The organism is Aliivibrio sp. A6 (genome assembly GCF_028765505.1).
Taxonomy (GTDB): Bacteria; Pseudomonadota; Gammaproteobacteria; order Enterobacterales; family Vibrionaceae; genus Aliivibrio; species Aliivibrio finisterrensis_A.
This window is the reverse complement of sequence record NZ_JARACR010000012.1, coordinates 57,672-108,265: the sequence shown is the minus strand read 5'-3', so window position 1 is coordinate 108,265 and position 50,594 is coordinate 57,672. Positions and strand designations below refer to the sequence as shown.

Genomic DNA, 50,594 nt, shown 5'->3' with positions numbered 1-50,594 from the left:
GCATTTTAACCAGCTACTAGCTAGGATGATCAGTTGTTTAGCACGATTGGTATAAATGGTATTGGTATCATTCAACACCATTTATGATTCATAACAATCTATTGATATGACCCTAATTATGGGTATTAAATAACGCTAATTTTCCATTCTCTTTAAATGCAACCACTTGGTATTTATCTTTTTGGTCACCATATTCCATGCCAGGAGAGCCCATTGGCATACCAGGAACAGCGAGACCTTTAAAATCTCTAGGATCGGCTAAAAAGTTTTTAATATCTGATGCCGGGATATGTCCTTCAAATACATAACCATCAATTACAGCTGTATGACAAGAGGCAAGGTGAGGATCGACACCTAGCTTTTCTTTTATTGCGGCCATATCTTCATGCTTCTCTGTGTTTACGTCATAGCCATTATCTTTCATATGTTCTTCCCACTCAGTACAGCAACCACAGTAAGGGGATTTATAAGAGGTGACCTCAGTTGCTGCAAATACTGTTGAGCTCATTAACATTAGAGAAGTTAAAGTGAGTGTTTTTACTTTTTTCATTGTGAAGATTCCAAAGGTTATTTTGAATTAGGTGATAGCCAAAACCAGTAGATAATGGCAATAATTAGAGCAATACCAATTAGATTAATCATGCGATGCTCCTTTATTATTTATGAGTAACTCGTTGAGAACGAGGAGTAAATAGTCGTAGTCGGTTAGCATTAGTCACGACAGTAATTGAAGATAATGCCATTGCAGCCCCTGCAACCACTGGGCTTAATAACATGCCAGTAAATGGAAATAAAATACCAGCAGCAATAGGAATGCCGACAGTGTTATAGATAAAAGCACCAAATAGATTCTGTTTCATGTTTTTTATTGTGGCTTTAGATAACTCTATAGCGCTTACAGCGGTTAGTAGTGAGTGGTTCATCAACGTAAGATGAGCGCTTTCAATCGCCACATCGCTACCATTACCCATGGCGATGCCAACCTCCGCTTGTGCGAGAGCAGGGGCATCATTAATACCATCACCAATCATGGCAACTTTTTTGCCTTGGTTTTGTAAGGTTTGAATCGCCTGAGCTTTTCCATCAGGAAGAACCCCTGCAATCACTTGGGTAATTCCCAGTTCTTTTGCAACGTACTGAGCGGTTTCTTTACGATCGCCAGTAAGCATAACCACATCAATACCAAGTTGAGTTAATTGTTCAATGGCTAACGCTGAGTCTGTGCGAATGGAATCACTGACTTCGATAACTCCAATACACTCACCTTTACTGGCGACATACAGTGGTGTTGCTGATGGTGAAATAGTTATGGTTGGTATATCAATACTGTTTTCCATTAGATAAGTATGATTACCAATATAAACCGTATCACCATTAACCAGAGCAGAAGCCCCTAATCCTAGTTGAGCGATAAATTCACTACTGTCGATAATAGGCCAAGTATTGTTCTCTAAATGGCTTATAACTGCTTGAGCTAAAGGGTGTTCAGAGTGGCTTTCAACCGCTGCAGCTAATGAAATAACATGCATTTCTGAATGATGATTAAAAGCAGTCACTTTGGTTACGGTTGGTTTACCTTCGGTTAATGTTCCGGTTTTATCAACAACAACAGTATCGATTGTGCTTGCTGTTTGAAGCACATCAGCATCCTTTATTAAAGCGCCAAACTCGGCGGCCTTACCTATACCTACCGTTACCGACATTGGTGTGGCAAGACCAAGAGCACAAGGGCAGGCAATAATCAGTACCGTTGTTGCAACAACCAGCATGTAACTAGAGGTAGGTTCTGGCCCAAAGTTATACCAAAATAGAGCAGATATGATCGCAATGATCATAACACTTGGGACAAATACCGATGATATTTGGTCAGCTAATTTTGCCAATTTAGGTTTACTGCTTTGAGCATTGCGAACCATTGAAATAATACGAGCTAACATGGTGTGCTCACCCACGTTTGTTGCTATGAAAGTAAAACTTCCTTGTTGGTTAATGGTGCCAGCATGAACGGTATCATCTTTGGATTTTAAACAAGGTAGAGGCTCACCTGTTAGCATAGATTCATCTAAGTAGCTTTCTCCATTGATGATTGAGCCATCAACAGGTATTTTTTCACCTGGTTTGATTTTAATTTTCATTCCTTGAGTGACTTGAGCAATTGGTAGGGTTATTTCTTGGCCATTTTGTAATACGGTTGCGGTTTGTGGTTGAAGATCTAGCAGTTTTTCTATTGCAGTAGAGGTGCGATTACGAGCTTTAGTTTCTATTAAATTTCCAAGCGTAATTAAACCTAAGATCATTGCCGTTGCTTCAAAATAAACATGACGAGCTTGCAGTGGAAAAAACTCAGGATAGATAATCAGAGCCATAGAATAAAGCCAAGCAGAGCCGGTTCCCAATGCGACTAAGGTGTCCATAGTTGCTCTATGGTGGGTAAAGGCTTTCCATGCGTTCACATAGAAATGCTTACCGGCAGTGAGCAGTAAACCTAAGCAAATTAAACCTATAAGCCCCCAAGCCAATTGGTCATTTACTGTGGTGATTTGCATATTTCCACCAAAGACACCCCAAAGCATTAATGGTGCACCTATGATAAGAGAGATGATGGTGTTTTTTTTATGTGTGGCAATGGTTTTTAAGAATAACTCTTTTTGTCTAGCACGACGTTGGTCTTCATTTAAACTTAATTCTGCACCATAGCCACCAGCTTCAATTGCTTGAATTAGTTCTATTACGTTGATATTGCCGTGAATAAGAGCGGTTCGCTCAGCCAAATTAACGGTTACTGATTCTACATGACCCACTGTTGAAATGATGCTTTCTACAGAAGCGACACAACTGGCACAAGTCATTCCTGATAGTATTAATTGAGTTGTTTTATCATCTATCGTGGGAGTTGGTTTAGTCGTGTTGATAATCGGCTTAGTCTGTTTATTTGAGTCTTGTTTATTATCAGAATTCAGTGGTGTCGTGTTTGCTTCAGGAACAAAATAGCCAAGCTTCTCAATAATATCTACGATACTTTGATAAGGAAGTGTTGTTATCAGAGTTAATTCTGTTTTGGTTACTGAGTATTGAGATATGTTTGGGTTATTAGCAAGCTCTTGTTCAACCTTTGCTATGCAACGACCACAGTTTAATCCTGACAATGGAAGAGTAAATTCCTGACTCATAATAACCTCGTTAACTATTCTTGATATTGCGAATAATAAACCTTACAGTAAATGGAAGGTCAAGATATTAAATGAGATAAAACCATGAATATTAGTGAAGTAGCGAAGTTAACAGGACTAACAGCGAAAACCATTCGGTTTTATGAAAGTAAAGGAGTGATAAAAGAAGCAAGTAGGAGTGCTAATGGATATCGTCAATATACTAAGATTCAGGTAGAGGAATTACAATTAATTAGACGTTCAAGATTAGTTGGATTTAGCTTAGAAGAGTGCCAAGAACTATTAAGTTTATCAAATAATCCTAATCGTCGAAGTGCAGACGTAAAAGCAAAAACGTTGGAAAAAGTTGCAGAGATCGAAGAAAAAATTCAGGAACTAAAAGGAATGAAGCAGACATTATTAGATTTAGCCGATGCTTGTCCAGGTGATGAAGGCCATGATTGTCCTATTATTAAAGGATTAACCTGCTGCCATTAGAAATAACAGCAACAGGTTTACTACTCAATAGGTCAGTAAAGAAGAGAATAAAGTTGACGACGGTACTTACCTGCGACAGGGTTTCCTTGACCAAGAGCAGATAATATATCCATCATGGTTTTCTTAATTTGACCATCTTGCGCGTTAAGATCTTTTAGCAACGCTGCCATCAAAATATCTAGTGCTTCTTCTTGTCGGCTGACTTGACTGTATTGAATCGCAAGCTCTAAAGCTAACGCATTATTGCTAGGATCTGCGTTATATTTTTCTTCTAATGCTTGGATTTCTGGGCTGCTTCCTGCTTGTTTATGTAGTTCAAGCTTAGCAATTAACTCTTTGTATTTGCTGTCTTGATCTTGCATTAATATTTCAGAAAGAACAGCCTCTGCTTGATCAAATGCTTGGGTTTCAATATAGCACTGTGCGATATGCAGTTTTATTTGACCATTACCGCCAAAGTGTTCAAGAAGAGCGAGTAATGTAGGAAGTGCTGCTTGATATTCACCTTCTTCAACCAGTTTAAATGCTTGACCTAATTGAAGTTCTTCTTGGCTCGGTAGATGTTTACCTAGCATATCTTGAATGGCTTCAATCGTTTGAGGCCCTCCCATACCATCAATCGCTTGGCCGTTTTTAAATAAAGCAATCGTTGGTAGCGTTTGAACACCAAATTGTTGTGCAAGACCTTGCTGTTCTTCACAGTTAAGTAGAGCAAGAGTTACGGCATCACCATATTGCTGGGAAAGTTGTTGTAAGGCAGGAATAACAGCAATACTTTCTTGGCTCATTGGCGCCCAGAAGTGGATTAGCACAGGGGTTTGCATTGAGCTTTCTAAAATTTGTTGGAAGTTTTGTTCGTTTAGTTCAACGCTATGTTCTGGTTGCATGATCTTTCCCTAAAAACAGTATGTATTCTTCATATAGATATATGGGGAGTTATATTGATTTTCAAGGAAATAGAAAGAAGAAAGCCACTATAATTGACTTATAGTGGCTCTTCTAAGTGTAAGTGGCTATTAGATCAGTATGAATACCGCAACCGCAACACTCACACAGATCCAGTTGATTTTACCTAGTGTCATATTCCCCCCCGAAAAAACACCATCTACCGGATAGAATGAATATACGATTCTAATATGACACTAATATTACATTTTTACTCTTTTCTCACATTTATTAATTATTACACAGCGATGACACTATAAAGCTAGGTTAATCACTCTTATTTAAGATCATATCTAAGTACTTTGTTGGTAATAATCGTTTCAGAACCGAAAACAAATGAGTTGGAAAGGTGACTCGATAACGAGCTTTTGGTCTTGATGAGTTAAGTGCGTGAAGTAGAGGAGGAATAATAGAATCTGCAGGGAGGACAAAAGCACTACCAGATTGTTCTTTTTCAAGTCGTTGTTGTTGAATAAGGTATTTTTCTTTATGGTAACTGGTATCTATATTTACCCATTTTTTAAATGCTTTCAATGCATTAGATCGGAACTTGGTTTCAATTGGACCTGGTTCAATTAAGCTGACTTTTATGTTTGTTTCTGATAATTCTAAACGTAATGTGTCAGTCCATCCTTCAATAGCAAACTTTGATGCGTTGTAAGCTCCGCGATATTTCATTGCTACAATACCTAGCACTGAACTATTTTGAATGATACGACCTTGCTTTTGTTTTCTCATTACAGGAAGCAGTTCTGTGACTAATTGGTGCCAACCAAAGAAATTTGACTCGAACTGCTCTTTTAATGCTTCTCGGGGTAGGTCTTCGAGCGCTCCGGCTTGACCATATGCACCATTATTGAACAATGCGTATAATTTTCCATCAGTCAGTTTTATTACCTCAGTGACAGCATCAGTAATACTTTGTGGGTCACTATAGTCCAAATAGAGGCAAGTTAATCCTTCACTTTGTAATCGCTCTATATCTTCTTTTTTACGACAAGAAGCAATAACGTTAAAGCCATGCTTTTGTAATTGATGGGCTGCAGTATAACCAATGCCTGTTGAACAGCCTGTAATGAATATAGTTCGTGTCATTAACTCTTATCCCTAATAAATGATGACCATATTATACAATAACGCTGTATTTCTATTGCTGGATTTTTGATATAAAAAAGACCAATGGTAGATCCCATCGGCCTTTGTTTGTATTTAAGTGGATGTCGTTATTAGATTTAGATAGCGGCTTTTTTCGCTTCAGCTAACCAAGAATCAAACAATGCTCGGTTTGCTTTTATCCAACCATCCACATGGGATTGAATGTCAGCAGAGCTGTTTTTGCCTCTACTCATCATCATATTTTGTGCACTGACGTCATTAATGTTCAGTTTGATGATCTCAAATAACTTAGCAGCAGCAGGGTTTTGAGCCGCAAATTCTTTGTTTGCGATAATACGCATTGAGTTCATCTCAAAGCCGTAGTTTTTTCCATTAGATAATGTGGTATCGACATTTTTACGATCCCCCGGAAGTGATGAGAAAGGTACTTCTAACCAGACTACATCTTTATTAGGAACCAATACGCCACTTACCCAGTAAGGAGTCCAAGTATAGTAGAGAATAGGTTCACCATTTTTGTAACGTGAAATCGTATCAGCAATAATTGCGGCATAATTACCTTGGTTATGCGTAACAGTGTCCTCAAGTTGGTAAGCACCAATTTGATGCTCGATCACCATTTCACAACCCCAACCCGGGTTACAGCCAGTAAGATCTGCTTTGCCATCACCGTCAGCATCAAATAATTTCGCTAATTTAGGATCTTTTAATTGCCCAATGTTTGTAATGCCATACTTTTCAGCGGTTTTTTTATCAATTAGGTAACCTTGAGCAGCACCGCTCACGTATTGACCTTGACGATAGAACTTATCATCACCACCAGACATTTTGTATTTATCCGCATGAAGAGGGAACCAGCCAACAGCAAGGAAAGTTGCATCACCTTTTGCAATCGACGTATAAGCTACGTTGTAATCAACTTCTTTTGTTGGTTTTACATCATAACCTAGCTCTTCAAGCGCTCGGTTTACAATCGATGTTTGAAACGTTTCTTCTGCAACTGTAGATTGAAGAGCTTGCACTGTAACGCCTTCACCTGGGAGTTTTTCTGCCCATACATTTGATGATAGAGCGAGAGTGGAAACGATACTCGCTGTCAGTGCTTTCTTCCATGAATTAATCATTCTTATTTCTCCTTAAGTTGTAGTTCTGTTTTTGGTTCTTTTTTTTGAGTAAACATATTTAGCAAGATAGAAACAGGGCCCATGCGATACCAACGTAATTTAGTATTACCTGCGTTTGCCCCTAATACTTGAGTGATTCGGTCTAGTAAAATAGCGAGTATTACAATACCTAAACCACCGACGGCTGCTAGTCCCATATCTAGTCGTCCAATACCTCTTAATACCATTTGACCCAATCCACCTACCGCGATCATTGAGGCAATAACCACCATAGATAGAGATAGCATTAAGGTTTGGTTAACACCGGCCATAATCGTTGGTAGTGCTAGTGGAAGTTGAATTCGATACAGCATTTGCTTTTTGCTGGCTCCAAATGAATGGCCAGCTTCGATTAGTTCTTCTGGTACTTGTTGAATTCCTAGAATGGTTAAACGTACAACAGGAGGCAGTGCAAAAATAATGGTTACAACAACACCGGGTACATTACCGATACCAAATAACATTACAATTGGAACTAGGTAAACAAAGGCTGGGGTTGTTTGCATTGCATCTAAGATTGGGCGAACGAATTTTGCGGCGGTTTTGCTTCTTGCTAGCCAAATCCCCATCGGTAACCCGATAAGTAAACAGAAAAAGACAGAGGTCATCACTAATGACAGAGTGGTCATGGCTTCAGACCAAGCACCGATAAGGCCAATAACGAGTAATGAAGCTGCCGTTGAGATCCCTAGCTTAAGGTTCGAAAATTGCCATGCTAATAAAAATAAAATAAGAAGCATGAATGGTGCTGGTGTTGATACTAATGCCGTTTCAAAAGAGCTTAAGATAAAATCAATCGGTACTCGAATGGCTTGAAATAATGGACGACCATGTTCAACTAACCAGTTTAAGCCAGACTCCACCCAAACATCGACAGGAAGTACGGCTTCCTCAAAAGGATTTAAGGGGTCAAAAGTATTTACTTCGATAGTTTCATGATTTAACCAATCAGCCGAGGCTGATGTATCGCCAACCTGGCCCCATGGGTCATCGCTTGTTGGTGCTGTTTGTGACCATGGGTCATTGTTTGTTTGTTCTGATGACATCGTTCTACCCCTTATCTAACGTCTGAAGCAGTCGTGATTTAGTCACAACACCGAAATACTTACCACTCTCGTCAACCACAGGTACAGAGTAAGGAACATTAGCCACTACGCCTAAAATATCATTGATCGCTTGGTTTGGTTTGAGTGTTACACCATCTGTAAGTTGAGCACTGACAAGAGAGTTGTTGTCGTTATGTGCTTCGCGAAGAGAATCAACAGAGACGATGCCAGAATAGAGGCTACTCTTATCTACAACGATGCCATATTCTCTGTCATTATCCATTAGATATTGAAGAGCAGATGCTGGACCATCATGTTCTGATTTCTTAAACATGGCGGCAGGTTTTTTACGAGCAATGTCTTTGGCAGTTAAGACGTTCGCGACATTAACACCACGAAAGAAGGCTTCAACATAATCATTTGCGGGGTTGTTGAGGATATCATCAGGAGTTCCGACTTGAACTACCTCACCATTTTGCATAATGGCAATTCTGTCACCAATGCGCATGGCTTCATCTAAATCGTGAGAAATAAAGACAATAGTACGTTTATCATCATTTTGTAGGCGGATAAGCTCATCTTGCATTTCTGTTCTAATCAAAGGATCAAGAGCAGAGAAGGCTTCATCCATTAATAGAATGTCTGGGTCACAAGCAAGTGCTCTTGCTAGACCAACGCGTTGTTTCATACCACCTGATAATTCATCGGGATAAGATTCTGCGTATACATCAAGACCAACTCTTTCTAATGCACTTAATGCACATTGTTTACGTTTTTCAATCTCTACGCCAGCCAGCTCTAAACCAAAAGCTGCATTTTCTATAACAGTCATGTGCGGCATTAGGGCAAAGTTTTGAAAAACCATTGAGATATTATTGCGGCGAACTTCGCGGAGTTCTTCTTCAGAGATATGTGCAATGTCTTTACCTTTTAGGAGTACATTGCCTTGGGTAGGTTCGATTAGGCGATTAAGAAGTCGTACCAAGGTCGATTTACCAGAACCAGAGAGGCCCATAATGACGAAAATTTCACCTTCTTGAATACTTAGAGATACATCATTAACACCAATGGTTAACCCTGTTTTCTCAAAAACTTCTTCCTTATTTGCACCTTCATCAATCATTGTAAAGGCGCGGTCAGTGTCTTCACCAAACACTTTGTACAGTCCCTTAACTTCCAGTATGGGATTCATTTTTAAGTCCTTCGCAAGATATGCGTATTGATAATTCGTTAGTACTATAATTAAAAATCATCAAAATTTCAATGATCACCATACTGTAAAAGTCACAACATTAATAATGCTATCTAATTCTCAAATAAGCAAATACACAAAACTTAAGCTTATGTCATTGTTTATTCTGTATTTTTTTACTTGTTGAGATAGAGTAATCCATCAGTTAATTATTTTAAATGAGAATACTTATAGCTGAAGGGTTTTGGTAGAATTAGGGGGAATGGCTTAATTGATTCGAGTACAAATTAAAATTGATGAGTGTTCTCTTTTAATTGTTTATGTTCGATTTTGGTGAAAATGATTGGAGTTAACATATTTGTAATATTGTTTTTTCCAATCATTATAATTTTTAGCTTAATAACTGTTTGAGTGCAGACTCTATTCGAGAATAGCGAAATTTAAATCCTTCATGGACGAGTCGCTTTGGTCGAACTCGTTGACTGTCTGTTAGCAGAACAGAAGCTTCTCCTAATATACCTTTAATGATAATGTTTGGAGTAAATAGAAAGTGTGGCCGTTTTAATGTCTTTGCTAAAGTTTGACTAAATAAGCGATTAGAGACAGGGTGAGGGGCCGTTAAGTTATAAATACCTTGGCTTTCTTCTTGTGTCATTAAATGCAAAATACCATAAACCATATCATCAATATGAATCCAAGATAGGTACTGTTTTCCATTTCCAACTGGGCCACCTAAACCAAATTTATAAGGCAATAACATTTTTTTTAGGGCGCCACCTAAAGGAGATAATACGACCCCCGTTCGTAAGATACAAACGCGAGTATTTTTACTTTGAGCTTGTAGTGCTTTATTTTCCCACTGCTGGCAGACTTGATGAGCAAAATCTGCAGAGACTATCTTAGTCTCCTCATCAATATCTTTTTGGCCATTATCCCCGTAATACCCAATGGCTGATCCCGATATAAAGCATCGTGGTGGTGTTGTGGATGCAAGACAGAGTTGTGCCAATTGCTCAGTTAACTTGCACCGGCTATCAGAGATGATTTTTTTTTGTTTACGGGTCCATTTTTTATCAGCAATCGGCTCCCCTGCTAAATTAATGACAGTATCAATATCATTAAGATCGGAAAGTGTAGAGAGATCCGAAATGAAATCAACATGAGGCAAAGCTAAATGAGCTAATGAAAATTGAGCTTTTTCTATATTGCGCGTCAGAAGCACTAGCTCATGACCTTTAAGGTGATCCAGTAACTGTTTTCCGATCAACCCTGTACTTCCCGTAATGAGTATCTTCATCCCGTCTCCTGCAAGATATTTATAACTGTCGTCTAAGTTAAGTATAAATAGAGTTCACTGATTGGCAACTTTCATTGAATTTTCCTTTATACTTGAGCTTTGAAATGGCTCTTAAATACTGTAAGGACTCTTGTGAAATTATTTTTTGCCTCTGATTTACACGGCTCATTGACTGCGACTCAACGTATGATTGATGCGTTTACTGCTTCTAAAGCGGATCATTTAATTCTTCTTGGTGATCTGATTAATTTTGGGCCAAGAAATCCGATCCCTGAAGGGCATAACCCTATCGCCGTAGCTGAATTATTAAATCAATACGCAGAGTCTATCATCGCAGTGAGAGGGAATTGTGACAGTGAAGTCGATCAAATGCTGTTATCTTTTCCTATTATGTCTGATTACAATATTGTGTTGTTGCCTACGGGGCAGAAATTATTTTTAACACATGGTCATATTTATAATGCTGACAAACGCCCTTTATTAAAGAAGGGAGATATTATCGTTCATGGACATACGCATATTACGGTAGCTGAATGGCAAGGAGAGCAGATTATTTTTAACCCGGGTTCAACGACTTTTCCTCGTAATGAAGACGGAAAACCGAGCTATGGTTTACTTGATGATAGTTGTTTGTCTGTTCTTGATTTTGATGGGAATGTATTGAATTCCATTGAGCTAAAATAGCATCAATTATTGGGTAAGAAGACTATTGATTAGACAATAAAAATCCGAGGTGATTGCCATCTCGGATTTTTATTGTGATGTTCAGTTAACGAAAGCTATTTTAATGAGAAAATAGAATACCTGAACCATAATTTAAGCTGGTCAGTAATAATGTTTTATCATTAACCACATCAACACGTTTACTTTGTTGAGCATCCATTCTGAATACGCGCATGATCAATTTTTTCTGTGAACCAGAAAAATCTTTATTATCATTGGCGGTAACATCCTTAAATTCAGTAGGGTCAATTAATAAGTAATCTCCGCTGTAATCCCAGTTCCCCGTTTCCATAACATTAATCGTTAATGGGAGGACATTCTCAGATTGGCCACTAAAAAGTGTCAGTGTAGATGATTTTGAATAAGTCTTATTTGGCAGATAGACAACATTTGATTTAATATCAGCGCGTTTTAAAGGGCCCATGTCATCATAATCAGTATCAATACGAACGGTACTCATACTTTGCCATTCTTTAGATGTTAATAGTTGTTCGACTTTACTGTCGCTTTCCCAATAAAACCACCCACTGCCTAACATTGATATTAGAAGAAGAGCGACGGGAAAAAAGCGTTTTGCTATTGGAAGTTGCTCGCTATTTAACCACATACTTTATCTACCTCTTTTTGATCAATCAATAATCGGACACTAATACTTTGATCGCTGTGTTCTTCATTATGAATATAATTCAGTGTGATTTGATTTGGTTGGCCACTCGTCGCAATAACTTCTATTGGTTTTAGCGTATCAACATGGTTTGAATTATAAAAGACAGTACATTGCTCAATCAGAGGTTGCCATTTATCGATATTAGGGTGGTTAACAGGAACGAAAATAGGCACGTCGTCATATTTTGCTACTTGTATAAATGCGTCTGATTTTGGAGTGTGATTCACATAAGCAATGATAGGCAAGATAAAAGCGATAATCAGAGTTAGCGTACCAAGTAACGATAAGTGAGCTTGTGGCTGATTCGTTGTGATATTTTCTTTTGCTACGGAATTTATAGTTTGCTCTTTAGCGGAGCTATTCACCGTGAGCTCTTGAGGTGATTCTTCTTGATGATCGATTGTTGGGTTATCGATATCCGTTAAAGAATCATTATTTTCATCTGCGCTTTCTAGCACATCATCCGTGACTTGATGTACGGCAGTTGAAATAAATTGATAACCACGTTTAGGCACTGTTTTTACATAAACAGGTAGTTTAGTTGGGTCTTGTAGCATTTTTCGTAGCGTCGAAATAGCTTGTGTTAAACTAGAATCATCGACTTCAAATCCTTGATCTCGCCATACATACTCATGTAACTCATGACGACTAACAACCTTCCCTGGTTCTTGAATAAGTAGGCTTAAAACACGACTTTCATTCCCTCCAATTCGAATAATCTCATCGTCATTTAATGTATCAATAAGGCTATTATCGTTAGGATCGAACAGAAACCGGTTGCCAATAATAATTTTGTTATTTTCTATATTCATTGGTTGTTAACTCAGTAATGGTGATTCTTATGAATGATATCCAAGTATCATTTTTAGAATGTCTATTTTATGTCAAAACTTATCATTACGCATTTTATAGTATAAAAAAAGCAAAAAAACAGTGTTTTTTACATTGCTTTACCTTGAATTGAGGTATTGATGTCCTTATTTCAATTAATAAGTTAAATATATTCTGTTATTTTCGGAGTTTTAGATGAGCGAACAAACAATTAATAACAAAGAAACACGCGGCTTTCAGTCAGAAGTTAAGCAACTACTTCATCTTATGATCCACTCTTTATATTCTAATAAAGAGATCTTTTTACGTGAATTAATCTCAAACGCATCAGACGCATCTGACAAATTGCGTTTCAAAGCACTATCAAATGGTGATCTTTATGAAGGTAATGCAGACCTTGGTGTTAAATTATCTTTTAATGAGGCAGCAAACACCTTAACCATTTCTGATAATGGTATTGGTATGAGCCGCGAAGATGTGATTGAGCATTTAGGTACAATTGCTAAATCAGGCACTGCTGATTTCTTTTCAAAACTATCGGATGATCAAAGTAAAGACTCTCAATTGATTGGTCAGTTTGGTGTTGGTTTCTATTCTGCGTTCATTGTTGCTGATGCTGTAACCGTTCGTACTCGTGAAGCGGGTGTAGCGAAAGACCAAGCGGTTCAGTGGCACTCAGAAGGTGAGGGGGACTATACAATTGAAGACATTACTAAAGAAACTCGCGGTACGGATATTATTCTTCATATGCGTGAAGAAGGTAAAGAGTTCTTAAGTGAGTGGCGCCTAAAAGAAGTGATTGGTAAATACTCTGATCACATCGGTATTCCTGTTTCCCTTTGGTCTGTAGAAAAAGACGAAGAAGGCAAAGATAAAGAAGGAAAGTGGGAGCAAGTAAACAAGGCTCAAGCGCTTTGGACTCGCAGTAAATCAGAGATTGAAGATGCTGAGTATCAAGAGTTTTATAAGCACGTATCTCATGATTTTGCTGATCCACTGACGTGGAGCCATAATAAAGTAGAAGGTAAAAACGATTACACGAGCCTTCTATATATTCCAGCCAAAGCACCGTTTGATATGATGAACCGTGATCATAAAAGTGGCTTGAAGCTGTATGTTCAACGCGTATTTATTATGGATGACGCTGAACAATTTATGCCGAGTTACCTACGTTTTGTTAAGGGTTTGATTGACTCAAATGATCTTCCGCTAAACGTATCTCGTGAAATTCTTCAAGATAATAAAGTGACTCAGTCATTACGTAGCGCGTGTACTAAGCGTGTACTAGGTATGCTTGAGAAAACAGCGAAGAAAGATGATGAAAAATATCAAACTTTCTGGAAAGAATTTGGACAAGTACTAAAAGAAGGCTTGGCTGAAGATTTTGCGAATAAAGATAAAATTGCCGGTTTATTGCGTTTTGCTACCACGGATAAAGACAGTTCAGAGCAATCGATGAGCTTAGCTGGGTATATTGAACGTATGAAAGAAGAACAAGATAAGATCTTCTATCTAACGGCAGACAGCTATGCTGCGGCGAAGAACAGTCCGCACCTAGAGCAATTTAAAGCAAAAGGCATTGAAGTCGTTCTAATGTATGACCGTATCGATGAGTGGCTGATGAGCTACTTAACTGAATTCGATGGTAAGCAATTCCAATCAATCACAAAAGCAGGCTTAGATTTAAGCAAGTTTGAAGATGAAGCGGAAAAAGAAAAGCAAAAAGAAACAGAAGAAGAGTTCAAATCGGTTGTTGAGCGTACTAAATCATACTTGGGTGACCGAGTGAAAGAGGTTCGTACAACCTTCAAACTAGCAACGACACCCGCTGTTGTTGTAACCGATGATTTTGAAATGGGTACACAAATGGCAAAACTTCTAGAAGCCGCTGGTCAAGCTGCTCCTGAGGTGAAGTACATTTTTGAAATAAATCCAGAACATGCTCTTATCAAGCAAATGGCAGATGAAGCGGATGAAGAAGCATTCGGTCGTTGGGTTGAAATGCTGCTTGGCCAAGCTATGTTAGCTGAACGTGGTTCTTTAGATGATCCATCGCAATTTTTAAGTGCAATGAATCAATTATTATCTAAATAATAGATAATACCGTAATCTAGATAAACGCAATGAGACCTATGCATTTTACACTAAGGTCTCATTGTTTTTTTATTGTTACGAAATAGACTCTATTTAGCGGTTATTTTTGCTTTTTTCATCGCAAACTTGATAGCTTTATCAGTTCCGTGTATCTTTCACGACTTATTTTTATAAATAAAACTTATACCTAAGTTTATAAGTAGTTGTCATTTTTACTTGTAAGGTTTGGTATAAATTCCAAGATTATTTTTTAAGGGGAAAACAATGCGTATCATCCTTTTAGGTGCACCTGGTGCGGGTAAAGGTACTCAAGCTCAGTTCATCATGGATAAATATGGTATTCCACAAATCTCTACAGGTGACATGCTACGTGCTGCTATTAAAGCGGGAACAGAGCTAGGCAAACAAGCTAAATCTGTAATTGATGCTGGTCAACTTGTATCTGATGAGATCATCCTTGGTCTTGTTAAAGAGCGTATTGCTCAAGAAGATTGCGCTAAAGGTTTCCTACTAGATGGTTTCCCTCGTACAATTCCTCAAGCGGATGGTTTAAAAGAGAACGGTGTATCTATCGATTACGTTCTTGAGTTTGATGTTGCTGACGAAGTAATCGTTGAGCGTATGTCTGGCCGTCGTGCTCACTTACCTTCTGGTCGTACTTATCACGTTACATTTAACCCGCCTCAAGTTGAAGGCCAAGATGATGTAACTGGTGAACCTCTTGTTATTCGTGAAGATGATAAACCTGAAACAGTACTTGCTCGCCTAGGTATCTACCATGAGCAAACTGCGCCACTTATCGCTTACTACAATAAAGAAGCGGAAGCAGGTAAAACTCAGTACCTTAAATTTGATGGTACTAAGTTAGTTGCTGAAGTTAGCGCTGAGATCGAAAAAGCACTAGCGTAATCTTACGTAGTCAGTAATTTATTGTTATATTGAAGGCGACCTTATCGGTCGCCTTTTTTTATAGACAATAATGGATAATAACTGTGAATAATAAAAAAGCAGGGGTGCTATTAGTTAATTTAGGTACGCCAACCGCACCAACCACATCAGCAGTAAAAACCTTTTTATCTGAATTTTTACATGATAAACGTGTTGTTGATATGAATCGCTTTCTTTGGTGTCCATTACTCCATGGTGTCATCCTACCTATAAGAGCGCCTAAAGTGGCGAAGTTATATGAAAGTGTTTGGATGGACGAAGGTTCACCGTTAATGGTCTATTCAAAACGTCAAGCGGCAGCATTGCATTCATTTTTAAATGTGCCAGTTGAGCTAGGTATGACTTATGGAGAACCAAGCATTAAATCAGGGATTGAGCGTTTAGAGGCTCAAGGATGTGATGAAATAGTCATTTTACCCCTGTATCCTCAATATTCCCGAACTACCTCAGCAGCCGTGTTTGATCAAATTGCTAAGCAATATAAAACCACATCGGTATTACCCGACTTCTCACTTGTTCATAATTATCATGATCACCCTCTCTATATTAAAGCCCTTGCTGAATCTATCCGTCTTTCATGGAAGAAGAAGGGCAAAGGTGATTATGTATTATGTTCGTATCATGGGATCCCACAGCGTTTTGTTGATAATGGCGATATTTATGCAAAACATTGTGAACGAACGACAGAATTGCTTGCTCAAGAATTAGGATTAACATCTGAACAAATAGGCATGAGCTATCAATCCCGTTTTGGGCGAGAAGCGTGGTTGCAACCTTATACTTCAGAGATGTTAACTGAACTTACTCCAAAAGGAATTAAATCATTAGATATCATTAGTCCTGCATTTTCGTCTGATTGCTTAGAAACCTTAGAAGAGCTTTCAGAAGAGTGTAAAGAGATATTTATGGAGGCTGGTGGTCAAAAATACACCTTTATTCCATGTTTAAATGATGATGAATTACATATTGAAATGATGGCAGATATTGTAAAAAGTAAGATTTCAGCATAAAAATGAATTTTTTTAATAAAAAAAGCAGTTAAAAGGGTTGAAAAGACTAACCAATTGCCCAATTTCTTATTAAAGATTATCAACGTGTGTAGTGAGTCTCGACATAGATGGGTCAGATCGCTACAATATCGCGTCTTATTTTGCCACTTGGCTAAATGCCGTATTTTATTTAATTAAAGTACGCGATCTACTTATTATTCATATTAAGCAGATAAAAGAAGATACCCAATTGGTATCACGAATCATAGGGGTTACGGTTTCTATTTTATTAGACCTGTAACGCAAGGATGCGACACGTATTTTTTGTCGCAAACTCAGAGAACCTGAGTCGATTTTGAGGTTTATATAAACATGCAAGTTACTGTTGAAACTAAAGAAGGCCTAGAGCGCGTTCTAACTATTACTGTACCAGCGGCAAACATTGAAGACGCTGTAAATGCTGAGCTTCTTAATATCGCTAAAAATCGTCGCTTTGATGGCTTCCGTAAAGGTAAAGTGCCAATGAAGATGGTTGCTAAAATGTACGGTAGTGCAGTTCGTAACGACAAAATGGGTGAAGTTATGCAACGTCACTTCATTGAAGCGATCATTAAAGACAAAATCAACCCAGCTGGCGCTCCAACATTCGCACCAGTAGAATTTGCTGAAGGTCAAGATTTAGTATTCACTGCAACATTTGAAATCTACCCAGAAGTAACACTTCAAGGCCTAGACAAAGTTGTTGTTGAAAAACCACAAGTTGAAGTTAAAGACGAAGACGTAGCAGAAATGCTAGAAACACTACGTAAGCAACAGTCTACTTGGGCTGATGCTGACGTTGCTGCTGAAGACGGTACTCGCGCTACAATCAACTTCGTTGGTTCTATCGATGGTGAAGAATTTGAAGGCGGTAAAGCAGATAACTTCCCTCTAGAAATGGGCCAAGGTCGTATGATCCCTGGTTTTGAAGATGGTATCAAAGGTAAGAAAGCTGGCGAAGAAGTAACTATTGACGTTAACTTCCCAGAAGACTACCACGCAGAAAACCTAAAAGGTAAAGCGGCACAATTCGCTATCACTGTAGTTAAAGTTGAAGCTCGTGAGCTTCCTGAACTGAATGACGAATTCGTTGCTAAGTTTGGCGCTGAAGGTGGCGTTGAAGGTCTTAAAGCTGAAGTTCGTAAGAACATGGAGCGTGAATTAGCTCAAGCTGTTAAAAACAAGATCAAAGAACAAGCTATCAACGGTTTAGTTGAGCAAAACAACATCGACGTTCCTTCTGCTCTTATTGATCAAGAAGTTGAAGTACTACGTCAACAAGCAGTTCAACGTTTTGGCGGCAACGCTGACACAGCTCCTGAGCTTCCACGTGAATTGTTCGAAGAACAAGCTAAACGTCGCGTAGTTGTTGGTCTTCTTCTTGGTGAAGTTATCAAGTCTGAAGAACTAAAAGCTGATGATGAGAAAGTAAAAGCGCTTATCAACGAAATGGCTTCTGCATACGAAGATCCAACAGAAGTTGTTGCTTACTACGAAGGTAATGAGCAAATGATGAACAACATGCGTAATGTTGCTCTAGAAGAACAAGCTATCGATGCAATCCTTGCTAAAGCACAAGTTTCTGAAAAAGAAGTTGGCTTTAACGAACTAATGAATCAACAACCTGCTTAATTTCTAATTTAATTAAGTAGTTAGTTGACTTAGTTTCACAAGATCTGCTAATAATGGTCCGAATGAAGCGTCATTCGGACCATTTATTTTATAAGGGATACGGTTATGAGCTATCAAGAAAACAATGCAATGCCTTCTATTATGGATGCACTTGTTCCTATGGTTGTTGAGCAAACTTCACGTGGTGAGCGTTCGTATGATATTTATTCCCGTCTGTTAAAAGAGCGTGTTATCTTTTTAACAGGTCAAGTTGAAGATCACATGGCCAACTTAGTTGTGGCTCAGTTGCTTTTCCTTGAGTCTGAAAACCCAGATAAGGATATCTTCCTATACATTAACTCTCCAGGTGGCTCTGTGACTGCTGGTATGTCAATTTACGACACAATGCAGTTTATTAAGCCAAATGTGAGCACAGTATGTATGGGTCAAGCATGTTCTATGGGCGCTTTCTTACTTGCAGGTGGCGCACCAGGCAAACGTTATGTTCTGCCTAACTCTCGTGTGATGATTCACCAACCACTTGGCGGCTTCCAAGGTCAAGCATCAGATATTCAAATTCATGCTCAAGAAATCTTAACGATTAAGAAGAAGTTGAATACATTGCTTGCAGAGCATACAGGTCAGCCTTTAGAAGTGATCGAAAAAGATACAGATCGTGATAATTTCATGGCAGCAGATGATGCAGTGAAATACGGTCTTGTAGATGCTGTGTTAAATAAGCGTGACTAATTAATAAAAAAGCAGTAACGTTTACAGCAAAGAAGGTAAGTTAGTATAAACTTACAGCATAAAGGCAACGTTTAAGAGGTTAGCAAATGACAGACAAGCGTAAAGACGAAAATAGTGGAAAGTTACTATATTGCTCTTTTTGCGGAAAAAGCCAGCATGAAGTTCGTAAACTAATTGCAGGTCCTTCTGTTTATGTTTGTGATGAGTGCGTTGATTTATGTAACGACATTATTCGCGAAGAGCTAAAAGATAATACTCTGTCTCCAAAAGAGAGTAGTGAAGCATTACCGACACCGCAAAATATTCGTGCGCATTTAGATGACTATGTTATTGGTCAAGAGCATGCGAAAAAAGTACTAGCGGTTGCCGTATATAATCACTACAAGCGTTTACGTAATGGCGACACTACAAAAGATGGCGTAGAGCTTGGTAAAAGTAATATCCTTCTTATCGGACCAACAGGTAGTGGTAAAACACTGCTTGCTGAGACTCTAGCGCGTTTCTTGGATGTACCGTTTACAATGGCGGATGCAACCACATTAACAGAAGCGGGTTATGTAGGTGAAGATGTTGAAAACATCATTCAAAAGCTACTACAAAAATGCGATTACGACCCTGCAAAAGCAGAGCGTGGCATTGTATATATCGATGAAATTGACAAAATTTCTCGTAAGTCTGAAAACCCATCAATTACACGAGATGTATCTGGTGAAGGTGTTCAGCAAGCACTATTGAAATTGATTGAAGGTACTATTGCATCAGTACCACCTCAAGGTGGCCGAAAGCATCCACAGCAAGAGTTTTTACAAGTAGATACTTCTAAGATCTTGTTTATCTGTGGTGGTGCATTTGCTGGCTTAGATAAAGTGATTGAGCAACGTGTTGCTACAGGTACGGGCATTGGCTTTGCTGCTGAAGTTCGTTCAAAAGATGATAAAGCAACCATTGGTGATTTATTTAAGCAAATTGAACCAGAAGATCTTGTTAAGTTTGGTCTGATCCCTGAATTTATTGGTCGTTTACCAGTAACTACAACTCTGACTGAGCTAGATGAAGAAGCTTTAGTTCAAATACTAAGCCAACCTAAAAATGCATTAACTAAGCAATATGGTGCATTATTTGATTTAGAAGGCGCAGAACTTGAATTCCGTGAAGACGCATTAAAAGCGATTGCGAAAAAAGCAATGGATCGTAAAACAGGTGCTCGTGGTCTTCGTTCAATCTTAGAAGCAGTATTATTGGATACTATGTATGAATTGCCATCAAAAGAAGGCGTTTCTAAAGTAGTTATCGACGAATCTGTAATTAATGGCGAATCAGAACCGCTATTAATGTTTGAAAATACAGAATCAAAAGCAATATCTGCAGAATAGTGTATTTAGCTAATAAATAGACAAAAAGGAGGCATTGGCCTCCTTTTTTATTTTTAATTGAAAATAATGTTGATTCTTAGCGACTTGCCCCCATATTATTTCTATAGATACTGACGGAAAGAGAGAAGAATATGAACCTGGAGCGTTCCGAGCGCATTGAGATACCAGTTCTACCATTACGTGATGTAGTGGTGTATCCGCATATGGTAATTCCACTGTTTGTGGGCCGTGAAAAATCGATTCGTTGTCTAGAAGCGGCAATGGAGCAGAATAAACAAGTCCTACTTGTGGCACAAAAAGAAGCAGCTAAAGAAGAGCCACAATTAGATGATTTACACGGTGTTGGTACAATTGCGACAATTTTACAATTATTAAAATTGCCTGATGGCACAGTTAAAGTATTAGTTGAAGGTCAACAACGTGCAAAAATTCATCAGTTTTTAGAGGCTGATTTCTTTACAGCAGATGCTGAGTTTTTGCTGACTCCAATTATTGATGATGCCGAGCAAGAAGTGATTATGCGCTCTGCAATTAATCAATTTGAAGGTTTTATCAAATTAAACAAAAAAATCCCACCTGAAGTATTAACTTCACTTAATGGGATTGAAGATGCAGCGCGTCTTGCAGATACGATTGCCGCTCATATGCCTCTAAAATTGGTTGATAAGCAGGAAGTGTTAGAGCTTACTGATGTTATCGCGCGTTTAGAGTTTTTAATGAGCATGATGGAATCGGAAATCGATTTATTACAAATCGAAAAACGTATCCGTGGTCGTGTTAAAAAGCAGATGGAAAAAAGCCAACGCGAGTACTATTTGAATGAGCAAATGAAAGCAATTCAAAAAGAACTTGGTGATTTGGATGATGCTCCTGATGAATTTGAAGCTCTACAACAAAAAATTGTAGATGCCAAAATGCCAAAAGAAGCTCAAGAAAAAGCAGAACAAGAGCTTCAAAAGTTGAAGATGATGTCTCCAATGTCTGCTGAAGCAACCGTGGTTCGTAGCTACATCGATTGTATGGTTGGCGTGCCTTGGTTTAAACGTTCAAAAGTGAAAAAAGATTTAGCGAAAGCAGAAGAAATCTTAAACGCAGACCATTATGGTTTAGAGCGTGTTAAAGAACGGATTCTTGAATATTTAGCAGTACAAAGCCGAGTAACGAAACTTAAAGGTCCAATCTTATGTTTAGTTGGTCCTCCTGGTGTTGGTAAAACGTCACTTGGTCAATCTATTGCTAAAGCGACGGGTCGTAAATATACACGTATGGCTTTAGGTGGTGTTCGTGATGAAGCCGAAATTCGTGGTCACCGTCGTACTTACATTGGTTCATTACCAGGTAAACTAATCCAAAAATTATCTAAAGTTGAAGTCAAGAACCCACTTTTCCTATTGGATGAAATCGATAAGATGTCATCTGATATGCGTGGTGATCCTGCTTCTGCTTTATTAGAAGTGCTTGATCCGGAGCAAAACAGCGCATTCAGTGACCACTACTTAGAAGTGGATTACGATTTATCTGATGTCATGTTTGTTGCAACCTCTAACTCAATGAATATTCCAGGCCCATTATTGGATCGTATGGAAGTAATTCGCCTGTCTGGTTATACAGAAGACGAGAAATTGAATATTGCGAAAAGTCATCTATTGAACAAGCAAATTAAGCGTAATGGCTTAAAAGCAAATGAAATTGAAATTGACGATTCAGCAATAATGGGCATTATCCGTTATTACACACGTGAAGCTGGTGTGCGTAGTTTAGAACGTGAAATCTCTAAATTGTGCCGTAAAGCGGTAAAACAAATCTTATTAGATAAAACGATTAAGAAAGTAACGATTAATCAGGAAAATTTAAAAGATTTCTTAGGTGTTCAACGTTGTGATTATGGTAAAGCCGATGATGAAGATCGTATTGGTCAAGTCGTTGGTTTAGCATGGACTGAAGTTGGCGGTGATTTACTGACAATTGAAGCAGAATCTATGATTGGCAAAGGCAAGTTAACTTACACAGGTTCACTTGGCGATGTAATGAAAGAGTCTATTCAAGCGGCAATGACAGTAGTTCGTACTCGTGCTGAAAAACTAGGTATTAATCCTGATTTCTACGAGAAACGTGATATCCATGTTCATGTGCCTGAAGGTGCTACACCAAAAGATGGTCCAAGTGCTGGTATTGGCATGTGTACTGCTCTCGTTTCAAGCTTAACAGGTAACCCGGTTCGTTCTGATGTTGCAATGACAGGTGAAATTACCCTACGTGGTGAAGTACTGCCGATTGGTGGCTTGAAAGAGAAATTGCTTGCAGCACATCGTGGTGGTATTAAAACTGTCATTATTCCAAAGGATAATGCACGTGATTTAGAAGAAATTCCAGCAAATGTAATTGCTGATCTTTCTGTGCATCCAGTTAAGTGGATTGATGAAGTATTAACCTTGGCGCTTAAAAATGATCCTCAAGGTTTTAGTGTTGAAGCATCTAAATAGTGATGTGCAGCAAAAAACGTTGATATAACAGGGCTGACGAGCCGAAATGACTTGTCAGCTTATATTGATATCGCTAAGTTAAGCCTAATTGTGTGAAGATTAATTCACTCATCAAATATCTAAATATGGACTCGTTCATTAATCATTGAATGAATAATTTAAAGGGGAATACCGTGAATAAATCTCAATTAGTAGATCAAATTGCTGATAATGCTGACATCTCAAAAGCTGCGGCTGGTCGCGCTTTAGACGCTTTAGTTGAAACAGTAACAGAGACACTAAAAAGTGGCGAGCAAGTAACGCTTGTTGGCTTTGGTTCGTTTCTTGTTCGTGAGCGTGCAGCGCGTACAGGCCGTAACCCTAAAACTGGCGAAGCAATTGAGATTTCTGCTGCAAAAGTACCTGCATTTAAAGCGGGTAAAGCACTGAAAGATGCGTGTAACTAATCGAAATAAAGATAAAACTCTACACAAGCTAGCGTAACGCTAGTAGACTAGAGATTGAGTCATAGGCGCATCCAATGATGCGCTTTTTTATTGTTAAATTTTTCTTTTGTTGAACTATTTTTTATTTTCACTATCAATAGAAATTGAAACACTTTCTTAGGAATAGAGTATTCCGCTCAGTGATTAGGAGTTAAGACATATTATGATGGATCGAATTCGCGAAGGTTCAACAGGCCTTGCAGTTAAGATCATTCTCGGTCTAATTATTTTCTCATTTGTATTTGCAGGTGTAGGTAGTTATTTAGTCGGTGGCAGTCAACCAATAGCAGCGAAGGTTGGTGAACGAGAAATTACTCGAAACGAGTTTGAACAAGTTTATCAAAATGAGCGTAACCGTATGCAATCACAGTTGGGTGACTACTTCTCAACTCTGCTAGGTGATCCTGCTTATGTTGAACAATTCCGTAAATCAGTATTAGACCGTATGGTTAATGATGCATTACTCGATAACCAAGCTCAAGATCTAGGTTTACGTGTTAGTGATGAACAAATTCGTCAAGCGATCCTATCAATGCCTCAATTTCAAAAAGACGGCAAGTTTGATGAAGAGATTTACAACATAGCACTTCGTCGTGCAGGTTTTAGCTCTGATAGTTTTGCAGAATATTTGCGCCAAGACTTAGTTCGTAATCAACTAATTTTAGCTTTAGAGTCAACAGAGTTTACGTTGCCAAGTGAAGTTAATGCGCAAAATGCATTAGAAACTCAACAGCGTGAAATCAGAACGATTACTTTGAATACGACTGAATTTGCTGAAAAAGCAGCGGTATCAGAAGAAGAAGTTAAAGAATTTTATAATGCTAATAAACAACAATTTGTTCGACCAGAGCAAGTTAAAGTTGCTTACATTGAATTATCTGGCGCGTCACTAAAAGACCAAGCTCCAATTTCTGATGATGAAGTCAAAGAGTATTATCAAGCAAATCAAGATAAGTATTCTACGCAAGAGAAACGTGAAGTTAGCCACATTCTAATTAACGGTGATGAAGCAGATGCTAAAGCGGTTCTTGCTCGTTTAGATGCGGGTGAAGATTTTGCGGCTGTTGCTAAAGATGCATCTCAAGATATCCCGACAGCAAAAGAAGGTGGTTCTTTAGGTTGGATTGAGCGTGGTGTTATCGATCCTGAATTTGAAGATGTTGCTTTCCAATTAGTTAATGTTGGTGATTACTCTGGCGTGGTTAAATCTGCATTTGGTTATCACATTATTCAATTGAATGGTGTTGAAAAGCCAACAACAAAACCTCTGGCAGAAGTAAGTGCTGAAATCAAAGCTTTCCTTGTTGATGAGCATGCCGCAGATGCATTCTATAGCTTACAAACAGAGCTAGCAGAGAAGGCATTTGAATCACCGGATTCTTTAGATGATGCTGCTGAAGCGGTAAATGCGACAATTATAACAACTGATTTCTTTTCTCAGGTAGATGCACCAGAAGCGTTAGCAAGCCAAGCGGTTTTGCAAGCAATTTACAGTGCTGAAGTGAAAGAAGATGGTCTGAATTCTGATGTGATTGAAATTGCACCTGAACATATTATTGTTGTTCGAGTTGAGGACGTTCGTGATGAAGCCGTCTTGCCTTTAGAAGATGTGAAACAAAACGTTGTAGCTCGTTTATCACAATCAAAAGGTGAACAAAAAGCATTAGAGCTTGCTCAAGGTGTGATTGCTGCTCTTAATAAGGGTGAAACAAATTACTTAGCTGATAATGAATTAAATTTCACTGAAGCAAGAATGATCACTCGAGCGGATGAATTAGCAAATGATGTATATCGTTTGCAGAAACCTGAGCAAGGCACATCAACCTATGCGCAAGTCATGGATCGTCAAGGTAATCATGTCATTGTTGCTTTGGATGGTGTATTAGAGTTGGGTAACGATGCTATGATTGAGCAAGTAGCGACACGTTTACTAAGAACTCAAACTCAGCAAGATTTAACGGCAACATTAGATACCTTAAAAGCTAACTCTGATATCAGCTATCCATTATTAGAGCAGTAATCAATTTATTTGTAATTGATAAATAAAACAGACGGGCCCCTTAATGGGGCCCGTCGTGTTTTTGCAACCCTTTAATGGGATTTACTATTCATATTATTTATTCTTTTTGTGATGACAGATGGAAGTCGAATTTCTGAAGTATCTGATATCGATCATTTAATCAATAAAAAGGAATGCAAATGAAACGTATAATCTCTTTAATCAATTCTTTCTTTCTCGCTATTATTTTATTTTCAAGCGGAGCTGCCCTTGCTGAAGTCAAAGACTCAGGTAAGCATGAAGGGATAGATGTCGTCATTAATATCAACGAGGCTGAAGCAGAGGAGCTTAAAACGCTATTAATAGGCATTGGAGATTCAAAAGCTCAAGCTATTGTTGATTATAGAAAATCAAATGGAAAGTTTGTTACGGTAGATGATTTATCGAAGGTAAAAGGGATAGGCGATAAATTAGTAGAGAAGAATCGAAATCGAATCATACTGTAAGAATAAAGTAAAAAGGCGACCTTATTAATTTAAGGTCGCCTTTATTTTTAATGTAATAAGTAATTATACCAATCTATACAAATACTTGATCGTTCTTGTTTATAGCAAAATTGGTATCAGTGTGCTTTTTCAGCACCATGCATCCAGCGAATAAGTGTTCCTGAGATTATTAGCAGTAATACACCTGAAATAGCAGAAGCAATAGCGATACCAGCGAAGATATCTAATGCTCCAAGGCTTTCAACATGCGAGCCGACAACACCAGCAATATAGTTAGAAATAGCATTAAAGCCAAACCATGTTCCCATCATTAGTGACGCTAAACGTAATGGTGCAAGTTTAGTGACCAATGATAAACCAATTGGAGATAAGCATAGTTCACCTAGAGTATGGAAGAAGTAAGCACCGACTAACCAATACATAGATGTTTTAATTGTCAGATCGCCACCTTGCTCCATAACCGCTCCGACCATACAAAGAAAACCAATAGCTAGAAAAAATAACGCTAAAGCAAACTTAATTGGTGAGCTTGGTTCTTTAGGGCCTAATTTAACCCATAAGATAGCAATAAGGGGAGCAAATGTGATGATGAAAAATGGATTAAGTGATTGAAACCATGCCGCAGGCACTTCAAAAGAACCAATCATTCTATCTGTATATTGTTGAGAATATATATTCATTAGGCCACCAGCTTGTTCAAAGCCTGCCCAAAACACAATAACAAATAACCCCATAACCATGATTACTTTTAAGCGATCGATTTCGATTTTACTTAATGCGGTTGGAGACGCTCCTTTTGCTTCGGCTTTTTCTTTTGCAATGTGAGCAGCAGGACGAACACCAATGTCACCTAAAAAACGTTGAGCAAATAGAGATTGGATGATTAAGCTTATAATCATACCGATACCAGCAGCAGCAAAGCCAGCTTTCCAGCCCCATAAGCCTGTAACCGAACCTGATACAACACCAGCAAGTAATGAGCCTAAGTTAATGCCCATATAAAAAATGGTAAACGCGCCATCACGACGGTTATCTCCATTTTCATATAAATCGCCAACCATAGTTGATACATTCGGTTTAAATAAGCCATTACCCGCAATTAAGAAAGCTAAGCCTGTATAGAATAAAGATTCAACTGAAAATGGAAGAATATCGTGTGGTAATGCAAGGGTGAATTGGCCAATGACCATTAAAAATCCACCAATCAGCAATGATTTACGTTGACCTAGGTGGTTATCAGCTAACCAGCCACCAATAAGGGGTGTGATATACATTAATGCAGTATAGGTACCATAAAGGCTTAATGCGTCTTTAACTGTCCAGCCTAAACCACCGTTAATTGTTCTATCTGTTAAATACAGAACTAGAATGGCTCTCATTGCATAATAAGAGAATCGCTCCCATAACTCGGTTCCAAAAAGTAAGAACAATCCTTTAGGGTGTCCCATGATTAATTTGTTGTTTGGCATAGTGCTCTCTTTTTATAATGAAATTTTATTCTTCTTATATAGTTAAATTTATACGCTTCGATGGTTACGACTGCAACATTGTACAAATTTATGTGATTTAGTTAACATATTAACTCATTGAAATATTTAGAAACAAAAATATTCTGTTACATCTTTGGGTGCTGGGTTTTAAGTTCATTTAGATATCTAATTCTAATCTGGTGGTTTAATTTGGTTTAATGTGTTTGTATTTTTGTTTATTTTGGTTTTTTAAACTTCTTTGGCGGTTTTTTTTGTATTTAACATTTCAAACGAAGGTTTTAGCTGCGATGTACTCGCTATATATTTTTTTGAACTGAGTTGCGTGATATGCTTTACAGCAGGTTGGCTAGGTATAAAGACAATGAAAGAATGGTATTTACTCTACTGCAAGCGTGGAGAGCAACAGAGAGCAAAGCAACATCTTGAAAATCAACAGGTGGAGTGCTATTACCCTGAAATAGAAGTAGAAAAAATAGTAAGAGGAAAGAAAAAGCTTATTATAGAGCCTCTATTTCCTTGTTATATGTTTGTTCGATTTGATTTTGAGCAAGGACCCTCATTTACAACCGTTCGTTCGACACGAGGTGTGAGTGATTTTATTCGGTTTGGTGCTAAGCCTAAAGTTCTACAAGGCGATCTTATCTATTCACTTAAAAGTGCTGAAAAACCAAAGAATATAACGGTTGATGAATTACCCAAAGTTGGGCAATCGGTAGGTATTTGTGATGGTCCTTTTATGGGGGCTGACGCTATATATAAAGAACCTGATGGAGAGAAACGTTCTATCTTACTGATTACGTTAATTAATAAGAAAGTTGAGATTAAAGTAGATAATACAAATATGGATTTTTAATTTTAAAAGCGCCCATTTATAAAGGCGCTTTTTTTAGTTCAGATGTAAGGATTAGCTATAAGCTTCATTATGAACGGCTTGCACTGCACGACCTGATGGGTCAACACAATTTTGGAATGACTCATCCCATTCAATTGCTTTTGCTGATGAGCAAGCTACTGATGGGCCTCCAGGGACACATTTTGCGGCATCTTCCAGAGGAAATAGCTCTTCAAATATCTCGCGATACGCATAACCTTCTTTTGTAGTTGGCGTATTATAAGGGAAGCGGAGTTTAGCTGATTCCATTTGCTGATCGGTGACCTTGGCTTCAGCAGTTTCACGTAATGTATCAATCCAGCTGTAACCCACGCCATCAGAGAACTGCTCTTTTTGTCTCCAAGCAATCGACTCAGGAAGATAATCTTCAAAACATTCACGAAGAATGTGTTTTTCCATTTTACCATTACCACACATTTTATCTTGTGGGTTTAAGCGCATAGCGATATCAATAAATTCTTTATCTAAGAAAGGCACACGACCTTCTACGCCCCAAGCTGCAAGAGATTTGTTTGCACGAGCACAATCAAACATATTTAAAGCAAGCAGTTTACGAACCGTTTCTTCGTGGAATTCTTTTTTGTTGGGTGCCTTATGGAAATATAAGTAACCACCAAAGATTTCATCAGCCCCTTCACCAGAAAGTACCATTTTAATACCCATGGCTTTAATTTTTCGACCCATAAGGAACATAGGTGTTGAAGCTCGGATAGTGGTTACATCGTAAGTTTCGATATGATAAATAACATCACGAATCGCATCTAAACCTTCTTGGATTGTATATGTCATTTCATGGTGTACTGTCCCTAATTTATCAGCAACCTCACGAGCTGCTTTTAAATCAGGAGCGCCTTCTAGACCAACGGCAAAGGAATGCAATTGTGGCCACCAAGCTTCAGATTTCTCGTTATCTTCAATACGCATCGCTGAAAATTTTTTCGCAACAGCTGAAGTAATAGATGAATCCAAACCACCAGATAAAAGAACACCATAAGGAACGTCAGTCATTAATTGGCGCTTAACGGCATCCTCTAGAGCTTGTTTAAGGTCTTCTTTGCTTGTTGGGTTATCTTTAACCGCATCATAATCCATCCAATCACGTACATAATAACGTGTAGGTTCAGCATCTTTTGAAGAGTAGAAGTGACCAGGAGGGAATTCACTAATTGATTTACAGACAGGAACTAAGGCTTTCATTTCTGATGCCACATAATAGTTCCCATGTTCATCATGCCCATGATACATAGGAATGATACCTATATGGTCACGGCCAATTAAATATTCATCTTTTTCTTCATCATAAAGAATAAAGGCAAAAATACCGTTTAAGTCTTCTAAAAGATCGGCACCTTTTTCACGGTATAGTGCTAGGATAACTTCACAATCAGAGTCTGTTTGGAAGGCGTAATCGTCGGCATACTTTTCGCGTAATTCTTTATGGTTATAGATCTCACCATTAACAGCTAAAATGTGTTTTTTATCTTCGCTGTAAAGTGGTTGAGCTCCGCTATTTAAGCCAACAATAGCAAGACGCTCATGTGCTAAAATTGCTTTATCTGATGAATAAATACCTGACCAGTCAGGGCCGCGATGACGTAGTTTTTTTGACATTTCAAGTGCTGCAGTTCGCAATGGGGTTGGATCACTTTTAATATCTAGAATTCCAAAAATCGAGCACATAAGTTCCCTCTATCTCTTCTTAATTTTTATAGTAAATTATTGTCTTGTCTACAATTTGCCATTATCACTAAAAAAAGCAACCCAGAAATACAAATAAAATCACAAATAGATAACCTAATTAAATAATATTTAATATTTTTACTATTTTGGTGTTGGATCGTTAATTGAAGTTGGCTTTTTAAACAAAATAATGAAGGAGAGGGGGATGTTTATAAAAAAATCAGATTAAAGTTTAACGTAACTCTAATCTGATCCTGAGCAATGAGTAAGTTACTATCAAGAAATTAGGATTTCATATATTCTTTTTGTTGATTAAATTGTGGGTTTAATTGTTCACTTACATGTCGAGCAAAACCACTACCAGCTTCATGGTAAATATTAAATGCAGCATCAACACCTTGTTCAATTAAACCATCTATTTGGTCATTATAAGCTGCAATAGCTGCCGTTTGACCTTGGTAATTACGTGATTGTAATTGCTCTAAAGCAAATTGATTACCTTGATGATTTGGCATTGCTAACAGCACTAACTTTACGTGAGATGTTGAAAGGATGCGTTCCCAAAAATCTGGGTCGGTTGCATCGCCAGAAATAACATTTCGACCTAAGCTCTGGTGATGTCTTGCTGATTCTTCACGAAGTTCAATACCTAAAATAATGTCGCCATACTTCTCTTTGAGCTCATCATAAGCTCCACTACCGATACGGCCCATCCCTAAAATCAAAATTTGAGCTCGTCCTGGGTTAATTAATTTATCCATCGGATTTAACCGTTCAGCGGTATGTTCTTTTAGCCAATGACGAGAGCGTTGATAAATGGAATGACCAAAGTTATTTAACGGTGCTGAGATAATGAACGAGATGGATACAGCAATGGCAATGGCCACTAATGTATCTCCAGGTAACCATCCCATTTTAAAGGCAAGACCACCCACGATAAGTCCAAACTCACTGTAATTAAATAATGTAAGAGAAGCGAGAAGTGAGGTCCGTACCCTAAATTTGAACTTATTGATGATAATAAAATACAGAAGTCCTTTAACTGGAAGTAGCAAGATCAAAATCAGCGCTAATCCTAAACCTGAAATAGTAGGGGCAGCAGATAAGCCGATATTTAGGAAGAAACAGATAAGTAAAATTTCTTTTAAATTAAAGAGAGATTTAGATAACTCAGAGGCTTTCGAGTGTCCCGCCAGTAACATGCCTAAAATAAGTGCTCCTAGATCAGGCTTCATGCCAACAAGTTCAAAGGTTCCTGCACCAGCAACAAGCGCTAAGAAAATACCATAAAGAACCAACATTTCGCCGTGACCTGCCCAATCTAATAATTTGAAAAATAGAGGGCGAAGTAGTGGCAGGGCAAATAGAGCTAATGCAGTTATCTCTGGGATTTTTCCTGTTGATGCAGTTAAAAATACAACCGCAAAGATATCTTGCATGACCAGAATACCAATGGCCAGTGTGCCATATGTGGCGTTCATCTCCCCTTTTTCTTGAAGCGCTTTGACCGCAAAAACAGTGCTTGAGAAAGAGAGAGCAAAACCAAAAAGAACCAACTGTGCAGTGCCTATATCAGCAAGCATTGTGATGCCAAGAAGTTTAAGGCCTAATAATGCAAAAGTGAAAAAGAGGGTAGAAAAAACATTATGAAGCGTTGCACCTAACCAGATTTCTTTAGCAAGTAAGGTTTTTATATCTAATTTTAATCCAATAGAAAAAAGTAAAAGCGTAACGCCGAGATCTGCAAAAGTTGAAAGTGCATCATTAGATTGGAAGCCAAGAGCATGCAAACCAAAGCCAGCTAATAAAAAACCAACAAGAGGGGGTAAATTAATTTTTAGTGCAATAAAACCCATTACAAAAGCTGCAATGATAAAAAGTAACTCCATATACTTATTTTCCTAGTGGTATTCAAAAAAAAGGGTCGCTATTCGCAACCCTTAGAATGATAACACGTGAAAAGTCAGTCGTGATTATTCATCAAGTAATTTTTGTAACAATACACCATTTAGCATTGCTCGTTTCACCATAGAAAAAGCACCAATTGTTGGTTGGTTATGAAGCTCTGAAGCCACAATTGGCAAATCTTTGTGGAATGCAGTTAGTGATTGATTCTTAATACAGTTATGAATTGCAGCAAATACGATTTTGTCAGCCTGAGTGATCGCACCTGAAATAATGATTTTCTGTGGATTAAACAAGTTGATGGTCATCGCGATGGCTTTACCAAGTTGATTACCAACACGTAGTAACGTTTGTGTTGCTAGCTCATCGCCATGATTTGCGGCATGACAAATATCAGACATGGTAATTTTTTCAATTTGCGAAAGGCTAGAAGGATAACCTTGCTTTAATAAGCTATTAACTCGAGAAATAATAGCTGGGTTTGCAGCAACAGTCTCTAAGCAGCCGAAATTGCCACACTGGCATTTATCACCAATTGGATCTATTTGAATGTGGCCAATTTCACCGACATTACGGTTATGACCAAGAAAAACTTTACCATTTACAATGATCCCAGCACCAGTACCTCTGTGAACACTGACTAAAATAGAATCATAGCAATCGCGTGATGCGCCAAAATAATGCTCAGCAAGAGCAAGTCCACGAACATCATTACCAACGAAACATTGAGTTTTAAATGTTTCTTTAATGAAATCAGCTAATGCCAATTTATCAATGTCGGTATTAGGCATGTATTCTACAACACCAGTTTCTGGATTAACTAAACCTGGTAGCGTAATACCAATAGCGATTAATTGTTTAATCGTGTCTTGATTACGTGTAATAAAGTGTTGGAGTAATTGATTTAAACCATCAAGTAATTCTTGTTGATGAGAGTAATGAAACTCGTGATATTCAGAGGCCAATTCTTTTGTTGAAAGGTCAAAAAGGCTCAACTGAATATAGTCTCGCCCTAAACGTACAGCAATTGAATGGAAAGGGTCTGTTTCGGTAGTCAAAGAGATAGCTCTTCGACCACCGGTTGATGCTTGTTGCGCGACTTCTTTAATTAAGCCGCGCTCTAATAATTGACGGGTTATTTTGGTAACACTTGCCGGAGCAAGCTGGCTAACATCAGCGATTTGAATTCGAGAAATCGGGCCTTTTTGGTCGATTAAACGATAAACAGCCGCACTGTTTAATTGTTTTACAAGATCTACATTACCAATTTGTCCGTCAGTCATATTAACTTTGCTCGTATTGTCCGTTAACAACAGTCGCTTTTACATTGAAGTCACGATCAAAGATAGCAAGGTTAGCAACCATGTTCTTTTTGATTCGGCCAAGTTTATTATCCACACCAATTGCTTGAGCTGGGTATAACGTTGCCATACGTAAAGCTTCATCTAAAGCGATTCCAACGTGCTCAACTGTATTCTGAACTGCTTCAATCATAGTCAGAGCTGAGCCGCCTAATGTGCCATTTTCATCAACACATTTACCATCCTTGTAATATACTTTCTTACCAACAAAAATAAAGTATTCCATGTCAGCACCTGCAGGAGCTGTGGCATCGGTCACTAATACTAGCTTTTCTTTCTTTATTTTGTGTGCAATACGGATGTTTGCATAGTCAACATGGAAGCCATCAGCGATGATCCCAGCATAAACTTCTGGCGTATCATAGATAGCGCCGACAACACCAGGTTCACGACCAACCATTGGTGTCATCGCATTAAATAAGTGTGTAGCAAATGTGATGCCTGATTCAAACCCTTGGCGAGCTTCTGCATAAGTTGCATTAGTGTGGCCTATTGAAACAACGATACCTGCTTTATGAAGACGCTCAATATGCTCAGGGTCGTTTTGCTCTGGTGCCAGTGTTACTTTAGCGATTAAATCAGCGTTATCACACATTAATTGAATCATGTCTGTGTCTGAATGACGAATATGATCAACGCTATGAATGCCTTTTTTCATCACGTTTAGGTATGGACCTTCAAGGTGTAGACCTAGTGATTGGTTTTGATATTTGTTGTGGTATTCACGAGCGGCTTCTATTGATGCGCGCATATCTTCATCAGAGGATGTGATTAATGTTGGCAGGAAGCTTGTACAACCTGATTTTAAGTTTGCTTCGTGCATGATTTGCATGGTTTCGGCTGTGATTTGATCATTCAGCATTACACCGCCGCAGCCATTAAGCTGAAGGTCAATAAATCCAGGGCTTAAAATTGCACCATCAAGATCTTTTAATTCGATACCTTCAGGCAATTCTGTGGTTGGACAAACGGCTTCGATCTCTGTTCCATTGATAATAACAGAGTGGTCAACAAGAACGTCGTTACCAGTATAAACTTTACAGTTTGTTAGCGCATACATAGCTGAATCCTTTGGTTATAATTTATAGTACGAAAAAAATAATAACTTTTTTCGTTGAAATTTTTAAGCAAGTGAAAATAGAACTGCTTACTGAGCGGCACACTCAAGTTACCTAAATGTTACGTTCAGTAATGACAAAGTTTGGCGTTTAATTTGCCAAATTTTATTCCTAATGTTTTATTCTTTTGAATGATAAAATAAGTTTTATGATCTCGCTAGCAAAAACCCCTAAATATTCCCTCCACAGGTGATAGTGATCACAATTAGCTTGCTTTTAATTTGCGGAGCGAAATTAATCCCTTACACTGACCCTGTTTATAACGAGTAGCGAAATAAGTTTATAGTAAACAAACAGCGCTGTTCAAAAAAAATCTAAAATCCTTATAGGGGGAAACTAAAGGTGAATATTTTAGGATATTTTCAAAAAGTAGGTAAAGCACTGATGGTACCAGTTGCTACATTACCTGCAGCAGCAATTTTAATGGGTATTGGTTACTGGATTGACCCGGTAGCTTGGGGTGGCAACAGTGCACTAGCAGCGTTTTTAATTAAAGCTGGTGCGGCTATCATCGACAACATGTCTGTACTGTTCGCAGTCGGTGTTGCTTATGGTATGTCTAAAGATAAAGACGGTGCAGCAGCACTTTCTGGCTTTGTTGGTTTCCTAGTTGTTACTACTCTTCTTTCACCAGGAGCAGTAGCTCAAATTCAGGGTATTGATCCTTCTGCAGTTCCTGCTGCATTTAGCAAAATCAATAACCAGTTTGTAGGTATCCTAGTTGGTATCGTATCTGCTGAGATCTACAACCGTTTCTCTACGGTAGAACTGCATAAAGCACTTGCATTCTTCTCTGGTAAACGTCTTGTACCTATCCTAACTTCTTTTGCAGGTATCTTAATTGCATTTATTCTTATGTACATTTGGCCTTCAATTTACGGTGGCCTAGTACATTTCGGTGAATCAATTCAAGGTATGGGTTCTGTTGGTGCTGGTATCTATGCATTCTTCAACCGTCTACTAATTCCAGTTGGTCTTCACCATGCACTTAACTCAGTGTTCTGGTTCGATGTTGCTGGTATTAACGATATCCCTAACTTCCTAGGTGGCGCTAAGTCTATCGCTGAAGGTACAGCAACTGTAGGTGTTACAGGTATGTACCAAGCTGGTTTCTTCCCAATCATGATGTTTGGTCTACCAGGTGCAGCATTAGCTATTTACCATACAGCTAAAATTGAGAACAAAGAAAAAGTAGCAGGTATTATGATTGCTGCTGGTTTCGCATCATTCTTTACGGGTGTTACAGAGCCACTAGAGTTCTCATTCATGTTCCTAGCTCCAGGGCTTTACGTACTTCACGCAGCATTAACAGGTATCTCAGTATTCATCGCGGCATCTATGCAGTGGATTGCAGGTTTCGGTTTCTCTGCAGGTCTAGTAGATATGGTTCTTTCTACTCGTAACCCTCTAGCTGTTAATTGGTACATGCTAATTATCCAAGGTATCGTATTCTTTGCAGTTTACTACTTCGTATTCCGCGCTGTAATCGTTAAGTTTAATCTTAAGACTCCAGGCCGTGAAGATGACGATGAAGAAGAAAGCTCAGTTCGTGGTTCAAAAGAAACTGGTGAACTAGCGAAACAATACCTTAAAGCTCTAGGTGGTCACGAAAACCTAGAAAACATCGATGCTTGTATCACTCGTTTACGTCTAACTCTTAAAGACACTAGCGTAATTAGCGAGAAGCAACTTAAAGCTCTAGGTGCAATGGGTGTGGTTAAACTTGGTTCAAACAACGTTCAAGTTATCCTTGGTCCTCTTGCTGAAATCGTAGCTGGCGAAATGAAAAAAATCCCAGCTTCTGAAGACCTAACAGCAGTTGCATTACCATAATTATTGAGTAATTAGCTCAAAATAGACAAGCCGCTCTCCTTAGAGCGGCTTTTTTTATGGAAATAAAGAAACTATTTGATTCTATATATTGAGTATTGACGCATAATTGTGGATCATAGGGAGATATGAACAATCTGTTCTTTCTAACAATACTAATACCAATGAGGTGCTTTAGATGAGTGAAACTGAAACTCGTCCTACCAACTTTATCCGTCAAATCATTGATGAAGACTTAAAGTCAGGTAAACATTCCAGTGTCCATACTCGTTTCCCGCCAGAGCCAAATGGCTATCTGCATATCGGACACGCAAAATCTATCTGTTTGAATTTTGGTATTGCACAAGATTACCAGGGACAGTGTAATCTACGATTTGATGACACTAACCCTGAAAAAGAAGATATTGAGTACGTTGAGTCTATTAAGAACGACGTAAAATGGTTAGGCTTTGATTGGAGTGGTGATATTCACTATTCTTCAAATTATTTTGATAAATTATACGATTACGCTGTAGAACTTATTGAAAAAGGTTTGGCTTATGTTGATGAGCTAACATCAGATCAAATTCGTGAATACCGCGGTACGTTAAAAGAGCCAGGTAAAAACAGTCCATACCGTGACCGTAGTGTAGAAGATAACCTTGCGTTATTTGAACAAATGCGTGATGGTAAATTTAAAGAAGGTACGATTTGTCTTCGTGCAAAAATCGATATGGCTTCTTCATTTATCGTAATGCGTGATCCTGTTATTTATCGTATTCGTTTCGCTTCTCATCATCAAACGGGTGATAAGTGGTGTATCTACCCAATGTACGATTTTACACATTGTATTTCGGATGCGCTTGAAGGCATTACCCATTCAATCTGTACATTAGAATTCCAAGATAACCGTCGTTTATACGATTGGGTATTGGAAAATATTACGATTGACTGTCAGCCTCGTCAGTATGAGTTTAGTCGCCTAAACCTAGAATATACGATCATGTCTAAGCGTAAGCTAAACGAGCTGGTAACTGAGAAATTGGTTAATGGTTGGGATGACCCTCGTATGCCTACGGTTTCTGGTTTACGCCGTCGTGGTTTTACTGCTGCCTCTATTCGTGAGTTCTGTAAGCGAATTGGTGTAACTAAGCAAGAGAATATGATCGAGTTTGGTTCATTAGAATCGTGTATTCGTGATGATTTAAATGAGAACGCACCTCGTGCAATGGCGGTACTTGAGCCTGTTAAAATCGTAATTGAAAACTACGAAGAAGGTAAAGTTGAGACGCTTAGTATTGCTAATCATCCTAACAAACCTGAAATGGGCAAGCGTGATGTTCCATTTACACGTGAAGTATACATCGAACAAGATGACTTCCGTGAAGAAGCGAATAAAAAGTACAAGCGTTTAGTTCTTGGTAAAGAAGTTCGTTTACGTGGTGCTTATGTTATTCAAGCGAATCGTATTGAAAAAGATGAAGCGGGTAATGTGACGACGATCTTTTGTAGCTACGATGATGAAACGCTAGGTAAGAATCCAGCTGACGGCCGTAAGGTTAAAGGGGTGATTCACTGGGTATCAGCAGATAAAGCGTTACCAGCAGAAATTCGTTTGTATGATCGTCTGTTTAATGTACCAAACCCTGCAGCGCTAGAAGATTTTTCAGAGAGTATTAATCCTGAATCATTAGTTGTAATGAACGGTTTTGTTGAACCGAGCTTAGCAACGGCAGAAGCAGAGGCTGGTTATCAGTTTGAGCGTACAGGCTATTTCTGTATTGATAACAAAGATTCTAAGCCAGAAGCTCTTGTATTCAACCGTACAGTAGGTTTACGTGATACTTGGGAAGGTTAATCCTGACTAAGTGATTAATTGATAATAAAAAACCAGCAGAAATGCTGGTTTTTTTATGACTAAAATTTACGGTATTAACCGTTATGAGCGTCATCATTATCAATACAATCACCAGTAATGCAGTGGCCGTATAGATATAAACTGTGATTAGTTAATCGAACATTGTATTTTTTTGCGATCTCTTTTTGACGTTCTTCAATCATTTCATCAGAGAATTCGATTACTTTACCGCAATCTAGGCAAACTAGGTGGTCATGATGGTGCTGAGTTGCTAGTTCAAAAACGGATTTACCGCCTTCGAAGTGGTGACGAGTAACAATACCTGCGTCATCGAATTGGTTTAATACGCGGTATACGGTAGCAAGACCAATCTCTTCACCAATATCGATTAATTTTTTATATAAATCTTCTGCACTAATGTGTTGGCAATCTGGTTGTTGTAGCACTTCTAAAATTTTAAGGCGCGGTAGAGTGACTTTTAAACCGGCTTTTTTTAGTGCTTGGTTGTTATCTGACATCGACTTTTCCTGTATTGACATTCTGCATCGATTTTTTGTGCAGTTTTAATAACTTAATTATAGGGAACATTCAATCCAGTTGATACCTTATCTGTACGATCTCTTACAAAAAAATAGATGTTGATCTTTTGTTAATGAATAAATTATGATGAGGTCCGACCAGAATTAAGGATTGATCAATATGTATAAGTACTTTACCCCAAAAATTGTTAGAAGGGCACTTAATATTTGGCCACCATTTTGGGGCGCTGGGATCTCAATCGCAAATATTTCATCAAACTTTCAAGAGGTTAGTGTTATTTTGAAAGACCGATTTTGGAATAGAAATGCGAATAGAACTCAATATGGAGGTAGCATTTTTTCGATGACCGATCCTGTGTTTTCATTCATGTTAATGGGGATTCTAAGAGAAGAGTATTTTGTATGGGATAAACAGTCAGAGATTGATTTTATTTCACCAGGAACCACCGACTTATACGCACATTTTGTGATATCTGATGGGCAGTTAGCAGAAATAAAACAAGCAACAAAAGAGGGGGAGAAGCATTTTCCACAATTTGAGGTGTATATATATGATAAAAAAGGAAAGGTGGTAGCAAGAGTGAATAGAACGTTATATGTGAGAAAAAAACCACAATTTAGATAATGCTCTCTATCTATTTTAAGAGATAAGTAGAGAGCATTATAAGAACTAGGATATTAGTCTTCTAGTTCAGCAAGACACATTTCTTCATGGATTTGATTTACCCATGCAGTTACACGTGCTTCAGTCAACTCTGGTTGGCGATCTTCATCAATGCATAAGCCTACGAAGTTATTTTCATCAACAAGTGCTTTTGATGCTTCAAATTCATAACCTTCTGTTGGCCAGTAACCGATGATAGTACCGCCTTTTGCTTCTACGATATCACGGATATTACCCATCGCATCACAGAAGTATTCAGCGTAATCTTCTTGATCACCACAGCCAAAGATGGCTACCAGCTTAGTCGAAAAATCAATACCTTCTAATTCAGGGAAGAAATCATCCCAATCACACTGAGCTTCACCGTAGTACCATGTAGGGATACCTAAAAGAAGAAGATCGAAATTATCAATATCTTCTTTACTACTTTTTGCAATATCTTGAACATGAACTAGCTTTTTACCAAGCTGTTTTTGAATCATCTTGCCAATAGCTTCAGTGTTGCCTGTATCGCTACCAAAGAAGAGTCCTACACTTGCCATATAATAAATACCTGTATTTGTCTGTATTAATTAAAAAGAGATGTTATTAAATCAGTACTTAACTAAGGCCTGTGCCTTCCCAGCTTAGCTGAATAATTCCTTTCGCAACAAAACCTGCGCACCCTAAAAAGAGAACAAGCCAAACAATTTTTCGGCCAAAAGGAGGGACATTTGCTTGTTTAAGAACATCTTTGATAGCCATACCAATAAAAAAAAATATTGAGGCAAACAGTAAATCTAAACCAATAGACTCAATGAGATCAAAATGTTCATATAGCATGAATCACCTTTATTCTAGGTTAGCGATCGAAATCTGATCGAATAATTTGGCAAAACTATACCATAGCTTTGCTTTGGTTGGTATGGATTATCTTTTACCAACTTTTTCAATAAATCGATTTATGATTCGATAAATGGTTTCTGGTTTTTCTGCATGTAACCAATGACCGGTACCGCTTACTATATGGGCCTTAGCATTTGGAAATTGTGCCATTATGTTATTTTGGTGCTCGGGGAGAATGTAGTCAGAATTCTCTCCTTTTACAAATAGGACATTGCCTGTGAATGGAGTGATGTTATTCCAACCAATTATATGATGATAGTTTTCCAATAAAGCAGCAACATTAAAACGAAGAGATAGAAACTCGTCTCTTTTATATAACGATTTACTTAAAAATTGACGAACACCTGGCTCTATAATGGAAGTAGCAAGTAGTGCATCGGCTTCTTTTCTCGTTTTAGGTGGCGATTGAATAACTTGGTGTAACCCAGCAAATACAGCATCGTGTTTTCGTTCAGGGTAAGAGATAGGAGCCATATCTAATACAATTAGCGACTTAATTAGATCTGGTTTTTGATCTGCTATAGCCATTGCTACTTTTCCGCCCATAGAATGACCAATAATATGAGCTGATGAGATTGATAAATGAGCGAGTAATTGGATAACATCAGATGCAAGCAAAGGGTAAGAGTGATCTTCTGAGTGGAAAGAAAGTCCATGATTACGAAGATCAATGCTGATCACTCGATATTGATTTTCGAGCTGTCGAGCAAGTAAACCAAGGTTATCTAGGTTACCAAATAAGCCATGTATTAGGATCAAAGGATCCCCATTTCCTTGTTCTTTATAGTTAAGCTGCTTCATTTTTCTTTTTTGTGATAGGTTTGTCGTAGAGTATCACGATTATACAATGTATAATCGTGCCTTCATAAATAGATTATAGAATACGAACCATATAATGAAGACAATTGAAGTAGACGAAGAACTATACCGCTTTATTGCGAGCCAAACTCAACACATCGGTGAAAGTGCCTCTGATATTTTACGTCGCCTCTTAATGCAATCATCTCCTTTAGACTCTGTTATTTCTGTATCAACACCTGTTGAAGTTCAGAAAAAAGGCATTGTAGTCAGTAAAGATGCAGGTAAAGAGACATCAGTAGATCGCGTTAAAGCGGTACGTACCTTATTAATCTCTGATGAATTTTCAGCATTAGATAAAGCAATTGATCGTTTCTTAACGGTGCTTTCAGAATTATATAAAATTGACTCAAAAGCTTTCTCTGAAGCGACAGAAGTTAAGGGAAGAACTCGAGTTTATTTTGCAGACAATCAAGACACATTGATTGCAAGTGGTAAAACAACTAAGCCTCGTGAAATTAACGGCACTCCATTTTGGGTTATCACAAACACCAATACTAATCGCAAGCGCCACATGGTTGAATTGTTGATGGAGCGTATGGGTTTCCATCATGATTTGACAGAAAAAGTGTGTGCGGCGATTTAATTTTTTGAGTCATAATTTGTCACAAGGAATCGTCAAATGGCTATACATCCTCGCGCTGGGAAAAAAGCTCAGCAAGAAGATTTACACAATATCCCAGCATTAGTTTCTAATTATTTTTTACTAGAGCCTAATGCATCTAATCCAGATCAAAAAGTGCAATTTGGTACTTCTGGTCACCGCGGTACATCTGATAAAGCAAGTTTTAATCAGCATCATATTTGGGCTATTGCTCAGGCTGTTGCTGATGTACGTAAAGAAAATGGCGTAACAGGGCCGCTTTTTTTAGGTAAAGATACGCACGCTCTATCTGAGCCAGCATTTACCTCTACCATTGAAGTGCTTGTGGCTAATGGTGTTGAAGTTATTATTCAAGAAGATAATGGTTACACTCCAACGCCAGGTATCTCTCATGCAATTTTAACTCATAATATTCAATCTGATAAAAAAGCAGACGGTATTGTAATCACCCCTTCGCATAATCCTCCTCAAGATGGTGGGATCAAATATAATCCGACACATGGTGGTCCAGCTGAAGGCGAGTTAACTACGGCTATTGAAGACCAAGCAAATGCTTATATCGCGAATGAGTTGAATGGTGTGAAACGCATTGCGATCAATGAAGCAATGAAATCTGATCTGGTTAAGCAGGTGGATTTAGTGAAGCCATATATTGATGATCTTAAAAATGTTATCAATATTGATGCGATTCAAAAAGCGAATCTAAAATTAGGTGTAGATCCATTAGGTGGCTCAGGCATTGAATACTGGCGTCAAATTGGTCAAGCATTTGAGTTGAACTTAACACTCGTAAGTGAAGCCATTGATCCATCATTCCAGTTTATGTCGTTAGATAAAGACGGTGTAGTGCGCATGGATTGTTCTTCGCCTTATGCAATGGCGGGTTTGTTATCATTAAAAGATGATTATGATTTAGCGTTTGGTAATGATCCTGATTATGATCGTCATGGTATTGTAACGCCATCAGGCTTAATGAATCCAAATCATTATTTAGCGGTATGCATTGATTATTTATACCGTAATCGACCAGAGTGGAAGCCAGAAGTTGCTGTTGGTAAAACATTAGTATCTTCAGCGATTATTGATAAAGTCGTTGCTGATCTTGGACGTAATTTATGCGAAGTTCCAGTTGGCTTTAAGTGGTTTGTTGATGGACTGTACAATGGCAGTTTAGGCTTTGGTGGAGAAGAGAGTGCAGGAGCATCTTTCTTACGATTTGATGGTACACCTTGGTCAACAGATAAAGATGGTATTCTTTTATGTTTACTTGCTGCTGAAATTACCGCGGTAACAGGCATGAACCCACAAGAATATTACAATAAACTTGCAGCTCAACACGGTGAATCAAGTTACAACCGTATTCAAGCAGTAGCAAATAAAGCGCAAAAAGCAGTATTAAGCAAATTATCTCCAGAGATGGTTTCTGCTACAACCCTTGCTGGTGATGAAATTACGGCTCGATTAACGCATGCTTCAGGTAATGGTGCAGCGATTGGCGGGTTAAAAGTGACAACTGAACATGGCTGGTTTGCTGCTCGCCCATCAGGAACAGAAGAGATCTACAAGATTTACTGTGAAAGCTTTAAAGGTGCTGATCATTTGGCATTGATTGAGCAAGAAGCTCAAGAGATTGTAAGTAACGTATTTAAAGACGCTGGCTTGTAATTTAAAAACCAGTTAAGTCTTAATGAAAAGCAGCGCATGTCGCTGCTTTTTTATTACTGTTAGAATTTAATATCAATCCAAATAAGTATTTGATCATTTTTTCTGTGTAATTTATTTACTTAGATTGGTATACGAAAATAAATAGGTAATGATAATGAACAATTTTCAGCTAGAACAGCTATTAAATAAAGAGCTTAACCCTCAGTTAATTAAAGATTATTGCCCAAATGGATTACAAGTCGAAGGCAAGCCTGAAGTAAAAAAAATAATTACAGGTGTAACCGCTTCACAAGCATTAATTGATGCTGCAATCGAAAAAAATGCCGATGCATTGTTAGTTCATCATGGTTATTTTTGGAAGGGTGAAAGCGAGTCAATTAAAGGAATGAAAGGTAATCGTATTCGTTCGTTAATTAAAAATGATATTAATTTATTGGCTTATCATCTTCCTTTAGATATTCACCCGACACTTGGTAATAATGCTGAATTAGCACGTTTATTTTCGATTGTAAATGTAGAAGGCCTAGAGCCAACGCCTCAATCTATTTCAATGAAAGGAGAGTTTGAGGTTGCATTATCTGGTAAAGAATTAAGTTTACGAATAGAACAAGTATTGAATAGAACCCCTTTACATATCACCCCTGATGTTGATAAAGAAATAAAAACAGTCGCTTGGTGTTCAGGTGGTGGGCAGGACTATATTGAGCTCGCAGCGCAGCAAGGCATTGATGCATTTATTTCAGGTGAAGTTTCAGAAAGAACAACCTATATAGCTCGAGAACTAGGGATTCATTATTTTGCCGCTGGTCATCACGCGACTGAGCGCTACGGTGTAAAAGCCTTGGGTGAATGGTTAGCGAAAGAGTACGGTTTTGATGTTGAATTTATTGATATCGATAATCCAGTGTAGAAGATATCAATAGAAATACGTTTTTTTATCGTCGTAATAAAAAAGGTTGATGCATTAGCACCAACCTTTTTTTGTTTATAAGACTAATTAATTTCAGTGTTTAAGAATTAATTATTCACGTTCATGAAGAGGTTTAAACTCACGAAGTTCTTCACCGGTGTAAAGCTGGCGAGGGCGACCGATACGGTTGCTTGGGTCACTGTGCATTTCACTCCAGTGAGCAATCCAGCCAACAGTACGAGACATAGCAAAGATAACGGTAAACATAGACACAGGAATACCAATCGCTTTTAGGATGATACCAGAGTAGAAATCTACGTTTGGATACAGTTTCTTCGATACAAAATACTCATCCGAAAGTGCAATTCGCTCTAGTTCCATCGCGACATCTAACAGAGGATCTTTGATGTTTAGCTCTTTCAGTACTTCGTGGCACGCTTCACGCATTACCGTTGCGCGTGGATCGTAGTTTTTGTAAACACGATGACCAAAGCCCATTAGACGGAATGGGTCTTCTTTATCTTTTGCTTTTGCAACGTATTCATCAATGTTATCAAGAGAGCCAATCTCTTCAAGCATACGTAAACATGCTTCGTTTGCACCACCGTGAGCAGGCCCCCATAGAGAAGCGATACCAGCAGCAATACATGCGAACGGGTTAGCACCAGATGAGCCCGCTAATCGCACTGTTGACGTTGAAGCATTTTGTTCGTGATCAGCATGCAGAGTAAAGATTTTATCCATAGCACGAGCAACAACAGGGTTTACTTCGTATTCTTCACATGGGTTTGCAAACATCATGTGTAAGAAATTTTCCGCGTAAGTCAGGTCGTTACGTGGATAAATAAACGGCTGACCGATTGAGTACTTGTAACACATTGCTGAAAGTGTTGGCATTTTTGACAGAAGTCTAAATGCCGCAATTTCACGGTGCTCATCATTATTAATATCTAGTGAGTCGTGATAGAAGGCAGCGAGTGCACCAACCACACCACACATTACTGCCATTGGGTGAGCATCACGACGGAAACCATGGAAGAAACTTGAAATTTGCTCATGCACCATAGTATGGCGAGTCACAATATCTTTAAATGTTTCGTACTCTTCACGGTTTGGAGCCTGACCATTTAAAAGGATGTAACACACTTCTAAATAATCAGCATTATTGGCTAATTGATCGATAGGGAAACCGCGGTGTAATAAAACACCTTTATCACCGTCGATATAAGTTATTTGAGACTCACAAGATGCAGTGGCAAGGAAACCAGGGTCAAAGGTAAAGTAACCATTGGCTCCTAATGTACGCACATCAATCACTTCAGGACCAATTGTTCCATCCATGATCGGCATGTCGATAGGCGCTTGACCTTCAATATGAAGTGTTGCCTTTTTATCTGCCATAACATTCTCCTTTTGTTATATTTTTATTCTATCCCGGATATGAGAGTGACAACTTTGTACCCATTACACGGGCTAATGTCAATTATTGTGCGCTTATGTGTGCACTTGTTTATATTTTTAATGAAAAAAAAGTTAATTTTCTGTGGTGTGATGTAAGTATTATGTATAGGTTTGTAATCAGATGTTTCACATCGTATACTGCGGCAGAGTTTCTGGTCTGTCCCTTATTTTATATAGGGTTAGCGTGATTTACATCTACTTATAAATAGAGTGCGGTTTAGTAATTAAGCAGCATAAAGAGATGTCGCTCACAACGAAAGTTACGAAAATGTTAAATTTTCATGATTTTTGATAGATCGGAGGTATCTATAACAATAAAATGCTCAATGGAGCTGAGTGAGCCCCTTGTGAAAGTTAAAAAGTCAAGACCTGTCAACCTAGATCTACAAACGATCCGTTTTCCTATAACGGCTATCGCCTCAATTGTGCACCGTGTAAGTGGTGTGATTACTTTTGTTTCTGTTGGAATATTGCTTTGGTTGCTCAACCTATCGCTTTCTTCTCCTATTGGATTCGCACAAGCTGCTGATTATATCGATGGCTTTTTTGTGACATTCATTATGTGGGGAATTCTAACAGCCCTTGCTTACCATATTGTGGTAGGTGTTCGTCACTTATTGATGGACATGGGATATTTTGAAGAGCTTGAGTCTGGTACTCAAAGTGCCAAGGTTGCGTTTGCAATTACGGCTGTATTATCTCTTTTAGCAGGAGTATTGGTATGGTAGCTAACGTATCTTCATTTGGTCGTAATGGCGTACACGATTTTATATTAATTCGTGCTAGTGCGATTATCCTAACCCTCTACACCCTATATATTGTTGGCTTCTGTGCTTTTGGCCCAGATCTAACTTACCTATCATGGACAAACTTCTTTGGCAGTTTATTCACGAAAGTATTTACGATGCTTGCTCTTTTTTCAATCTTGATTCATGCATGGATTGGTTTATGGCAAGTACTGACTGATTATATTAAACCTGTCATGTTGCGTGCTCTGCTTCAGCTTGGTTTAGTGTCAGTGTTATTAGGATATTTCTTCTCTGGTTTAATAATTGTGTGGGGTGTGTAGTGAGTATTCCTGTTAGAGAATTTGATGCCGTTGTAATTGGCGCTGGTGGTGCAGGTATGCGTGCCGCACTGCAAATTTCTGAGCAAGGCCTATCTTGTGCATTGCTGTCTAAAGTTTTCCCTACTCGTTCTCATACGGTTTCTGCGCAAGGTGGCATTACTGTTGCTCTTGGTAACGCGCATGAAGATCATTGGGAACAGCACATGTATGACACAGTAAAAGGTTCTGATTATATCGGTGACCAAGACGCTATCGAATACATGTGTAAAAACGGCCCAGAGTCGGTTATTGAATTAGAAAAAATGGGATTGCCTTTTTCTCGTTTTGAAAACGGTACAATTTATCAGCGCCCATTTGGTGGTCAGTCTAAGAATTTTGGTGGTGAACAAGCTGCACGAACAGCTGCTGCCGCGGACCGTACTGGTCACGCGCTCCTTCATACGCTTTATCAGCAAAATATTAAGCATAAGACGACGATCTTTTCTGAGTGGTATGCGCTTGATTTGGTAAAAAATGAAGACGGTGCAATTTTAGGTTGTACTGCGCTTTGTATGGAAACGGGTGAAGTTTGTTACTTTAAATCTAAAGCAACCATCCTTGCTACTGGTGGTGCAGGTCGTATTTACGCATCAACAACGAACGCACACATCAATACTGGTGATGGTGTAGGCATGGCGATTCGTGCTGGTGTTCCAATGCAAGATATTGAAATGTGGCAGTTCCACCCAACAGGTATTGCAGGTGCAGGTGTACTTGTAACGGAAGGTTGTCGTGGTGAAGGTGGCTATCTATTAAATAAAGATGGTGAGCGCTTCATGGAGCGTTATGCACCAAATGCGAAAGACTTAGCGGGTCGTGATGTTGTTGCTCGTTCAATGATGGTTGAAATTCGCGAAGGTCGTGGTTGTGATGGTCCTTGGGGTCCACACATTAAATTGAAATTGGATCACCTAGGTAAAGAGACGCTTGAATCACGCCTACCGGGTGTATGTGAATTGTCTCGTACCTTTGCTCATGTCGACCCAGTTAAAGAGCCTATCCCAGTAATCCCAACCTGTCATTACATGATGGGTGGTGTACCAACACAAGTTTCTGGTCAAGCGATTAAGCAAGATGAAAGCGGTGCTGATGTCGAAGTTCAAGGCCTGTTTGCTTGCGGCGAAATCGCATCTGTATCTGTGCATGGTGCAAACCGTTTAGGTGGTAACTCGCTGCTAGATTTAGTGGTGTTTGGTCGTGCAACAGGGCTACATTTAGGTGAAACTCTGAAGAAACAAGCAGAAGCTAAACCAGCAACTGAAGCAGATATTGAAGCATCACTTGAGCGTTATAATCGTTGGGAAAATAGCACTGGCGGTGAAGATCCTGTTCAAATCCGTAAAGACTTACAGCAATGTATGCAAAATAACTTCTCGGTATTCCGTGAAGGTGATGCAATGGCAAAAGGCCTTGAAGAGCTTAAAGTGATTCGTGAGCGTCTAAAAAATGCTTACCTTGCCGATAAATCAACAGAGTTTAATACGCAGCGTATTGAGTGTTTAGAACTTGAAAACTTAATGGAAACGGCATTCGCGACAGCGGTAGCAGCAAACTATCGTACAGAGAGCCGCGGTGCGCATGCTCGATTTGACTTCCCTGAACGTGATGATGCGAATTGGCTATGTCACTCAGTGTATAACCCTGAGACAGAATCAATGAGCAAACGTGGTGTAAACATGGAGCCAATCCATCGTGAAGCATTCCCACCTAAAGCACGTACGTACTAAAAGAGGGCAGAAAGATGAAATTAAGTTTTTCAATCTACCGTTACAACCCTGATGTAGATAATGCGCCTCATATGAAGGCGTACACATTAGAAGTGGATGAAGGCTCTGATATGATGGTGCTTGATGCACTTATCTTATTAAAAGAACAAGATCCTACGTTATCATTCCGTCGTTCATGCCGCGAAGGCGTATGTGGTTCTGATGGTTTGAATATGAATGGTAAGAATGGATTAGCGTGTATTACTCCATTATCTGAATTAACAGGTAAGGGTGATATTGTTATTCGTCCATTACCTGGTTTACCTGTAGTCCGTGATTTGATCGTCGATATGGCGCAGTTCTACGAGAATTACGAAAAAGTAAAACCATTCTTAATCAGTGATGGTGCAACGCCACCTTCAAGAGAAAACCTACAATCTCCAGAAGAACGTGAACATTTAGATGGTTTATATGAATGTATCATGTGCGCATGTTGTACTACATCATGTCCATCATTTTGGTGGAATCCTGACAAGTTCATCGGACCAGCAGGGCTTCTTGCGGCTTATCGTTGGTTAATTGATAGCCGTGATACTGCGACAAATGAACGTTTGTCTAATTTAGACGATGCTTTCAGTGTTTTTCGTTGCCATGGCATAATGAATTGTGTAAGTGTATGTCCTAAAGGGTTAAACCCAACAAAAGCAATTGGTCATATTAAGACCATGCTATTGAAAAAAGCGGTATAACTATTATCTCCTCAACATTACGCATTGGTTTATTCAAGCGTAAGTTGAGGCTTATAAGCCCGGCACAAAAGACCGGGATAGACGTGAAACTACTGGATTAAGGGAAAATAATGCAGAATAGCGTGATGAAGGCATGGTTTGAGTCTTCACATTTAGCTGGCGCTAATGCAACGTACGTAGAAGATCTCTACGAACTCTATCTCAGTGACCCGGAAATCGTTAGCGATGAATGGAGAGACGTTTTTGATACGCTTCCAGTTGAAAGTACTGGCGCATCAGAACAAGCCCATTCCCCTGTACGAGAATATTTCCGTCGTCTTGCGAAAGAAACAAAGCAAGTTAGTGCTCAAGTTAATGATCCAGATGTAGATGCTAAGCAAGTAAGAGTATTGCAATTAATTAATGCGTACCGTTTCCGTGGTCATCAAAATGCCAATTTAGACCCATTAGCATTACAGCAGCATGAATATGTTGCAGAATTAGAGCCTTCTTTTCATAATTTAACTACTGATGATTTTTCAGAAACATTTAATGTAGGTTCTTTTGCTTCAGGGCAAGAGACCATGAAACTTTCTGATTTATATGAAGCACTACGTGGCACTTATTGTGGCTCTGTCGGTGCTGAATATATGCATATCACCAATACGGAAGAGAAACGTTGGATTCAGCAACGCTTAGAGTCTGTTGCAGGCAAACCAACTTTTACTGCTCAAGAAAAGCTGACTTTTCTTGAAGAGTTAACCGCTGCCGAAGGGCTAGAACGATACCTAGGCGCTAAATTCCCAGGAGCGAAGCGATTCTCATTGGAAGGTGGCGATGCCATGGTTCCTATGGTGAAAGAAATTATTCGTCGCGCTGGTGAAAATGGTGGACGTGAAGTCGTTATCGGCATGGCTCACCGTGGTCGATTAAATATGCTTATCAACGTTCTTGGGAAGAAGCCTCAAGATCTTTTCGACGAATTTGCTGGTAAGCATGGCGACTCATGGGGTACGGGTGATGTTAAGTATCACCAAGGTTTCTCTTCAGACTTTGCAACGGCAGGTGGTAATGTTCATTTAGCATTAGCATTTAACCCATCTCACCTAGAGATTGTTAACCCTGTTGTTATTGGTTCTGTCCGTGCTCGTCAAGACCGCCTAAATGATACGGCGGGTGATAAAGTGATCCCAATTACTATTCACGGTGACTCTGCTATTGCAGGTCAAGGTGTGGTAGCTGAAACATTTAACATGTCTCAAGCTCGTGCATTCCAAGTGGGTGGTACGGTTCGAATTGTTATCAATAACCAAGTGGGTTTCACAACATCAAATCCAAAAGATACACGCTCGACTCAATATTGTACTGACATTGCAAAAATGGTTCAGGCACCAATATTTCACGTGAATGCTGATGATCCAGAAGCGGTTGCTTTCGTAACTCGTATCG

General features: G+C 38.7%; 45 protein-coding genes (1 of these 45 only partly in view). 25 read left to right on the top strand and 20 right to left on the bottom strand.

The window, feature by feature from the left end; genetic code table 11:
• Positions 1-112: 112 nt before the first annotated feature.
• Together PVK70_RS09330 and PVK70_RS09325 are read right to left on the bottom strand one after the other, a co-directional pair.
• Complete coding sequence (locus PVK70_RS09330) at positions 113-550, bottom strand: DUF411 domain-containing protein (protein WP_130048095.1); 438 nt, start codon at positions 548-550, stop codon at positions 113-115.
• A gap of 106 nt (positions 551-656) precedes the next feature.
• Entirely contained in the window at positions 657-3,170 is a 2,514-nt protein-coding gene (locus tag PVK70_RS09325) for a copper-translocating P-type ATPase (RefSeq protein WP_130048094.1), read from the bottom strand.
• Between the two features lie 84 nt (positions 3,171-3,254).
• On the opposite strand from PVK70_RS09325, the gene cueR reads away from it, so the two are divergent.
• A complete protein-coding gene (cueR, locus tag PVK70_RS09320; RefSeq protein WP_130048093.1) occupies positions 3,255-3,647 on the top strand; it encodes a Cu(I)-responsive transcriptional regulator in 393 nt (130 codons plus the stop codon).
• Between the two features lie 32 nt (positions 3,648-3,679).
• Here cueR and PVK70_RS09315 read toward each other — a convergent pair whose 3' ends face one another.
• The 6 genes from PVK70_RS09315 to PVK70_RS09290 form a co-directional block, all read right to left on the bottom strand.
• Positions 3,680-4,534: a co-chaperone YbbN gene (locus PVK70_RS09315; protein WP_130048092.1), complete on the bottom strand. Its 855-nt coding sequence runs from the start codon at positions 4,532-4,534 to the stop codon at positions 3,680-3,682.
• Positions 4,535-4,859: 325 nt separating this feature from the next.
• On the bottom strand, positions 4,860-5,687 hold the full coding sequence (locus tag PVK70_RS09310) for an SDR family oxidoreductase (protein ID WP_130048091.1): 828 nt from the start codon (positions 5,685-5,687) through the stop codon (positions 4,860-4,862).
• Positions 5,688-5,824: 137 nt separating this feature from the next.
• Positions 5,825-6,832 carry a glycine betaine/L-proline ABC transporter substrate-binding protein ProX gene (gene proX, locus PVK70_RS09305; RefSeq protein WP_130048090.1) on the bottom strand — a complete coding sequence of 336 codons (1,008 nt, stop codon included), beginning with the start codon at positions 6,830-6,832 and terminating at the stop codon, positions 5,825-5,827.
• A gap of 2 nt (positions 6,833-6,834) precedes the next feature.
• Positions 6,835-7,917, bottom strand: a complete 1,083-nt coding sequence (proW, locus tag PVK70_RS09300) for a glycine betaine/L-proline ABC transporter permease ProW (protein ID WP_130048089.1) — start codon at positions 7,915-7,917, stop codon at positions 6,835-6,837.
• Positions 7,918-7,921: 4 nt separating this feature from the next.
• Complete coding sequence (gene proV, locus PVK70_RS09295; RefSeq protein ID WP_130043092.1) at positions 7,922-9,109, bottom strand: glycine betaine/L-proline ABC transporter ATP-binding protein ProV; 1,188 nt, start codon at positions 9,107-9,109, stop codon at positions 7,922-7,924.
• A gap of 391 nt (positions 9,110-9,500) precedes the next feature.
• Complete coding sequence (locus PVK70_RS09290; RefSeq protein WP_130048088.1) at positions 9,501-10,406, bottom strand: TIGR01777 family oxidoreductase; 906 nt, start codon at positions 10,404-10,406, stop codon at positions 9,501-9,503.
• Between the two features lie 132 nt (positions 10,407-10,538).
• On the opposite strand from PVK70_RS09290, the gene yfcE reads away from it, so the two are divergent.
• On the top strand, positions 10,539-11,090 hold the full coding sequence (yfcE, locus tag PVK70_RS09285; RefSeq protein WP_130048087.1) for a phosphodiesterase: 552 nt from the start codon (positions 10,539-10,541) through the stop codon (positions 11,088-11,090).
• Positions 11,091-11,190: 100 nt separating this feature from the next.
• Here the strand turns inward: yfcE and PVK70_RS09280 are convergent, their stop codons facing one another.
• Positions 11,191-11,736: a regulatory protein ToxS gene (locus tag PVK70_RS09280; protein ID WP_130043095.1), complete on the bottom strand. Its 546-nt coding sequence runs from the start codon at positions 11,734-11,736 to the stop codon at positions 11,191-11,193.
• Positions 11,727-12,608 (bottom strand): winged helix-turn-helix domain-containing protein, encoded by an 882-nt coding sequence (locus tag PVK70_RS09275; protein WP_130048086.1) that lies wholly within the window; start codon positions 12,606-12,608, stop codon positions 11,727-11,729. The genes PVK70_RS09280 and PVK70_RS09275 overlap by 10 nt, the downstream gene beginning before the upstream one ends.
• Before the next feature lie 214 nt (positions 12,609-12,822).
• Between PVK70_RS09275 and htpG the strand changes: the two genes are divergently transcribed.
• The 11 genes from htpG (at position 12,823) to PVK70_RS09220 (ending at position 25,904) form a co-directional block, all read left to right on the top strand.
• Positions 12,823-14,721 (top strand): molecular chaperone HtpG, encoded by a 1,899-nt coding sequence (gene htpG / locus PVK70_RS09270; RefSeq protein ID WP_130048085.1) that lies wholly within the window; start codon positions 12,823-12,825, stop codon positions 14,719-14,721.
• A gap of 264 nt (positions 14,722-14,985) precedes the next feature.
• Entirely contained in the window at positions 14,986-15,630 is a 645-nt protein-coding gene (adk, locus tag PVK70_RS09265; RefSeq protein ID WP_130043098.1) for an adenylate kinase, read from the top strand.
• 83 nt (positions 15,631-15,713) lie between these two features.
• Positions 15,714-16,679, top strand: a complete 966-nt coding sequence (hemH, locus tag PVK70_RS09260; protein ID WP_130048084.1) for a ferrochelatase — start codon at positions 15,714-15,716, stop codon at positions 16,677-16,679.
• A 91-nt stretch (positions 16,680-16,770) separates the two neighbouring features.
• Positions 16,771-16,959: a hypothetical protein gene (locus tag PVK70_RS09255; protein WP_130048083.1), complete on the top strand. Its 189-nt coding sequence runs from the start codon at positions 16,771-16,773 to the stop codon at positions 16,957-16,959.
• Between the two features lie 71 nt (positions 16,960-17,030).
• On the top strand, positions 17,031-18,329 hold the full coding sequence (tig, locus tag PVK70_RS09250) for a trigger factor (RefSeq protein WP_130048082.1): 1,299 nt from the start codon (positions 17,031-17,033) through the stop codon (positions 18,327-18,329).
• 105 nt (positions 18,330-18,434) lie between these two features.
• Positions 18,435-19,058, top strand: coding sequence for an ATP-dependent Clp endopeptidase proteolytic subunit ClpP (gene clpP, locus PVK70_RS09245; protein WP_012549607.1), 624 nt, complete (start codon positions 18,435-18,437; stop codon positions 19,056-19,058).
• 86 nt (positions 19,059-19,144) lie between these two features.
• Positions 19,145-20,431, top strand: a complete 1,287-nt coding sequence (gene clpX, locus PVK70_RS09240; RefSeq protein ID WP_130043101.1) for an ATP-dependent protease ATP-binding subunit ClpX — start codon at positions 19,145-19,147, stop codon at positions 20,429-20,431.
• A 131-nt stretch (positions 20,432-20,562) separates the two neighbouring features.
• Positions 20,563-22,914, top strand: coding sequence for an endopeptidase La (lon, locus tag PVK70_RS09235; protein ID WP_130048081.1), 2,352 nt, complete (start codon positions 20,563-20,565; stop codon positions 22,912-22,914).
• Between the two features lie 173 nt (positions 22,915-23,087).
• Complete coding sequence (locus PVK70_RS09230; RefSeq protein WP_165366788.1) at positions 23,088-23,360, top strand: HU family DNA-binding protein; 273 nt, start codon at positions 23,088-23,090, stop codon at positions 23,358-23,360.
• A gap of 202 nt (positions 23,361-23,562) precedes the next feature.
• Positions 23,563-25,419 carry a peptidylprolyl isomerase gene (gene ppiD / locus PVK70_RS09225; RefSeq protein WP_130048080.1) on the top strand — a complete coding sequence of 619 codons (1,857 nt, stop codon included), beginning with the start codon at positions 23,563-23,565 and terminating at the stop codon, positions 25,417-25,419.
• A 179-nt stretch (positions 25,420-25,598) separates the two neighbouring features.
• Entirely contained in the window at positions 25,599-25,904 is a 306-nt protein-coding gene (locus PVK70_RS09220; RefSeq protein WP_130043105.1) for a ComEA family DNA-binding protein, read from the top strand.
• A 116-nt stretch (positions 25,905-26,020) separates the two neighbouring features.
• Here the strand turns inward: PVK70_RS09220 and PVK70_RS09215 are convergent, their stop codons facing one another.
• A complete protein-coding gene (locus PVK70_RS09215; protein WP_130048079.1) occupies positions 26,021-27,373 on the bottom strand; it encodes a peptide MFS transporter in 1,353 nt (450 codons plus the stop codon).
• A gap of 382 nt (positions 27,374-27,755) precedes the next feature.
• Between PVK70_RS09215 and rfaH the strand changes: the two genes are divergently transcribed.
• Positions 27,756-28,247 (top strand): transcription/translation regulatory transformer protein RfaH, encoded by a 492-nt coding sequence (gene rfaH / locus PVK70_RS09210; RefSeq protein ID WP_130048078.1) that lies wholly within the window; start codon positions 27,756-27,758, stop codon positions 28,245-28,247.
• A 51-nt stretch (positions 28,248-28,298) separates the two neighbouring features.
• Here rfaH and asnB read toward each other — a convergent pair whose 3' ends face one another.
• The 4 genes from asnB to nagA form a co-directional block, all read right to left on the bottom strand.
• Positions 28,299-29,966 carry an asparagine synthase B gene (asnB, locus tag PVK70_RS09205; protein ID WP_130048077.1) on the bottom strand — a complete coding sequence of 556 codons (1,668 nt, stop codon included), beginning with the start codon at positions 29,964-29,966 and terminating at the stop codon, positions 28,299-28,301.
• A gap of 284 nt (positions 29,967-30,250) precedes the next feature.
• Positions 30,251-31,855: a cation:proton antiporter family protein gene (locus tag PVK70_RS09200; RefSeq protein WP_130043109.1), complete on the bottom strand. Its 1,605-nt coding sequence runs from the start codon at positions 31,853-31,855 to the stop codon at positions 30,251-30,253.
• An 84-nt stretch (positions 31,856-31,939) separates the two neighbouring features.
• Entirely contained in the window at positions 31,940-33,154 is a 1,215-nt protein-coding gene (nagC, locus tag PVK70_RS09195) for a DNA-binding transcriptional regulator NagC (RefSeq protein WP_130048076.1), read from the bottom strand.
• Between the two features lies 1 nt (position 33,155).
• Positions 33,156-34,292 (bottom strand): N-acetylglucosamine-6-phosphate deacetylase, encoded by a 1,137-nt coding sequence (gene nagA / locus PVK70_RS09190; protein ID WP_130048075.1) that lies wholly within the window; start codon positions 34,290-34,292, stop codon positions 33,156-33,158.
• A 400-nt stretch (positions 34,293-34,692) separates the two neighbouring features.
• Here nagA and nagE point away from each other — a divergent pair, with 400 nt between their 5' ends.
• Positions 34,693-36,183, top strand: coding sequence for an N-acetylglucosamine-specific PTS transporter subunit IIBC (nagE, locus tag PVK70_RS09185; protein WP_130043112.1), 1,491 nt, complete (start codon positions 34,693-34,695; stop codon positions 36,181-36,183).
• 175 nt (positions 36,184-36,358) lie between these two features.
• The gene (gene glnS / locus PVK70_RS09180; protein WP_130048074.1) at positions 36,359-38,017 is read left to right on the top strand and encodes a glutamine--tRNA ligase; all 1,659 of its coding nucleotides are present in this window, start codon (positions 36,359-36,361) and stop codon (positions 38,015-38,017) included.
• A gap of 74 nt (positions 38,018-38,091) precedes the next feature.
• On the opposite strand, the gene fcrX is transcribed toward glnS, so the two are convergent.
• On the bottom strand, positions 38,092-38,535 hold the full coding sequence (gene fcrX / locus PVK70_RS09175; protein WP_060990432.1) for a ferric iron uptake transcriptional regulator FcrX: 444 nt from the start codon (positions 38,533-38,535) through the stop codon (positions 38,092-38,094).
• A gap of 181 nt (positions 38,536-38,716) precedes the next feature.
• Between fcrX and PVK70_RS09170 the strand changes: the two genes are divergently transcribed.
• Complete coding sequence (locus tag PVK70_RS09170) at positions 38,717-39,181, top strand: hotdog fold domain-containing protein (protein WP_130048073.1); 465 nt, start codon at positions 38,717-38,719, stop codon at positions 39,179-39,181.
• Between the two features lie 53 nt (positions 39,182-39,234).
• Here PVK70_RS09170 and fldA read toward each other — a convergent pair whose 3' ends face one another.
• The 3 genes from fldA to PVK70_RS09155 all read right to left on the bottom strand — a co-directional run bounded on the left by fldA (position 39,235) and on the right by PVK70_RS09155 (position 40,906).
• Positions 39,235-39,762 carry a flavodoxin FldA gene (gene fldA, locus PVK70_RS09165; RefSeq protein ID WP_130043115.1) on the bottom strand — a complete coding sequence of 176 codons (528 nt, stop codon included), beginning with the start codon at positions 39,760-39,762 and terminating at the stop codon, positions 39,235-39,237.
• 58 nt (positions 39,763-39,820) lie between these two features.
• On the bottom strand, positions 39,821-40,042 hold the full coding sequence (locus tag PVK70_RS09160) for a DUF2788 domain-containing protein (protein WP_130048072.1): 222 nt from the start codon (positions 40,040-40,042) through the stop codon (positions 39,821-39,823).
• Between the two features lie 87 nt (positions 40,043-40,129).
• Positions 40,130-40,906 (bottom strand): alpha/beta fold hydrolase, encoded by a 777-nt coding sequence (locus tag PVK70_RS09155; RefSeq protein ID WP_130048071.1) that lies wholly within the window; start codon positions 40,904-40,906, stop codon positions 40,130-40,132.
• A gap of 94 nt (positions 40,907-41,000) precedes the next feature.
• Here PVK70_RS09155 and seqA point away from each other — a divergent pair, with 94 nt between their 5' ends.
• From seqA to PVK70_RS09140, 3 genes are all read left to right on the top strand, one after another.
• Entirely contained in the window at positions 41,001-41,549 is a 549-nt protein-coding gene (seqA, locus tag PVK70_RS09150) for a replication initiation negative regulator SeqA (protein ID WP_130043118.1), read from the top strand.
• 36 nt (positions 41,550-41,585) lie between these two features.
• On the top strand, positions 41,586-43,232 hold the full coding sequence (pgm, locus tag PVK70_RS09145) for a phosphoglucomutase (alpha-D-glucose-1,6-bisphosphate-dependent) (protein WP_130048070.1): 1,647 nt from the start codon (positions 41,586-41,588) through the stop codon (positions 43,230-43,232).
• Between the two features lie 154 nt (positions 43,233-43,386).
• Positions 43,387-44,142, top strand: a complete 756-nt coding sequence (locus PVK70_RS09140; protein WP_130048069.1) for a Nif3-like dinuclear metal center hexameric protein — start codon at positions 43,387-43,389, stop codon at positions 44,140-44,142.
• Between the two features lie 111 nt (positions 44,143-44,253).
• On the opposite strand, the gene PVK70_RS09135 is transcribed toward PVK70_RS09140, so the two are convergent.
• Positions 44,254-45,543, bottom strand: a complete 1,290-nt coding sequence (locus PVK70_RS09135; protein ID WP_130043121.1) for a citrate synthase — start codon at positions 45,541-45,543, stop codon at positions 44,254-44,256.
• Between the two features lie 392 nt (positions 45,544-45,935).
• Here PVK70_RS09135 and sdhC point away from each other — a divergent pair, with 392 nt between their 5' ends.
• The 5 genes from sdhC to sucA form a co-directional block, all read left to right on the top strand.
• Positions 45,936-46,331: a succinate dehydrogenase cytochrome b556 subunit gene (sdhC, locus tag PVK70_RS09130; protein WP_207215661.1), complete on the top strand. Its 396-nt coding sequence runs from the start codon at positions 45,936-45,938 to the stop codon at positions 46,329-46,331.
• Positions 46,325-46,672 carry a succinate dehydrogenase, hydrophobic membrane anchor protein gene (gene sdhD, locus PVK70_RS09125; protein ID WP_130043122.1) on the top strand — a complete coding sequence of 116 codons (348 nt, stop codon included), beginning with the start codon at positions 46,325-46,327 and terminating at the stop codon, positions 46,670-46,672. The genes sdhC and sdhD overlap by 7 nt, the downstream gene beginning before the upstream one ends.
• The gene (gene sdhA / locus PVK70_RS09120) at positions 46,672-48,438 is read left to right on the top strand and encodes a succinate dehydrogenase flavoprotein subunit (RefSeq protein WP_130043123.1); all 1,767 of its coding nucleotides are present in this window, start codon (positions 46,672-46,674) and stop codon (positions 48,436-48,438) included. The genes sdhD and sdhA overlap by 1 nt, the downstream gene beginning before the upstream one ends.
• Positions 48,439-48,452: 14 nt before the next feature.
• Positions 48,453-49,166, top strand: coding sequence for a succinate dehydrogenase iron-sulfur subunit (locus PVK70_RS09115; protein WP_130048068.1), 714 nt, complete (start codon positions 48,453-48,455; stop codon positions 49,164-49,166).
• Between the two features lie 110 nt (positions 49,167-49,276).
• Positions 49,277-50,594 carry the 5' portion of a 2-oxoglutarate dehydrogenase E1 component gene (sucA, locus tag PVK70_RS09110; protein WP_130048067.1) on the top strand. Its footprint extends 1,499 nt past the window's final position, so the window shows 1,318 of its 2,817 coding nt (coding positions 1-1,318); the start codon lies at positions 49,277-49,279; the stop codon falls past the right edge of the window.

Excerpts from the sequence above, each read along its gene's own strand:
- PVK70_RS09200 (WP_130043109.1), bottom strand. The coding sequence starts at position 31,855 with ATGGAGTTACTTTTTATCATTGCAGCTTTTGTAATGGGTTTTATTGCA.
- PVK70_RS09275 (WP_130048086.1), bottom strand. The coding sequence starts at position 12,608 with ATGAATATAGAAAATAACAAAATTATTATTGGCAACCGGTTTCTGTTC.
- PVK70_RS09170 (WP_130048073.1), top strand. The coding sequence starts at position 38,717 with ATGTATAAGTACTTTACCCCAAAAATTGTTAGAAGGGCACTTAATATT.
- PVK70_RS09135 (WP_130043121.1), bottom strand. The coding sequence starts at position 45,543 with ATGGCAGATAAAAAGGCAACACTTCATATTGAAGGTCAAGCGCCTATC.
- rfaH (WP_130048078.1), top strand. The coding sequence starts at position 27,756 with ATGAAAGAATGGTATTTACTCTACTGCAAGCGTGGAGAGCAACAGAGA.
- PVK70_RS09115 (WP_130048068.1), top strand. The coding sequence starts at position 48,453 with ATGAAATTAAGTTTTTCAATCTACCGTTACAACCCTGATGTAGATAAT.
- proX (WP_130048090.1), bottom strand. The coding sequence starts at position 6,832 with ATGATTAATTCATGGAAGAAAGCACTGACAGCGAGTATCGTTTCCACT.
- proV (WP_130043092.1), bottom strand. The coding sequence starts at position 9,109 with ATGAATCCCATACTGGAAGTTAAGGGACTGTACAAAGTGTTTGGTGAA.
- ppiD (WP_130048080.1), top strand. The coding sequence starts at position 23,563 with ATGATGGATCGAATTCGCGAAGGTTCAACAGGCCTTGCAGTTAAGATC.
- lon (WP_130048081.1), top strand. The coding sequence starts at position 20,563 with ATGAACCTGGAGCGTTCCGAGCGCATTGAGATACCAGTTCTACCATTA.
- PVK70_RS09215 (WP_130048079.1), bottom strand. The coding sequence starts at position 27,373 with ATGCCAAACAACAAATTAATCATGGGACACCCTAAAGGATTGTTCTTA.
- seqA (WP_130043118.1), top strand. The coding sequence starts at position 41,001 with ATGAAGACAATTGAAGTAGACGAAGAACTATACCGCTTTATTGCGAGC.
- tig (WP_130048082.1), top strand. The coding sequence starts at position 17,031 with ATGCAAGTTACTGTTGAAACTAAAGAAGGCCTAGAGCGCGTTCTAACT.
- clpP (WP_012549607.1), top strand. The coding sequence starts at position 18,435 with ATGAGCTATCAAGAAAACAATGCAATGCCTTCTATTATGGATGCACTT.
- PVK70_RS09140 (WP_130048069.1), top strand. The coding sequence starts at position 43,387 with ATGAACAATTTTCAGCTAGAACAGCTATTAAATAAAGAGCTTAACCCT.
- proW (WP_130048089.1), bottom strand. The coding sequence starts at position 7,917 with ATGTCATCAGAACAAACAAACAATGACCCATGGTCACAAACAGCACCA.
- sdhD (WP_130043122.1), top strand. The coding sequence starts at position 46,325 with ATGGTAGCTAACGTATCTTCATTTGGTCGTAATGGCGTACACGATTTT.
- glnS (WP_130048074.1), top strand. The coding sequence starts at position 36,359 with ATGAGTGAAACTGAAACTCGTCCTACCAACTTTATCCGTCAAATCATT.
- PVK70_RS09325 (WP_130048094.1), bottom strand. The coding sequence starts at position 3,170 with ATGAGTCAGGAATTTACTCTTCCATTGTCAGGATTAAACTGTGGTCGT.
- nagA (WP_130048075.1), bottom strand. The coding sequence starts at position 34,292 with ATGTATGCGCTAACAAACTGTAAAGTTTATACTGGTAACGACGTTCTT.
- PVK70_RS09290 (WP_130048088.1), bottom strand. The coding sequence starts at position 10,406 with ATGAAGATACTCATTACGGGAAGTACAGGGTTGATCGGAAAACAGTTA.
- clpX (WP_130043101.1), top strand. The coding sequence starts at position 19,145 with ATGACAGACAAGCGTAAAGACGAAAATAGTGGAAAGTTACTATATTGC.
- PVK70_RS09310 (WP_130048091.1), bottom strand. The coding sequence starts at position 5,687 with ATGACACGAACTATATTCATTACAGGCTGTTCAACAGGCATTGGTTAT.
- fcrX (WP_060990432.1), bottom strand. The coding sequence starts at position 38,535 with ATGTCAGATAACAACCAAGCACTAAAAAAAGCCGGTTTAAAAGTCACT.
- PVK70_RS09330 (WP_130048095.1), bottom strand. The coding sequence starts at position 550 with ATGAAAAAAGTAAAAACACTCACTTTAACTTCTCTAATGTTAATGAGC.
- adk (WP_130043098.1), top strand. The coding sequence starts at position 14,986 with ATGCGTATCATCCTTTTAGGTGCACCTGGTGCGGGTAAAGGTACTCAA.
- fldA (WP_130043115.1), bottom strand. The coding sequence starts at position 39,762 with ATGGCAAGTGTAGGACTCTTCTTTGGTAGCGATACAGGCAACACTGAA.
- pgm (WP_130048070.1), top strand. The coding sequence starts at position 41,586 with ATGGCTATACATCCTCGCGCTGGGAAAAAAGCTCAGCAAGAAGATTTA.
- PVK70_RS09220 (WP_130043105.1), top strand. The coding sequence starts at position 25,599 with ATGAAACGTATAATCTCTTTAATCAATTCTTTCTTTCTCGCTATTATT.
- PVK70_RS09155 (WP_130048071.1), bottom strand. The coding sequence starts at position 40,906 with ATGAAGCAGCTTAACTATAAAGAACAAGGAAATGGGGATCCTTTGATC.
- nagC (WP_130048076.1), bottom strand. The coding sequence starts at position 33,154 with ATGACTGACGGACAAATTGGTAATGTAGATCTTGTAAAACAATTAAAC.
- PVK70_RS09280 (WP_130043095.1), bottom strand. The coding sequence starts at position 11,736 with ATGTGGTTAAATAGCGAGCAACTTCCAATAGCAAAACGCTTTTTTCCC.
- cueR (WP_130048093.1), top strand. The coding sequence starts at position 3,255 with ATGAATATTAGTGAAGTAGCGAAGTTAACAGGACTAACAGCGAAAACC.
- PVK70_RS09160 (WP_130048072.1), bottom strand. The coding sequence starts at position 40,042 with ATGCTATATGAACATTTTGATCTCATTGAGTCTATTGGTTTAGATTTA.
- htpG (WP_130048085.1), top strand. The coding sequence starts at position 12,823 with ATGAGCGAACAAACAATTAATAACAAAGAAACACGCGGCTTTCAGTCA.
- PVK70_RS09315 (WP_130048092.1), bottom strand. The coding sequence starts at position 4,534 with ATGCAACCAGAACATAGCGTTGAACTAAACGAACAAAACTTCCAACAA.
- asnB (WP_130048077.1), bottom strand. The coding sequence starts at position 29,966 with ATGTGCTCGATTTTTGGAATTCTAGATATTAAAAGTGATCCAACCCCA.